Below are 57,671 nucleotides of genomic sequence, written 5' to 3'. Positions count from 1 at the left end.
GCATGCGCGCCGTACGTGGTGGCGGTACGGCCGAATTCGTCATAGATGATGTCGGTGATCACCCGGTCGCCGCTACCGCCGAGTGACAGCGCCTGGGTCTGCCGCGGCCGGAGCATGCCGTCCGAGATCTGAAAGAACGTGACGTAGTTGGCGGTTGCGTTCAGCGTCTGCGTCTTGACGTAGGGGTAGGCGTCCCGGTTCGCAGCGAGTTTGTACTCGTACTGGACGGTGGGTTTGGTGGGGTTGGCAGCTCTGGTCCAGCCCAGTTTCCAGACGCGTGCCACGCGGCCAAGCGCGTCGTAGTCCACGTCGGCGGTAATCCTGCCGTTGGCGTCGGTGGTCTTAGTGACCGATCCCCAGTACGGGTTGGTCTCGACGGCGGACGTCCAGGCGAGCGCATTTTTGGCGGTGGTCTTCGAGAGCGGGCCACCCACTGCAGGGGTATAGGTGGATGTGGTGATGTTCTTCTTGATGTCGGTGCTGGTCTTCACCCGGCCGGCAGAGTCGTAAGTGCCTTCCGCGGTCGTCTGCCACTGGGTGCCGGTGCTCGGTGCCCACTCCTTGAGCTGTTCGGCCTTGGTCACCGAACCGTACTTGGGTGCAGCGGCGACGGACGTAGCGCCGTCGTAGTAGAGCCGATCATCGGAAATGACGTGATCGCCGCTGGTGGGAGCCTGACCACACGCCAGCGCAGTGGTGAGGGTCCGAGCAACGATCTGAGTCAGGTTCTTGTCCGCGTTACGGGTGTAGGTGGGCGTCGCACACGTCTCGTCACCGGTCTTGGCGATGTCACCGTCGTCCTGCGTCCACTCGACGGTTCCGTAGGTGTGGTCGAACGCTGCACGGGTGGCGGAGACACGCCAGCCACGGCTGCCGTCTACCCCGAGAGCGGTCGCCGAGTAGGTGACCTGATTGTCGGTGTAGCGTGCTTCGGCGGTGTCGGAATAGCCGTTGTCGTCGGTGATGATGCGGCTGGCGAGCGGGTTGGATCGCCAGGGGACGTTCACGGTCTTGGACACCGGTTTGGTGTCGACGCCGTTGAAGGTGGCTTGTTCGCGAATCATGCCGGCGAACTGATCGTGGTCGTTGACGGTCTCGGAACCCACCGACGCAGGAACGGTGACGGAACGGGTGCCCCCGGCCGGGGTGGCCCGGTCACCGTGCATACCACGCAGGAACTTGGTGACCGTGAGGGTACGAGTGTCGGCTTCGTCGCCGGTTGTGGTCCGGACCTCGGCGTATCCGCGCCATTGGCTCCAGGTCTTGCGGTTGGCGGGTACCAGACCATCATCTTCGGCGTATCGCCATGCCGGGGCATCAACATATTCGTAGCGGGTGTGCTTGGACGGAGCCGGGTGATCGTTGGAAGTCTGAAGGTCGTCTTCGGCGACGTGGGTGACGACGTACTTGTGCCACCACTCCTCGACCATGACGTCACCGCCGGGATCGGCGTTGCTGGGCACCTTGACCGGGTAGCAGCGGCGGGTGTTGGTGTGTGCTTTCAGGGTCGCGATGATCGCCTCGGTGCAGTCCACCGGCGAGTAGTCGACCTTGATCCGGGCACCGGTCTCGGTGACGATGCTGGAGATCCGCAGCCAGCTATAGGTAGAGGTGTTGTCGGTCAGCACCCGGTTGGGTAGCGACTCGGCCTCGAATGTCACCGGCGGCAGGTTGACCGTCCCGCCGACGTGACCAGCGTGGTCGATCTTCTCGAGCCAGAGGCCGGTATGGGTGCTGTCCGCGGTCGCCGAGAAGGTGTGAGTCAGCGTCCAGGAGTCGACGTTCTGCCAGCCCGCCGGTGTCACAGTCGTGTCCCACACGCGGGTGGTGACCGTCTTGAGGCGCTTGGTGGTCCAGAACGTCGGGGAGAACTGGTCCGGGCAGCTGGTCGCGGAGGCTTTGCACTCCTGGTCCCAGGGGGTGTCCTTCCAGTTCTTCGTGGTCGGTTCGGACGCGGTTCCGCAGCTGGTGAAGCAGCGGATATCGGGGGTGAACTCCACCTGGGCATAGGGTGTCGTGTTGCGTTCGGTGACGCCGTGGTCGGCGGCGGTCCGGTCGTAGGTGCCGTAGTCGATCCGCTTCAGGTAGCCGGCCCGGTCGTACGTGACGACCGAGGATTCCTTAGCGTTCTGCGCGTACTTGTTGGTCTCCTTGTCGTACCAGTACGACAAAGAGTTACCGCGCACACTGACTACATAGTCCAGGTTCCACCGGTAAGCCTGCACACAGTCCGACGACATGAACTCGTCCTGATGGCAGGGCTCGCCCTTGTGGTTGCCGAACACCGGAACGGTCAGCGTCGAGTTCGTGGGCGCCGTCTGGCCAGGCAGGTCATCCAGGCCGAAGTAGTACTGGGTGCCATCGGTCGTGGTGATCCGCCAGTGTTCCCCCACCCCGTCGATACCGGCGGTACCGGTGTCGCCGTTCGCGGCTCCGGTCAGTTTCTCGACCTTGGAGCCGTTTTCCTCCCGGTAGTGCCAGCCTTTGCCGGCCTGGTAGATCAGTTCGCTGCTGCTGCCCCCGAGGCTGACGACGGCATTGTCCGATCGCCAGCACAGGTCACCGCTGGACTTCGTGCTGTTGGGCTTGGTCTTCTCTTCAGAGTCCTGGTAGCAGGGAACGTAGCGGCGTTCGATGTAACCGGGTGTGTAGTCGAAGCCCTCACCGATCCAGGACGGCTGATTGTTGGTCACCTCCGAGCGTCCGTCGACGGAGGCTGACGAGTAGGCCAGAGCAACGTTCGGGGTCAGGCCGGTAGCCGGCGGGACGCGCATTGGATAGTTCCAGGAGAACTCACCGGAGTTGCCGCCGGCCGACCACGATGCCGACGGTGCCAGGCTGGTGGCGCTGAAGTCGCCGCTATCACCTGACGGGCTCGCAGCCAACGCCACGAACGACCCGGAGGCCGCGGCGGCGGAGGACGTTGCGTCTCCCGCCGAGTCGACGGCGACTGTGGCCGAGACGGTGCCCGCGTTCGCATCGACGGTGGAAGCCAGGGGCATCGAGCGGCAGGAAGCCGACTCCGGGTTGCGCAGCGCACACGACGGCATCTGCCACAGTTTGAGCCGAGAGGCCCAGTCCGCGCCGTAGGCGTCCTGGAATCCGCGGTAATCGACGGAAAGTCGTGCCTTACCGGTCGCGGCGCCTTGCGGTGCGGTGACCTGCAGCAGCATCCCGTCACGGATAGCCGCCGGGACCGTCGCGCGATCGACAACTCGCACGTTCAGTCGTGACAGCTGGGAGCCACCGGAGGCTTCTGGTGCGTCGGCAACCCAGACAGGCAGGTCGCCGGCCTTGGCACGCCTACCGGCGTCCGCCGATCGAAGACCGGCCTGGCCGGCAACAGTCAGATCGACGGTAGCGGTGGAGGCTTTCGGCCAGACCGGTGTGGCCGTTGGTGTGTCGCGGACCTTCTTCTGAGTCCAGGCCCGGGTGGTGACCGGCCCGCCGTCCTTGTCGAGTTTCTCGACCGGAGGCTTCGGCGGCTGTACCACCGGCGCCGACGGCACCGCTGCGGACGCGGGCACCGCCAGCCCGGACAGGACTACCGCGCTGACCAATGATCCGACGAACAGTCGACTCCAGCGGAGCGACAGCACACTACGCGAGCGTGTGAACATCTTCCGATCCCCTTGAATCGACATGCTTACGGACGACGCCAGACGACTTGACCGGCCGGATTCTGTAGTTCGAGGCGGCCGTCATCGAAGAGCACCAACCGGTCTGCGCCCTTGCCAGCTGTGGCAGTGCTCCAGGCCACGGATTTGTCCTGGCGATTGATCACCAGGTTGCCGTCGGCCTGCAGGACCGTCTCGGCACCCGGATTGCCCCAGGTGTTGGGTGACCAGACGGCGGTGCCCTGCCGGTAGAGCACCAGGTTCCCGTCGGTTTGCATCCGCAACTGGTAGACGTCGTTGCTGGATCGCTTCACCGCGCCCGCGATCATCGTCCCGTTCAGCTTCAGCACGTTGGTGGCGCTGGTGTCGGCACTCTGGCGCTCGTACATGAGCGAGACTGCCGCGTCGTTCATCGCACCTTGGAAGACGGCGATGTCGTCGATGCCGCCATGCCACTGGCCGGTCAGTTCCCCGCGGGAGACGGATTTGCCGACCAGCAGCGTTCCCGTAGCGTCGAACGGCGTGCCGGAGATGCTTGCGGCGGCTTCACGGTTTCCGTTGACGTAGATACGGGTCTGTTTGGCGCCCGCGTCGTAGACGGCGGTCAGATGGGTCCAGGCCCCGGTATCGACGATCGAGGTCGAAGTCAGGCTGTTCACCGTCGAGGCGCCGGCATCCGGCACATCCTGAGATGCGACCGTGAAGACCCACTTGCCGCTGTCCGCGGCGTACTGGAGCCGGAACGCGCTCTCGTGCGCCCCGCGTTGCGCGAGGATGGTCCGGTTACCGGTCAGATCGGCCTTCGGCGCGGCCCACGCCGCGATGGTGAACGACTGGTCGGTGCGTAGAACCTGCTGGTCCTGCCACAGCGTGAACTCGTTGCCGTTCTCATCCGGTGCGGTGGTGCCGGTTTTGACCGCGGACCGGCCGTATTCGGAGGTGGCTTCCGGTGTTTCGCCGTCGTCGGACGGGAAGTACTGCTCGTCGAGCCAGAGCGCGGACCCGTTGTTGACGTCACGGCCGGATCCGATGTCGGCGCCCCGGCTCAGAGCCAGCCAGCGGCTCCAGGCAGTTCCCGGGTCTGGTGCCTCGCAGTAGCCACTGAGATCGGTGCGGCGGCACCGGGACGCTGCATCGAAGTCCCATCCGCCGACCTGGATCGGGGTCAGCACGCCCGGTTCGTCGAACCCGTTGCCGTCCGGATCAGTGGCGAGGCGGCCGGTGAAGTCCTCCGCCACCAGTACCCGGTCGAAGGCCTGAACGTCGGCAATCGAACCGTTCCAGTAGTTGCTGCCATACCCGCGACCCACAGCAAACCGGCCGGTCGCTGCCCACGGGGTGGCGGTGCGGTCGACCTCGGCCACCTTCGTGCCGTCCAGATAGAGACGCAGCTTCTTCTCCGGCGCGTCGAACACGCCTGCCACGTGCACCCATCGCCCGGTGTCAGCAGCGGTGATCGGAGTCGGCGCCAGGACCGCGACCGTCGCGCTCGTCTGAACGCTGGTGTCCTTCATCAGAAACGACCAGTACGGCGTCAGCGCGGTCCCGGTTCGGCGGACACCGATCTCGAAACCGGCCGCGTCGCTGCCGTACTGGGTAGCGAACTTCATGTCGCTGGTCGGCACCGCGCCGAGCCGAACCCAGCCGGCGACGCTGAACGAAGCAGTAGTGCTCACCACCGACGAGGTGGTCATGGCCGCAGAGGAGGTTCCGTTGAACGTCGACGTTGCGGCCCGCTTCAGCCGTACGTCATCGGTCCAGGTCACGTTCTCGGCGGTAAGCGGCGTATCCGCTGGTATCGCGACACGGTCAGCAAGTGCACTAGCCGGGGATGACATCCCGGGAAGGGTTTCCAGACCCCAACGCGCAATGGGGGCAACCGGCTGGCCGGCGACGTCGAAAATCACTGTCCCGATGCCTTCGTTGAGAGTTGCATCGATGGCCTTGAGGTTCAGGACGTTGGTGCCGAGTCGTTGAGCGGTCACTTCGATCTCTGCGGTCTTCGGCGGTGTGGTCGAGGTTGACGCGGTGACCACCTTCGTGGCGGCATCCCAGCCGTACTGGAACTTGGTCACGTCCGTGGCGGTCGACTCGATCCGGATCCGGACCTTCTTCCCGGGAGCTGAAGCGTTGGACAGCACCGTGCCGGTCACTGTCGGAACCGTGGTGTCCACCGTGAACTGGCACCATGCCGACCACGGACCGACCTGCGAGTACGGCGCTTTGTCCGTGGTCTGGGCCCGGAATGCGTACTTCTTGTCCTTCGGCGCGTTGACCGCCGCGCTGGTCGCTCTCGTATTGTTGGACACGTTGGTCTTGTTCGGCGGCGCCGTTTTTCGGCCCGGCACCGTGGCGGTGACTGAGCCCATTCCCGCCGCCGGTACTTCGATCCACTCGAACGCACCGGTCAGCGAGTCGCTGGTGTCCGCGTCGTTGAACTGCGCGGAGAACGTCGGGGTGAGCGTTCCGATGGTCACCGCGGCACTGGTGCTACACGCGATTCCCGCTACCTGCAGGCCGGTCGGTGCGGTCGGCTTGGTGTCGTAGTCGGCAAAAAGTTTGGCGTTGTTCGGCAGGAACTTCTTCCACCGCGCCTGCGTCGACTCCCCTTCTCCGGAGGAGTCACGGGCAGTAAAGCCCACGGTGACGTTGGGCCAGCTCTTGTTTGCTGCTTCCTGCACGAACGAGGTGACCTTAGCGCTCTGGAAGATCATGTCCTCGTCGCCCTGGATGACACCGCAGCCGCCGGCTTGATTGGCGCGCCCGGTGGCGCTGTCCAGGTAGCGCAGCAGGTCCATGGCAGACCAGGTCGCTTTCATCGTCGCGTTGATCGCCGACGACCAGTGCATCGACGCGACCGTCCGGTCGCAGGACCAGGAGTGATCGAGCTTCATCTCCACCCGTGCGGACTCGATGTGCTTGCCCTTCAGCGCGACACCGCCCGCTGTGGTGTTGAACTGGAAGAACGACCGGTACAGCGCGCCGGTCTCCGGGTTGTGCCCGACGCGGGCCACGGAGTAGTCGGTGTTGTTGGAGCCGTTGTTCGTCGAGTACGCCCGCTTCGCCTTGGCCACCGACCACGCCGGGTCCACGTACAGCGGAAAGGCCGCCTGTGCGAGCAGGGTCGCATCGGGGCGCAGGACGAGGTCACCGTCCGACAAATGCACCGACACCGGTGCGGTCCGTGCCGCGTCACCCGCGGCCTCGGTGGTCGATGGCGTGGCCGTCAGAGTTTGAAGGGTGGATCGCGATGCCTGGGGCGCGGCGGTGACGGCAGCTGATCGCGAATCCCACATCACCGCCGGTTCGGTCGACGCCAGTACCGATCCACTGCTGACCGCCCGCAACGCCCCGTCGATCTCTTCGACCTCGGCGTCACCGCCGAGTTCGAACCTGACCTCACGCACCGCGGACTGCGCAGCCGCCGCCGCTGACTTGATCACCAGCACGTGGGTGAACCCGGTTTCGGTCGCCCGTACCACCAGGTCGACCCCGGGCAGGACCTCGGAGTACTTGGCCGAGTTCTCCACGATCACCGGAGGCGGCAGCGTCCCGGGCCATGACATGGTCATCGCCCGGCCCCCGCGCGTCAGGGTCACCAGCGGAGCAGCACCGCCGTTGGAGAACGCCACGTCGGCCACCGACGCCGCCGGGCGCAGGAGACCGTCAACGCCGGCCGCCAGGTCCAGATCGACATCGACCCAACCCTCACCGCGTTGCACCCGTTCCGGCAACACCGAGGACTCGAACGTCATCCGCCCGTCAGGCTGAGCTGTCACCTGCGAGTATTCGTTGCGCAGCGCGTCCACCACCACCGGCTTCCCGCAACTGGCGGCCAACGCTGCGGCGGCAGCCTCGGTGGCCGCGGCCTCACTGCAGGCGGCCAGGACGGGACTCGTCAGGGCTGGAACAGACAAGACGGTGGCAGTCAGGCCCACCGTGAGACAGGCAGGCAGAATCCGGCGCCACATGGCGTCCCCCGATCAATGCGTAGCGGCACCGGAACTCTAAGCATCCAATCGATGGATAACCAGACCTCGATGTCACCAAGATCGAGAATTTTCCCGTAACAACGAGTTGCATTGATCACACCCAGCGCAACCACCGAATGGCGACGGCTCGAGTCGGAGCCTTGCCGTCGCAACTGGACTTCGAAGATCTACGATGTGCAACACATCGATCTACGGGGGATATGTGCGACGAACACCGCGCTCCGCAACGGCATTGCTGGTGTTGGTCACGGCTCTTGCTGCCGGGACCGCTGCTACACCCGCCCATGCGGCCGAACCACCGGTCATCGATCTGGGGCTGGCCGCCGGGCAGCAAGTGAACAAAACCATGGTGATCACCCCCGCTGTGCCAGCCGGGACCGACGTCACCGAAATCAGGCTCTTCGTCAACGGTGGGCTTGTCGCCTGGGACTGGACTGCACCGTGGTCGCTGACCTGGAACACGGCCCGGCACGCCGACGCCGACGCGGTGCTTCAGCTGGAACTGCTCGATTCACACGGTGCCTGGACTCGCACCGATCCGCTGACCGTGCGGGTCCGCAACCGCGCCGCGACGGCCTTCTTCCCGTGGCCGAACGACGGGCAGCGCACCATCCCGAACACCTTCTACCAGGGAAAGTCCTTCGACTTCGGCGTATCGGCACCGGCCGGCATCGACACGGTCACCCGCGTGGACCTGCTCCTCGGTGACAAGGTGATCGACTCCGCCACCGCAGCCCCGTGGACCGTCACCTGGGACGGCACCGGCCCCGACGGCCGGGTACTACTGCAGTCCCGGACCTACGACGACCTCGGCAACGTCGGAACCAGCCAGGTGTACGCGTTCGTCGACCGGACCCCGCCGTCGCTGGAGATCGGCTTCGACGAGGTCGACGGTTTCGTCCGGCATGGCGGCCGGATCAACGTCGCCTCCGAGGACGCCTCTCAGATCGACCGGGTCGAACTGTGGATCAACGGCCGGCTGATCCGCACCGACCGCACCATCCAGAGCAACGGCGTCGGAGCCGTCAACCTGCTCTGGGATCCCGCAGCGGCCAACGGCCCGGCGACCATGACGGTCCGCTCCTACGACACCGTCGGTCACGTCGCCGAACACACCCGCACGGTGATCGTCGACAACAACCCACCGGCGGTCACGTTCACCCCAGCAGCCAACGCCTACGTCCGCGGCACCATCACCACCACCGCCACCGGAATCAAGGACGCCACCGGCCTGTCCTACCTGAGCGGCTACCTCAACAACCTCGCCTACACCCACAAGGCACCCTGGTCCGTCCGCCTCGACAGCCGCCTGGTAGCCGACGGCCGCCGCACCCTGCAGGTCATGGCCATGGACAAGGCCGGCAACGTCACCACCCTGAACCGCACGATCACCGTCGACAACACCGCGCCCGGCATCAGCTACCGGCAGGCCCCGAAGAACAACTCCAGAGTCACCAAGAAGTTCGCCGTCACCGCGGCGGCCACCGACCGCTTCGGCATCGCCCGTGTCCAACTCCTCGTCAACGGCAAGGTCGTGGCCACCGACACCAAAGCCGCCTACACCTTCACCATCAACCCGAAGAAGTACGGCAAGAAGTTCACCGTCCAACTCCGCACCTACGACCGGGCCGGCAACGTGAAGAACACGGCAAAACGCACCTACCGCCGCTGACACCCGCCCGGCCGGCCCGTGACATCAGCGGCTCACCGAGATCCTCCTGCTGACGGCGGCCATCGGCGTGGCCTTCATCTCGGCGAGCGCCTCCTCGCCCCGGTCACGGTCCGGGCCGCCGGTGAGGACCAGAGTGCGGGCCCACTGGTAGCGGCAGCCGGCCGAGCGCAACCGCTCCGCGGCGGCGAGCATCGCGTCGCGGTCGTCGGCGGCGAACGCGGCCGAGCGCTCGACGATGGCCCGGGCGATCGGATTGCCCGCGGTCGACCGGCGAGCCCGGTCCAGCCGGCCGGTCGCTTCGGGATGCCCGGCGAGCACGGCCGACTCGGCCCACAGTGCCGCGTACCACGGTCGCCAGAGCACGTTGTACCAGGAGCGGAAGTCGTCCGGCCGGCCGGTGAACAGCGCCGTAGCCTCGCCGGGGCGCCCACGGTGCAGTAGCAGCAGCGCGTCGAAGAACTCGTCGTGGTGGATGTCGCACGGGGAGAACGAGTTCAGCGAGTGGCTCATGTCCAGCCAGGTGGCGCGGCCGGCGTCGTCGCCCCGCAGTCCGTGCACCGTGGCGGCGGCGTACGTGCCCCGGCTGAGGTTGCCCGCGCGTGGCTGTCCGGCCCGTTCCCAGTCGTCGCGGAACCGTTCGGCGAGCTCGAGGGTCTCGTCCCAGGCCCCGGCGAGGGCGGTGACGACCATCAACCGGGAGTTGGCCAGATGGCGCTCCTCCCGGTGCATCGGCAGGTCCCGGAGCCGCTCGGCGAGCCGGCGGGCCGCCGTGAGATCACCGGCGGCGATCGCGGTGTCGGTCGCCATGATGTACGCGTCCAGCACCTCGTAGGCGCCGGTGTCCGCCCGCACCGGCCGCGACACGAGAAACTCGATGCGGTGCAGTGCCTGGGCCGCCGCCGCGCCGAGCCGGTGGTTCACCAGTTCCACGGACGTGAGCTGGTCGAGCGCGGCGCTCTCGCTCAGCGGATCGCCGGCCTCGCGGGCACGGGCCAGGGCGCGATCGATCAGGTCGCTGTTCGCGGGGTCGAACGGCGATCCGGCGTGCGCCCGGGCGGCCAGCACCCGGGCGGTCGCAACCGGGTCGTCGCTGGCGAGGGTGGTGGCCTCGGCGATCAGCCACTCGGTCTCGTCCAGCGGCGGTGGGCCGTCGAGCAGGCCGGGGCTGCGATGCAGCATTTCGATGATCAGGGCCAGGTCGTATGCGGCACGCGGCCGGTCACCGGCACGCCGGGCGGCATCGGCGGCCGCCCGGTGCAACCGGATCGCCTCGTTGCCGACGTGCGCGACCTTGGCCGCCTCGGCCGCGCTGCGCAACGCGACCGCCGCCTGCAGTTCGCCCGGCGCGAGCTGCGCGGCCTGCTCGTACCGTCGCTGGGCCTCGCCCGGCAGCCCACGGGCGAAACACAACTCGGCCAAGCGAACCGCCAGCCGATACCGTTCCTATGCAGTGTCCAGGAGTGACATCTGATGCCAGGTCCCGGAACTGCGCACATCCCGAACGGTTTTGGATGCGCTGGTCTCCCGCGTTCCAGTTGTCCCCGGTCGGCGGCGTGCATCGTGTGCACGTTCCGTGGCGGGAGGGCGGGTTTCCTCGCGCTCCTGTGCGCCCGGTCCGGCCTGTACGGTCCGATGCCCAGCACCATCACTCCGGTGATGCTGGGGCGGTGCCGTCCGTCGCCGGATCGGGTGCCCGAGGGCGCGTCGCCCGATCGCGATGCCGGCGGCGTCGTGTCGGGACATCTTGCGTCGTGGGGTGACCAGCGGCTTTTGCCAGTGCTGGCCTCCCCATTGAGAGGTGTAGGCCGGATCTACAGCAACGATCGACAGTTGCGCCTCGGATGCCATGGAGATCAGTCGGGCCTTGAGTCTACCGGTGGGGATACCGGCGATGAGCTGCCGGAATCGCTTCCTACGGCCGTGTTTCTCGCGGGTCTTCTCGGCGGTGAAGTCGAGGTTCTCGATACCGATGGCGTTGACGCCGCAGCGTTTGGCCCAGTGCAGCAGGCGGCTGATGGCGTGCCTGATCTGCGCGTCCCGGTGATCAGCCGAACCGGTGAGTTCGTAGTGGAAACGGCGCGGGTCGCCGACAGGGTTGCCGTCCCGATCAAGGTGGTAGGCGGCGAAGTGGCCGGCGTTCGTGTCGACGCCGATCATGCCCTCAGCGCGGGCGGTGGCGAGCGGGATCGTCTTGACGATCGGTTTGGTCCACGAGGCGGTCAGGTACCAGCGGCCACGGGACACGTCGAGGTGGATACGGTAGGCGACTGCCTTGTTCCCGCTGATGCGGCCGGCCCACTCGGCGCCACGGTGAGCGAACGCGACCTCGGCCGTCAGGATGTACCGGCCGTGATCGGTGTTTGCCATCTGCGCCAGTGGCGCGGGCAGCTTGATGCTGACCTGGCCGTCCGCAGTGACACGGATCGTCTCGTTACCGAAGCGTTTGCCGGACTCGCCGTCAGCAGCGAGGAACCATCGCTGCGCTTGCCAGCGCTCCCGCCACTCGGACTCGGTGAGGTCCGCGGCCTGGAGGTGGTGACGACTGCCGAGCAGCTTCCGGCCGCCGCGCACCACATGAACAACACCGGTCTCATGATCGGCTCGGGCCACGTCGAGGCGGTGCTCCAGGATCGCCAGGCGGCGACTCTTCTGGAACCACTCGCCTTTCGAACGGTATCCGCCAGGCGCCCGCTTGGTGCCCTTCTCCCCGATCGGCTGAGAGAGACGGCGCTTCATCGTGCGGACGCCGGACTCCAGGCTCTGGATATGCGCGAGCCGACAGCGGCGCGAGAGCGCCCACTGGTCATGGGTGGCCCTGGTGATCGACCCAGCCCAGCGGGACGACGAGGCCGCCGTCAGAGCCTGCTTCCGGGCCGCCCACGTATCACTGTCGTGGTCATGGCCGTCCTCGCACCGACGTTTGAGGTCGAGCGACGCCAGGTGCCCAAGGTGTTCACCGACCAGGCGTAACACCTTGTCGTCGTCGGACGTGAGGTGCTTGAGGCGGGCGCGTATCGCCACCCCGGACGGTCCGGGGGCAACGAACGGATCGTCGATGGCACGTAGGCCCTTGTTCGAATCACTCACCGGCAGCCGCCGCCTCAAGAGCCTTCTGGGCACGGTTCTTCGCGGAGCGGCGGCCATAGAGGCGGGCGCAGAACGATGTCAGCACCTCCACCATGTCACGCACGAGGTCGTCTTCGACTTCGCCGTCATCCAGCACGACCAGACGGCGGCCTGTCGCGGACAGGGCGGCTTCGACAAGTTCGACGTTCATGCGCCCGAGTCGATCCTTGTGCTCGACCACCACGCAGGTCACCTTCGGGTCGGCCAGCAGCCGCCGTGCCTTCATGCGGCAGCCGTTCATCCCGGAACCGATCTCAGACTCGACGCGCACGACCTGGTGACCCGCCTTCGCGGCCCACGCCGACAACCGGGCGGTCTGCCGCTCCAGGTCGGCCTTCTGATCTCGCGAGGAAACCCGGGCATACAAGCCGACGCCCTCGCTCACCAAGAGTGAGGTGTTCGCATCGATGTTCACCAGGATGGTGCGCGGCCCCACCCGCTCCGCCGGGACCGGCAGCGAGCCCTCACGGAACCATCGATACGCCGTGCGGGGCGCAACACCCTGCGCGCGTGCCCATTCCGTCAGGTTCACCACGAAACAATACAACACCTATGACGTCTAAAAGACACTTATAGACACTTACCCAAAAGACAGTTGCCACCCCGCCTCGCTGGGCTCCGCACCGGCGACAACCTGCGACAGCGCCGCGCGAAGCTCATCGGCGGCCCGGTCGAACCGGGCCGGCCAGTCGGCGGTGTCCAGCAACTCGCTGAACGTGCCGGCCAGCACCAGGCACCACCGCAGGTGCCGGGCGTGCGCCTCGGCCAACTCACCCGCCTCGGCCAGGCGGTCGGCGCCGTACTGGCGGATCGTCTCCAGCGCCCGGTACCGGGTTCCGGCCGGATCGGGGGTGACCGTCAGCAGGCTCTGCTCGGTGAGTGTGGCCAGCACCGCGGCGATCCCGTCCGGTCCGGCCGGTGGCCAGCCGTCCAGCAGCCCCGCGGCGTCCGGCGCGGTGAACGGTGTGGCGAACACCGAGACGCGGCGCAACACCATCCGCTGGGCCCCTGACAGCAGGGCGTAGCTCCAGTCCACGGCCGAGGCCAGCGACCGGTGCCGGTGCTCGGCGGGCCGGCCACCGGCCAGCAGCCGCATCCGGTCGGCCAGCCCGGCCTCGAGCCCGTCCAGTCCCAGCGCGGGAAGCCGCGCCGCCGCCAACTCGATCGCCAGTGGCATCCCGTCGAGCCGGCGGCAGATCGCGGTGACCCGCTGCACATCGGTGACCAGGCCGGCCGCGCCGCTCGCCTCGGCCCGGGCCCGGAAGAGCTCGGCCGCGTCACCGTCCGACATCCCGGACACCGGGAAGACCCACTCGTACGGGGTCAGCAGGCGTGCCCGGCCGACGGTCAGCACGCGCACCCCCGGGCAGTTCGTCAGCAGCCGCTCGACCAGCGCCACCACGCCGTCGCTCAGATGCTCGCAGTTGTCCAGTACGAGCAGCGCCGCGCGCCCGCCCAACCGGGCCACGACCGTATCCGTGGCCGAGCGGCCGGCGTGCTCGCGTCCACCCAGTGCTTCGGCCACGGCCGACGCGACCATCTCGGTGTCGGTGACCGGCACCAGATCGACGTAGGTGACGTCTTCGGCGGGCCGGCCGAGCAGTTCGGCCGCGGCTGCCAGCGCCAGCCGGGTCTTGCCGATGCCGCCCGGCCCGACCACGGTGACCTGCCGGTGCTCGTCGAGTGCGGCGATCAGTGCGGCCCGCTCGGCGGTCCGGCCGATCAGCGGGGTCAGCGCCGACGGCAGGACGGTGGCCGGTGGCGGGGCCGTGATGCCGGTGGCGGCCATGGCGGCCAGTGCGCGCCGGTCGACGGCGCCGGCCTTGCGCAGCAGTGCGGAGACGTGACTCTCCACGGTGCGGATCGAGATGCCCAGCCGGGCGGCGATCTCCGCGTTGGTCAGGTGTGCGCCGACACCGGCTAGGACCTCCGACTCTCGGGCGGAAACACCCGCAACCCCCGTCACACCGTCTATTGTGCTCCATCGGGCGGGAACCCGTGGAGAGGCAGGGTCGTGGCTTCTGCCGCGACCCTGCCCGCCGAGGCCCGATCAGGGGGTGAGAACGCAGGTGGCGCAGTTGTTGTTGACGGCCGGGCTGGTGCCCGGCAGCATCGTGACGCCGGTGTCACGGCCGACGTTGTCGGCGTCGACGGTCCACAGGTCGTTGGTGGCCGCCGCGTTGAACGCGATCCCGAACCGCCCGTCGGTCAGTCCGGTGACGACCGGGCTGGTGTTCGCAGCCACGCCCAGACCGGCGGCGACGTACCGGGAGTCGTATCCCGGATCCATCCGCCAGAGCATGCCGTCGCTGTTGCGCTTGTAGACGATCACGTAGCGCGAGCCGCCGGACTTGGCCGCGACACTCGGGCTGGTCCCCGGCGCCATCTTGATCCCGGTGTCGTGGCCGATGTTGTTCTCGTCGACGTACCAGAGGTTCCCGGTGCCGTACGCCTGGAACGCGATCTCGACGTTGCCGCCGCCATCCGGTGCGGCCGCGACCGCCGGGCTGGTGCCGGATGCCACGCCCAAGCCGTTGGCGACGGTGGTCGGGGTGGAGCCCGGCTTCAGGCGGTAGAGCGTGTTGTCCGAGCCCGTGTAGACGATCTGGATGCCGTTCGGCGTCGTGACGATCGACGGGCTGGAGCCCGTGGCCATCTTGATCCCGGTGTCGTGGCCGGTGGTCTGGTTGCTGGAGACGTACCAGAGGTTCCCGGTGCCGTAGGCCTGGAAAGCGGTGACGACGGTGCCGCCGTCGAGCGCCACGGCAGGGTTGGTGCCGACCGCCATGCCCAGTCCGTTACCGAGCAGCTTCGGCCCGGCTGTGGTGTTCCACGCCCACAGGGCGCCGTCGGTGTCCCGCTTGAACACGACGGTGCTGCCGGTGTAGTACCTCACACTCGCCGGGCTGCTGCCGGCCGCGACGTTCATGCCGGTGTCGTAGGGCACCTTGTCCGGCCCGAGGCGCCACAGGCGGCGGGTCGCGTTCTGGACGTAGTAGGAGTCGAAGGCCGCGTCCGAGGCCGCGCGGGCCGGGCTCGTCACGACAGGTGCCAGAAGGACCCCAGTCCCGACCGTTGCTGCCATCGCGAGACGCGCGAATGTTTTTCCCATGACCGAAGCCTCGGACAGGCGTGCCCACCGGCACATCCGTGCCCGCCACGGAAGCCCGCGACTCAGTGGTGACCACGGAGGCGACACAGCGAAGGTTGGTGGAGAGTTCGGCGCTGCGACGCCTCGACAGGTCCCGCGGGGTGCTAAGGATTTACAGATGCGAATTCTGGTGCTGGGCGCGACCGGCAACGTCGGCCGGGCGCTCGTGGAAGCGGCGCTTGCCGGCGGCCACGCGGTGCGCGCGGTCTCCCGCAGCGGTCAGGGACTCCCCGTGGGAGCGGACGTACGTCTGGGGGATCTCGACGATTCGTCCACCCTCACATCGGCTCTCGACGGTGTTGACGCCGTGTTCACCTTGGCGGGTCATGCCGGAATGGCCAGGACCCTGGCCGACGCGAAGGACAGGGGTGTGGAACGGGTCGTCCTGCTCTCGTCGTCATCCGCGCCGTCCGGAAACCGCAACAACGCTGTTGCCAGGTATCACATCGAGTCGGAAGACACGGTGCGTGCATCCGGCCTGGGTTGGACGATGCTGCAACCGAACGCCTTCATGTCCAACGCTCTGCGCTGGCGGCCGCAGATCATCGCCGGCGACATGATCCGAGAGCCGTTCGGAGATGTCGCGTTGTCAGTCGTCGATCCGGCTGACATCGCGGCTGTAGCGCTGCTCTCGCTGATCACACGCGATCACCAAGGGCGGTCCTACCGCCTCAGCGGTCCCGAGGCCCTCACCGCAGCCGACCGGGCGGAGATTCTGGGCAGGGAGCTCGGACGGAAACTGAGCGTGACCGTTCTGCCGGACGAAGAGGCTCGCGATGGGCTCGCACCCGAGTACGCGGATGCCTTCCACGAGTTCTACCGGGACGGTCTGATCGACGAGACCACCGTGCATCCGACGGTCACGCACCTGCTCGGGCGCCCACCGGCTGCGTTCGCCGACTGGGTGAGAACGAACCGTCATCTGTTCACCCGGTAAGGATGGGCCGTTCTCAGGCTTGGCGGGATGCCAGTTGCACGATGGTGACGTCGGAGGGAGCGCCTACCCGGGTGGGCGGACCCCACGCGCCGGCACCGCGGCTGACGTACAGCTGAGTGTCTCCGTAGCGTTCCAGCCCGGCCACGGTCGGATTCACCGCCTCGGCCGCATAGGTGAAGGGCCACAGCTGACCGCCGTGGGTGTGGCCCGATAGTTGCAGGTCAAACCCGTAGCGGACCGCTTCGTGGACGGCGACGGGCTGATGCGCCAGTAGCACCGTGGCCAGCGCGGGGTCACGGTCGTCGAGTGCTTTGGCGAAGTCCGGGCCCCGGCCGGTGGCGTCGCCCTCGAAGTCGTTGACGCGGGCCAGCGTGAACCCCGGCAACTGGGCTCGCGCGTTCTCCAGCGGTAGCCAGCCCATCCGGCGTACGTGTTCGATCCACTGGTCGGCGCCGGAGATGTATTCGTGGTTTCCGGTGACGAAGTAGGTGCCGTGACGTGCCCGCAGCCGGGCCAAGGGCTCGACGGCGTCGCGGAGGTCGTCGACGTCGCCGTCGACCACGTCACGCTGGCTCGCGGCGGTGCTGGGTGAGCCGGCGGGTCATCAGTGGTCTGATGAGTTCTCCCGCGAGCACGCCGAGCAGCAGGTACAGGAACACGGCCAGCCACAGGTAGCCGGGCCAGGCCAGGACGCGTTGCACCGCCATCGGCATCGAGGTGAACCCGCCGACCAGCGCCGCGCCGGCAACCACGGGCGCCGCGATGAACAGGGCGGAACCGGCGCGACGCACCCTCGTACCCCGCGAGGTGGTCTGTGAGATCAGGCGTCGCCACAGGTACCAGTGCAACGTGCCGAAGACGATCGGTACGACGATCGCGGCGAGAACGGAAACGAGATCCACGGGGTGGCGCTGCCTTTCAGGGGCGTACCGCCGGCAGGAGGACGCCGTCGATGATGGCGACGAGGAAGTCCCGGTCGAACGGCTTGCGCTGGATGAGCGCGCGGTAGGCGGCGATGGACGGGATGATCTGGGCGAGGGTTTCGATGTCGGCGGTGGCGTTGATCTCGCCGCGGCTCATCGCCCGGGACAACAGGACGCGGTTGGCGGCGGCCCACGGCTCCACGATCGCGTCGTTGGCCGCCTCGGCGAACCCGCGGTCCTGGCTGAGCATCGACGCCAACCCGGCCATGATCGTGAGCTGGTATTCGCCGTCCTCGGCGGAGGTGGGTTTGAACAGCGCGAGGATGTCGCCGCGCAGGGTGCCGGTGTCGGGTAGCCGGTCCAGGTCCACCTGGCTGCGTTTCATGTGCCCGATGGCGTCGAGGACCAGTTCGGCTTTCGACGGCCAGCGCCGGTAGAAGGTGCCTTTGCCGGCTTTGGCCCGTGCCGCCACCGCGTTCATGGTCATCCCGGTGTAGCCGACTTCGGCGAGTACCTGCAGCGCTGCTTCCATGATCTCGGCGTCGCGGCGGGGGTCGGGCTTGCGTCCGGGGCGGCGGTGGACGGTGCCGCCGCCGTCGCCGTCGTCGTCCGGGACGGTGTGCCCCGCCGTGGGGTCGTCCTGGGTCATCAGGTGATCTCCTCGCTGCCGGAAGGGGCGCCTGGCCCCGTCCATTGTCGTGTCGCCGGGTCGGCGGGCAGCGCACGGGTTCCTACTCGTGGACGTTGATCAGCCAGGTGACGCCGAACTGGTCGGTGACGATGCCGAAGCCGGGTGACCAGGTCGACGAGGCGAACTCTTCGACGACGACCGCGTTCACGGTGAGCCGCTTCCAGAGTGTTTCGGCCTCGGTCAGGTCGGTGATGTGCAGGGTGACGAACATCGGTTGCTCGGTGACCGTCGTGCCGTTCACGCGGCGGGTGGATCGCGGCTTGGCGAAGTCCGGCTCCTGGGCGCCGGGGATGTCGTAGCCCATCAGGAGGACGCCGTCGGCGGTGGTGATCTGGCCGAAGACGATCCGGTCGCTGTCGGGCGAACCGGCGGGCATGCCGAAGTCCTGGTAGGTGTGTGACAGCAGGTCGCCGTCGAAGACGCCCTGGTAGAACTCCAGCGCCTGGCGGGCTTTTCCGTCGGCGAAGTTGATGTGCGGGATGGCGGTCGTGGACATGGTGAGTTTCCGTTCGTAGGTGGGAGAGGGGCTCAGCGCCGGCGCAGGGTCGCGTCGGTGAGCGCGGGCGGGAAGTATCCGGCGTCGCCGGCGGTCATGTTGCGGCCCGGCGCCACGATCTGGTCGATGCGATCGAGGACGTCCCGGTCGAGGACGAGGTCGGCGGCGCCCAGCTGGCTGTCGAGTTGGTCGACGTTCATCGGGCCGATGATCGGTGCGGTCACCGCCCGGTGGGCGAGGACGAAGCCGAGGGCGAGGTGGATCAGGGACATGCCCGCCTCCTCGGCGAGCAGGGCGAGGGCCTCGACGGCGTCGAGCTTGGCGGCGTTGCGCGGAGCGTCGATGTCGAAGATGCCGGGCATGAGCTGTGTGCGGCTGCTCACCTGGCCGGTGGCGCCCTTGCGGAACGTGCCGGAGAGCCAGCCGCCGCCGAGCGGGCTCCAGGTCAGCACGCCGATGCGATGCGCTTCGGCGGCGGGCAGGACGTCTGCTTCGATGCCGCGGGCGAGGATCGAGTACGGGGGCTGCTCGGTCACGAACCGGCTCAGTCCCCGGCGGTCGGCTGCCCACTGCGCCTCGACGAGCTGGTGGGCGGGGAACGTCGAGGTGCCGAAGTACCGGATCTTTCCGGCCCGTTGCAGATCGGTCAGTGCCCCCAGGGTCTCCTCGATCCCGGTCGCCGGGTCGGGGCGGTGTACCTGATAGAGGTCCAGGTGGTCGGTGCCGAGCCGTTTCAGGCTGGCTTCCACGGCTCGCATGATCCAGCGGCGGGAGTTGCCGCGGTCGTTGACGTTGTCGCTCATCGGGTTGTGGAACTTGCTGGCCAGGATCACCGAGTCGCGGCGGGTTCCGGCCAGTGCCTTGCCGACGATCTCCTCGGCCTCGCCGCGGCCGTAGAGGTCGGCGGTGTCGACCAGGTTGATGCCGGCGTCGAGCGCGTGGTGGATCGTACGGATCGCGTCGTCGTGGTCCTTGTTTCCCCACGACCCGAACATCATGGTGCCCAGTCCCAGGGAGCTGACGCTCAGGCCGGTGTCGCCGAGAGTGCGGTACTGCATGTGATCACCCGTTCTTGAGGGCGGCTCCTTGCGATGCAGCGAAGCTCGCCTCCAGAACGGTACCTGCCGTTACCGATACCCACAAGTATCGGTAACGAGTGGTATCGGCTTCGGGAACCAGCTCCCGGATTGCTCCCGACTCACGCGGTTCTGCACCACAGAAACCCGGGTTCCGGAGTGCCGCGATGCCGATACGTGATGCGACCGGTGCACGCATCAACCGCCGTCTGACGGTGACGCGGGCCCTCCCGAAGAGGGGAAGGCCGGCACGATCGCGTCCGGCACAGTGGCAGCGAGGAGATGCTGTGGAGCGCTCACGGTGGTGGCTTCGGCCCGGCACGGCGGCATCAGCCGGGATTCTCGTCGTGCTGCTGAGCACGGCCTGGACAGTGGTCGGGCTGTGGCACCAGTGGGCACACCCCGTCGTCGGGTGGCTGCCTCTGCCCGTCGGCATCACCCTGGCGGCGTACGCCTGCCGGCAGGCTTCGAAAGCACCGAACATCGACGCCGGCACGCGGCGATTCTGGCGGCACCTCGCGGTGGCGTGCGGCTTCTACCTCGGCGGCATCGTCGCGAACACCGTCGACGCGGTCGGCGGGCCCACGCCCTCGCAGCGCATCACCGCCACCACCCTCGTCTGGTACCTCGCCGTGCTCGGCATCGTCCTCTGGGCGCTGCTGCGCCTGCCGTCCTGGCAGCGCACCCGCAGCGACTGGCTGCGTTTCAGTCTCGACGCCTGCGTCGTCCTGGTCACCAGCAGCGCTCTGGTCTGGTACTTCTCGCTGCATGCCCACCCGCAGTGGGCGGCGCGGACCGGTTCCGGCGGTGCGATGCTGGTCATCGTCGCCGTCGGCTTCATCTCGGTGGCGACCTTCGTCAAGGTCGCCTTCGCCGGCGCCGGCCGGCTCAACCGGCGTGCGGTGCACATCCTCGCGGTGGGCAGCGCGGCCAGCACCGTGGCCGGAAGCCTGACCCCCTTCCTCAACGACTATCCGTACCTGTCGTCCACCCTCGTCGCGGTGCCGATCGGCGCCCTCGGGATCCAGCTGGCCGCCATCGCGCAGGTCCGCGACAGCGGCCGGCCGCCGCGGGCCCGGCGCCGTTCCCGGTGGGTCGCCGGGCTACCGTACCTCGCGGTCGTCGCCATGAACGTGCTCCTGCTGGCCACCAACTCGGCATACCCGGGTGAGAACGACATCATCAAGATCGGCGCGGTCGCCATCACCGTGCTGGTGATGGTCCGCCAGATCCTCGTGCTGCGCGACAACCGGCGACTACTGGAGACCGTCGACAGCAACCTGACGGCACTGCGCGGCTTCCAGGCCGAGCTGACCCATCAGGCCTCCCACGACCCTCTCACCGGTGTCGCGAACCGGACCTCGCTGGACACCCACCTCGACCGGCTGCTGTCCAGCGGCACACCGATGCACGTGGCTCTGCTCGACCTGGACAACTTCAAGATCGTCAACGACCGGCTGGGGCACCGCACCGGCGACCGCCTGCTGAAGACGATCAGCGCCCGGCTGACCGAGACCGTCGGCGGCAACGGTCTGGTGGCCCGGCTCGGTGGCGACGAGTTCGCCGTCGTGCTCCCCGGCGCCGAGGCGATGCAGGTGACCGTGCTGCTCGACCGGGTGACGACCGTACTGCGGCAGCCGATCGAGGGAATCGGGTCGCTGACCGGATGCGCCGCCAGCATCGGCGTCACCACCTCCTGGGCCGGTGACACCCCCGAGGAACTGCTGCGGCGCGCCGACGTGGCGATGTACGCCGCGAAGGAACAGGGCGGCAACCGCCTGCACTGGTTCGACGCGGCGATGGACCACCGGGCCGCCGAGAGCGCCCGGCTCGGCGCCGACCTGGAACACGCCCTTGCGCGCGGTGAGATGTTCCTGCTCTACCAGCCGATCGTCGAGCTGCCCAGCCACCGCCACGCCGGTGTCGAGGTTCTGCTGCGCTGGAAGCACCCGCTGCGGGGCCTGATCCCGCCGGACGTCTTCATCCCGATGAGCGAACAGAGCGGGCTGATCATCGACATCGGCCGGTGGGTGCTGGAGAACGCCTGCCGGCAGGCCACCACATGGCAGCGGGAGTACGGCGACGACGCGCCCGAGAAGGTCAGCATCAACGTGTCGGCACGGCAACTCGCCGAGCCGAGTTTCGTCTCCGACGTCGAGGACATCCTGACCCGGACCGGGGTCGACCGCTCCCGCCTGATGCTGGAGATCACCGAGACCGCCGTCCTGGACTCCGGCCCCGCACTCGCCGCCGTGCGGGAACTACGCCGTCGTGGTCTGCGTGTCGCCCTGGACGACTTCGGCACCGGCCAGTCCTCGCTCAGCCTGCTGCTCGACTGCCCGGTCGACGTGCTGAAGGTGGACAAGTCGTTCGTCAGCGGCAGCGCCGTCGGCAACGCCGGCGCGGCCATCGTCGAGGGCCTGATCGGGTTCACCAGCCGCCTGCACCTGGACGCGGTCGCCGAAGGCGTGGAAACCTTCGACCAGGCCGAACACCTGCACTCGGCCGGCTACCGATTCGCCCAGGGCTACCTGTTCGGCCGCCCGATGCCCGCCGAAGCCATCGAGGCCACCCTCGCCCGCAACCGGCGGGAGGACGCCGCCCCCTCGTACACCGTGACCATCGTCGGGTAGCCAAACGGTTGCAGTTTCGGTGCGCGGCGAGATCCGCGTACTTCCTGCCGAAGTGACCTTGGTGAGGATGCGGATCACCGGACTGCCCAGGACGGCACAGGCGCTGATACTCGTGGTGCTGGCGGGGCAGGTGCTCGCGTTCGCCGACGCCCGGGCCCGGGATTCGGTTCTCGGGCTGTCTCTGCTGGTGCTGGACCTGCTCGGCACCGTCTTCTGCCTGCGCGCCGCCCGGCGGAGTCCCAATCCGCTGCCGTGGCGGCTGGGCGCGGCGAGCCGGGCGCTGTCCCTGGCGGCCACGATCTGTTTCACCGTCGACGCGCTCACCGGGCAGACCGCCTGGAAATGGGCCGCCGTCATCTGCGGTCTGGCCATGTTCGGCTGTCTGACGGCCACCGCGCTGTCGGTGTCCGCTCTGCGGCTGCGCCAGGCGGAACGCTGGGCCTTCGTCATCGAGGTCCTGATCATTCTGTGCAGCGCGTTCATGTTCGTCTGGTACTTCGCGATCGACCGGGTGCTGAGCACCAGCGACGGGCTGGACCTGATCTACGAACTCGGCTATCCGCTCGGGAATCTGGTCGCGCTCGCGGCGGTCACGGCGGTGGTGCTGCGCGGGGCGGTCGCCACGCTGACCCCGCCGCTCACCACCCTCGTCGCGGGCATCCTGCTCTACACGATCGCGGACGTCGCCTTCACCGCCATCCGGCTGCGCGGCGAGACCACCACCGGCTCGCCGGCCGCGAACGCCGCCCTGATCATCGCCTCGCTGCTGATGGCGGTCGCCGGGATGTCGGTCGGTACCGGGCAGAGCGCCGCCCGGGACGCCGGCGGCCGGGCGCGGATGCCGGCCTGGTCGGCACATCTGCCGTACGTCGCCGTCGGGATCGGCAACAGCATGCTGCTGCTGGTCACGTTCGGCGGGTATCCGGTGCGGCACTGGAGCGGGCTGATCCTCGCCGAGGCCACGATGACCGCGGCCCTCGCGGTACGGCAGATCATCTCGTTGCGGGAGAGCCGCCGGCTCAACCTCACCGACCCGCTCACCGGCCTGGCGAACCTGACCGGCCTGCAGCATGCCGTGGACCGGGCGCTGCAACGCCGTACCCAGCCGGCTCTGATGTTGCTCGATCTTGACGGGTTCAAGCAGGTCAACGACCGGTACGGGCACGAGGCCGGCGACCGGGTCCTGATCGAGTTCGCCCGGCTGGTCCGGCAGGCGACCCGGTCCGGTGACATCGCCGCCCGGGTCGGCGGGGACGAGTTCATCGTCGTGCTGGACGACATGGCCGACGACGCGAAGGCGGTGGCCGTGGCCGAACGTGTCCTCGCCGTCCTGGCCGCCCACCCGGTCACCCTGGCCGGCGACGTCATCACCATCCGGGCCAGCATCGGCCTGGCCACAGCCCGCCCCGACGACACCGCCAAGGATCTGAAACGGCGCGCCGACCTGGCCATGTACGAGTCGAAACGCTCGGGCAGCCACGGCTGGCGGCTCCATGACGACTCGATGACCGATCGGCGCACCCGGGATGCCACGGTCACCGACGCTCTGTTGCAGGCCTTGGACACCGACCAGCTCCGGGTGGTCTATCAGCCATTGGTCGTGCTGGACACGCACCGGCCGGTGGCGGTGGAGGCTCTGCTGCGCTGGCAGCACCCGCAGCTGGGTTCGATCCCGCCCACCGAGTTCATCCCGATCGCCGAGAACGCCGGGCTGATCCACCGGATCGGCATGACCGTGCTGCGCGAGAGCTGTGCCCAGGTGCAGCGGTGGCGTACCGAGATCCCCGACCTGCGGCAGTTCCACGCGAGCGTGAACGTGTCCGCGTTGCAGCTGCGCGAGCCGACGTTCCTGGCGGACGTCGAGGGCGTACTGGCGGAGACCGGTCTGCCGGCCGACCGGCTGGTACTGGAGATCACCGAGTCGGCCATCGTCGACGAGGACGTCGCCGTCCCCGTACTGGAGGAGCTACGGGCGAAGGGTGTCAAGGTGGCCGTGGACGACTTCGGCACCGGCTACTCGTCGTTGCACAAACTGACCCGGCTGCCCGTCGACGTCCTCAAGATCGATCGCAGTTTCGTCGCGGAACTCGACGGCACCAGCCGTGGCGCCGCGGTCGCCGAGGCGGTGATCCGGCTCAGCCAGGTTCTGGGCCTGCGCACCGTCGCGGAAGGTGTGGAAACCGCTGTTCAGGCCACCGAGCTGCAGATGCTGGGCTGCTCGGTGGCCCAGGGCTACCTGTTCGCGAAACCGATGCCCGCCGAGGAGTTCACCGCGTTCGCTGCGGCGAGCCGGGTGGTGTCTCCCTGAGGGCTGTGTTGGAGTGGGCCGCTGCGGAAGGTCAGAGCCGCGATGACGGCGCAGGCGGCGAAGATGCCCGCAGCGGTCCAGAAGACGACGGCCAGGGCTTCCGTCGGATCGGTGGGATCAGTGGTGGCGGCGATCGAGGTGAGCAGGGCGATGCCGAGTGCGCCGCCGATCTGCTGGGCGGTGTTGACCATGGCCGAGGCCACACCGGCATCGGCGGGGGCGACCGCTGAGGTGGCGGCGTTCTGGGTCGGGGAGAAGATCAGGCCCATGCCGAGACCGGCGACGAACAGGCCGGGCAGGACGCCCGTCGCGTAGTCCGACTGCAGGTCGAGACGGGTCAGCCAGGCCAGACCGGCGGCGGCGACGAGCGCTCCGGCCGGAACCAGCGGGCGGGGGCCGACCCGGGGCACAAGGGCCCGGCCCGCGCCGATCGCCGAGATCATGATCCCGGCGAGCAGGGGCAGGAAGGCCAGGCCGGAGCGGATCGCGCTGAAGCCGAGCACGCCGGTCAGGTAGTAGGTGAGGAACAGGAACACCGCGAACATGCCGGCGCCGGTGAAGGCGACCGCCAGGTAGGCGCCGCCCCGGGTCCGGTCGAGGACCACCCGTAGCGGCAGCAGCGGATGCGGCACGCGGGTCTGCACTGCCACGAAGAGGACCAGCAGCAGCATGCCGGCGCCGATCGGGAGGTAGGTGTGCGGGGCCGCCCAACTCTGGTCGGCGGCGTTGCCGAGCCCGTAGACGAGCGCGACCAGACCCGTCACGGCGGTGATCGCGCCCGGCCAGTCCATCCGGGCGGTCCGGTCGGCGGGGGTCGCGGGCAGCCGGAGAAGCGTGCCCGCGATGCCGGCGGCGGCGAAGAGCAGGTTCACCAGCAGGCACCAGCGCCAGGACGCGTACTCGGTGAGGGATCCGCCGAGCAGCAGTCCGATCGCGCTTCCGGAGCCGGTGACCGAGCCGTAGATGGCGAACGCCTTGGCGCGTTCGGTGGGTGTGGTGAAGGTGGTCGACAGCAGGGAGAGTGCCGCCGGGGCGAGTGCTGCCGCGAACACTCCCTGACCGACCCGGGCGGCGATGAGCACGCCGGTGGCACCGGAGAAGCCGCCGACGGTGGAGGCGACCGCGAAGCCGGTGAAGCCGGTGAGCAGCATGGTCCGGCGGCCCAGCAGGTCGGAGAGCCGGCCGCCGATCAGCAGCAGACTGCCGAAGGCCAGCGCGTAGCCGGTGACGATCCACTGCCGGCCGGTGTCGGTGAAGCCCAGTTCCTGCTGGGCGGCGGGCAGGGCGATGTTCACGATGGTCGCGTCGAGCACGACCATCAGCTGGGCGAGGGCGAGCACGGCGAGTGCCCATCGATGTTCGGTCTTCATGGGGTCAGGACCGTAGCCCCGAAGTTGAGGAGTGTCCTCCACTTGTGAACAGGCTCACGAAAGTGGAGGATGCTCCTCAACTTGTTATGATCGGCGCATGCCCGAGGAGATCGACCGGCCGTTACGGCGCGACGCGCAACTCAACCGCGAGCGCATCGTCGAGGCCGCCCGTGAGGTGTTCGCGACCCGCGGGCTCGCGGCGACCCTCGACGACGTCGCCACCCATGCCGGAGTCGGCATCGGCACCGTCTACCGGCGGTTCCCCACCAAGGAGCAGCTTCTCGAAGTGGCCTTCGAGGAACGGCTCGAACAGCACGCCCGGGAGATCGAGGCGGCGCTGCGGAAGCCGACCGGATGGGACGGCCTGGTCAGTTTCCTGACCCGCGCCGCCGAACTGCACGCCACCGACCGTGGCGTCCGCGACATCGCGCTCGGCGCCGACCTGGACGCCCGCTACTTCGAGATCATCCGGCAGCGGATCTACCCGCTCGTCGAGGCGATCATCGACCGGGCCCACGCCGAGGGGTCACTGCGTGCCGACGTGACCGCCGGTGACGTGCCGCTGCTGCTCATGATGGTCAGCGAGGTCGCCCACCACAGCCAGGCGGTGCGCCCCGAGATCTTCCACCGCTACCTGCGGCTGCTCATCGACGGACTCCGCGGCGACAGCGACCTCGGCCCGCCGCTGACCCGTCCCGAGGTCGACGCCCTGACCCGCGACTGGCTGCCGAGCGGCAAGCCACAACGCTGATCCGGCCGCCACGCTCATCGGCGGCCGCGCAGCGTGTCGCGGAGGTCTCGGGCGACGCGGCCCATCAGCGCCTCGGCGGCTGTCTGCACCGCTGCGGGGGTCTGGGACTCGGTCATCGCCACGACCGCGAACGTCCGGCCGTCGGCATGTTCGACGACGCCTGCCTCGTGGCGCAGGTTCAGCAGCGTCCCGGTCTTGGACGACCACTGTGCGGCGTCGGAGCTGAAATCGGGCGCCAGCCGGTGACGTATCACGTTGGCCGCCAGCAGTTCGCGCAGGCGTGCCGCCGTTTGCGGGGTGATGGCGGATGGTCGCCAGAGGGCGGTCAGTAGATCGGCGTACGCCCGGGCGGTCCCGGTGTTGGCCCGGCTGGGGTCGAGCTGGGCCACGGCGTGGCCACCCCCGCTGGTGCCGCCGCCGATGGCCAGGGCCTGGGCGAGGTGCGGCTCGGCCCCGCCGAAACGTTCCACGGGCGTGTCGGTGAGATCACCCAGCCGATGGCGTACGGCGATACCGGCGAGTCCGAGGCCGCGCACCGCGACGTCGACCGCGGCCGGCGGCGTGAGGTCGAACAGGGCGTCCGCGGCGGCGTTGTCGCTGATCGCCACGGCCAGGTAGAGCAGGTCGTCGATCGCGACGACGGCCGGGTGACGGAACCGGCTCAGCCCGGTCGGGCCCGGGGTCCGGATCCGGCCCGGCGCCACCTCGATGCGGGTGGCCGCGTCCAGTTCACCGCGGGCGACACGTTCGAGGGTGACGACGGCCAGGGGGATCTTGACCAGCGAGGCGACCGGGAGCTCGATGTCCGCGTCGATCTCGATCTCATCGCCGGTGTCCACGTCACGCACCAGGAACGAGCCACGCAACCCGGCCGCCTGCAGGGCGTCGTGCGCCGTGCGGACGACTGCGGTCGCGTTCACTGCTGGTTCTCCTCGTCCTCGGCGCCGACGCAGGCGGCGATGGCGGCCGACAGGATCGTACGTAATCGGCGCCCGTCGTCCTTGGAGGTGCAGACGACGTCGTATCCGCGGGCGAACGCCTCCTCCCCGATCGGCCACCAGGACAGTCCGAACGAGTCGGCCTCGGCCCGCGAGCACAGGACGAGATCGTGACCGCCGAGGCCGCGCGCGACGGCGCCGGGCACCGAGCGTGCCGTCGCGATCTGGTGGCGGTGCAGGCCGACCGCGCCGGCCAGCCGGACGATGCGGTCCAGCACGTGCGGGACGTCGTCCTCGGGCTGCACCCACACCCGGCGATCCGCCTCGCCACCGCGGTCCGGCCGCAGCTGCTCCAGGTAGAGCGTCGGGCCGGTCCGGGGCAGGTCGCCGGCCACGCCGAGCGGCACTTGCCAGGTGCCGTCGGCGGCGGGCACGGCGGTGATCGAGGCGTGCACCTCCCCCGCTCGCATCAGGTCGGTTCGAACACCGGGATCTGCTGGTACGACATCGAAGAACAGATCGTGGCGTTCCGCTTCGGCGATGAGCCGGGCCAGAGCGAGCGGAGTGCTGCAGGCCGGAACGGCGAGGTCGAACGCCTTGCGCCGGCTCCGGTCGGCGGCGTCGCTCAGCACGTCGGCGAAATCGACGAGACGCTGAGCCGACGCCAGCATGTCCCGGCCGAACGGGGTGAGCGTCACCGTCCGTGAGGTGCGGTCGAGCACGGGAGCGCCGAGGTGCTGCTCCAGGGCGGCGATGCGGCGACTCGCCACCGGCTGGGGGATGCCGGCGGCCGCGGCGCCGTGCGTGAAGCTTGCGTGCCGGCTGACGGCGATGAAGGCCACGCAGCTCGCGATCAGGTCCATGAACCGAATCTATGTCGATACTGCATGGAAAACCATGAAACTGTCTTGGACAGCATGAATGGCGTCGTGTCAGCCTCAGGCCATGATCAGCACCTTGAGCAGAGCCGCCGCCCTGACGGCCGCCGTCCTTCTGAGCGCATGCGCGGCTCCCGCAGCCGACACCCCGGTGGCGGCGCCGTCGATCAGCACGCCGGCTTCCCCGGCGACGGCCGGTCCCGCGTTCGCGGCCCTGGAGAAGGAATTCGATTCCCGGCTCGGCGTGTACGGCCTCGATGTGGCGTCCGGGCGCAGCATCGAATACCAGGCGGACGAGCGGTTCGCGTACTGTTCCACGTTCAAGGCGCTCGCCGCCGGGGCCCTGCTGTCCCGCGATGCCGAACTGGACAAGACCGTCGCGGTCGACCGGGCCGACATCCTGCCGCACTCCCCCGTCACCGAGAAACACGTCGGCCGCCGGATCAGTCTCCGGGACGCCACCGAGGCCGCCGTCCGGTACAGCGACAACGCCGCGGCCAACATCATGCTGCAGGAACTGGGCGGCCCGGCCGGCCTCGAATCCGCCCTGCGTGACCTCGGGGACACCGTGACCACCGCCGACCGCACCGAACCGGACCTCAACACGGCGACGCCCGGCGACGAACGCGACACCAGCACGCCGCGGGCCCTGGCCCGGGACCTGCAGGCGTACGTCATCGGTGATGCTCTTGCGGCCGAAGACCGCACCCAGCTCACCGACTGGATGACCGGCAACGCCACCGGCGACGAGCTGATCCGTGCGGGCGTACCGCACAGTTGGAAGGTCATCGACAAGAGCGGTGCCGGCGGGTACGGCACCCGCAACGACATCGCCGTGCTCTGGCCCGAACCGGACCGGCCGATCGTCCTCGCGGTGATGTCCCAGCGCCCGGCCGCCGACGCGGAGTTCGACAACGCCCTGATAGCCCGGGCGGCCACCGTGGCCACCGGCGCCCTGCGATGACACTCCCGCGGGACCACATGCGGCCGGCGACTGGTGATCACCATGGGTATTCTGCGCTGGCATACTGGCGGCCGTGAGTCTGGATGTTCATCCGCAACTGCTGCGGGCGCTACGGGCGGTGCTGGAGACCGGATCGCTGACCGCGGCATCCGAACGTCTGGGCTTCACGCAGTCGGCGTTGTCCAAACAGATGGCCGCGCTCGAAACGGCTGCGGGCACACGGCTGTTCCACCGCGGGCCGCGTGGAGTCGATCCGACCCCGGCCGGCACCCGGCTGGCCCTGCGTGCGGCGGCGATCCTCGACCAGTACGACGCCGCGCAGCGGGAACTCGAGGATCTGCCGATGCCGCTGGGCGGCCGGGTGGCGCTCGGCGGATTCCCGGCCACCGCGCTACGGCTGGCGCCCCGGACCATCGCCCGGGTCCGCACCGATCATCCGTCGGTCGAGGTCGACTTCCTGGAATCCTCGACACCGGTGCAGATCCGCCGGCTGCGCGCCGGCCGTCTGGATCTGGCGATCCTCGCCTCCGGAGCGGGCCTGCCCGGCTGGGACCTGACCGGGATCGAGGTCGAGCCCCTGCCCTCCGGTTCGCTGCTGCTCGCGGTCGGCGCTCGGCACCGGCTGGCCGGCACCGAGCGGGTGCCGGTCGCCGAACTCACCGAGGAGGCCTGGATCGCCGGCCGAGGGGCGCGGGGCGAGCCGCAGTTCGGGGCGTGGCCGACGCTGCCGCAACCGCGGGTGGTCGCCGAGCTGGGCGACTGGTCCGCACGGTTCGGGTTCGTGGCCGCCGGGATCGGCATCACGACCGTCCCCCGCCTCGCGGCTTTCGCCCTGCCCGACGGTGTGGTCCGGGTCGAGGTGGACGATCCGGGATGGACGGGCCGCTCGATGGGGCTCGCCCGGATCGGGGATCTCACCGGCCCGGCCGCAGCCGTCCGCTCGGCACTGATCGCCGAGGCGCGCCTGATCGCCGGGCTCTGACGCGATATTCCGCGCCGGAATGCCAGACATGATCAACATTCGCTGGTGGCATGCCGCCGTCGACGGCAGGCTGGGTCCATGAGCAAAGTCTGGATCATCACCGGCACGTCCACCGGCTTCGGCCGCCTCTGGGCCGAAGCCGCACTGGAACGCGGCGACCGCGTCGTCGCCACCGCCCGCAACCTCGGCACCGTCAAGGACCTCACCGGGCGCTTCGGCGAGAACGTCCTGACACGGGAACTCGACGTCACCGACCGCGAAGGCGTCTTCACCGCCTTCGACCACGCGGTGCACCGCTTCGGGCGCATCGACGTCGTCGTCAACAACGCCGGCTACGGCCACTTCGGCATGGTCGAGGAACTCACCGAACGCGAACTGCGCCAGCAGATGGAGACCAACTTCTTCGGCGCCACCTGGGTCACCCAGGCCGCCCTGCCCGTGCTGCGCCGCCAGCGCAGCGGACACCTCCTCCAGGTCACCAGCGAAGGCGGCGTCCGGGCCTACCCCGGCATCGGCGCCTACCACGCCTCGAAATGGGCCCTCGAAGGCCTGTCGGAATCCCTCGCCCAGGAGGTCGCCGGTTTCGGCATCCACGTCACCTGCGTCGAACCGGGCGCGTACGCGACCGACTGGCTCGACCGTGGATCACGCCACAGCACTGCGTCACCGGACTACGCACAGACCCGCGCCGAGACCGCGGCCGAGTTCACCATCGGCACCGCCGCCGCCACCAAGCCGGCCATCCTCGCCCTCGTCGACGCCGAGAACCCGCCGCGGCGCCTGCTCCTCGGCCGCGACTTCCCCGAGATCGAAGCGATCTACCAGGACCGCCTGCAGACCTGGCGCGACTGGCAGCCGGTGTCGGTCGCGGCCTTCGGCACCCAGGTCAACTGAGAGCGGTTCATCTCGCTGATGGCCCGGCGGCTTCCTCCTGGTCACAGCAGAGCCACGGCGCCTGCTCCCAGCGCGCCCACCGCGACCACCGCGCAGGCCACCAACCCCGCCAGGGACAGCCGGTGGTTGAGTTCGCGGTCGCGGGCGACCGACTGGTTCATGACGTTCCATGCCGTTCCGCCGAGCAGTGCCATAGCGACCATCACCAGTGCGATCATGCCGAAGCCCGCCTTCTCGATACCGTCACATCGAGACATTGCCGATAGGCGCGGTTGAATGCGCGAAGTCCGCTGAACAGTGCACGAACGAACGGTTATCCCTTGTGGGGTTTCATCGGAAGAGGCCGTCGGGGTCGACAGCGGCACGCAGTTCGGCAAGGCGGGTACCGGTGGCGCCGGGGTAGACGTCGTCGTCGGGGTGTTCGGTGGCGAGGTTGAGATAGGAGCCGGACACCAGCGGCCGTACGTTCGCCCACGCCGACTTCAACACACTGGAGGTGTACGGCGCGCGCACTTCAGAATCGCGGTGGGCGAAGGCCGTGGCCCCAGCGGGCACGTCGTGCACGGCGCCACCGCGGCCCCGCACTGAACCCGTCTGTCAGGTCACCGGTCGTACGCTGGCGTCAGGTCGCACGTCGACCGGCTGTCTGTCAGCCAGTGACCGGGAGCGGTGACGCGGTGCGGGGCCGATGTGCCCGAACGTCCACCGGGCGTCCATCGGGATCATGAACTGTCATCGTCCACTGCGTGGGCAGCGTCTCGATCGGTCCGGCCGGCCACCCGGCATCCAGGACTCGTTCACGAACCTCACCCAGCTGCGCGTAGGACCCCACGCGCAGCCCCCAGCCCGCCCGGCCCAGGGGGTCGACGTCGGTGGCGGGGACGGTGGCCGTTTCGACGATCATCAAGTGGTCGTCCCCTCCGACGTCGACGACTGCGATGCGCGGATCGGCGGCGGTGGCAGCGCGCTCGAAGGCGAGGGCCGCTCCGAGCAACTCCGTGTAGTACCTCACGAGCCGGTCGAGGTCGCCTGTGGAGAGTGTCAGATGGTTGATTCCGAGGAGATCAGGCATGGTGAGCCCACTTTAGTGCTCCCGTTCGACGGCACTCGAAAGGTCATCGCGATGTACCGCGGGCCTTTTCTTCCTCGACGATCGCGGCCATCCGCCCCAGTGCCGCCTGCATGTAGCGCTGCCACAGTGGGCGGAACGGACCGGCGATGATCGCCTTGCGGCCGGGCCGCGGTTTGAACTCGTACGTCCAGCGGATCATGGTGCCGTCACCGTCGGGCAGGAACGAGAACTCGCCGCGTACACCGAGCGCCAGAGCGCCCAGGGCGTTGGTGAATTCGGTGAGCTCGTACGCGAATCCGTGTCCTTCGACGTATTCGGTGAGCGACTCGGTGGCGTGCGAGCCGTCGGTGAACCGTGGCTGCCGGGAAACCCCGGCGTGGTCCCAGGAATCGGTCTGTTCCGCCACGCCGGCGATCCCCGGGAACAGACGGTCGGCGATGAAGACCCGGCTCAGATCGATCGGCGCGATGATCCGGAAACTGACGTCGGGGCTGGTGGACGTACGGGCGAAGACGGTGATCTTGACGGTCTTGTCGGTGCTGGTGATGAGCATGGGATCAGCGTGCGGCCAAGACCATGCGACAGCCAGCAACCTGACCAGCCCTGGTACCACCGGTACCTAGGCTGCGATCATGCTTGGATGAGCGCGGCGACCTTCGGTGCCCTGGTACGGCAATGGCGTGATCGGCTGGATCCGGCCGACGCCGGACTCACCCGGACGGCCAAGAGCCGCGCCCCCGGCCTGCGGCGCGAGGACCTGGCCGCCCTGGCCGGGCTGTCGGTGGAGTACGTGCTGCGCCTCGAGCAGGGCCGCGCCACGAACCCGTCGGCGCAGGTGGTGACCGCGATCACCCGGGCTCTTCAGCTACGGCGCCCGGAACGCGACCAGCTCTTCCGCGCTGCCGGCCTGCTTCCGCCGCAGGACGGCATGGTCGACGATCACGTACCGCCGGGTGTCGCACGACTCGCCGCCCGGCTCGGTGACGTACCGATCGGAATCTTCGCGGCCGACTGGCGACTGCTGTGGTGGAACCGGATGTGGACAGCCCTGCACGGCGACCCGGCCGACATCCCCGAGCAGGAGCGCACCATCGCGCACATGCTGTTCGGCAGCGGCCCGGCCGCGGACTACCTGCGCCCGCTGCGATCGACGTCCGGGCCCGACGCGTTCGCGGCCACCATCGTCGCCGATCTGAAAGAGGCCTCGGACCGGTACCCGGCCGATCCACGACTGGCCGCTCTGGTAAACGGCTTCCGGCAGACGTCGGCAGAATTCGAACGGCTGTGGGCGACGGTCGGAGCGTCGACGCTGACCAGCGACGAGAAGACGATCAGCCACCCGGAGGTCGGCGACGTGACCCTCGACTGCGACGTGCTCACGGTTCCCGGCGCCGACCTGCGCATCGTGACGTACACCGCGGCAGCGGGCTCACCCGACGCCGACAAGCTGGACTGGCTACGGGTGACGACCGGCGCTCCACCGGCAGCACCGCACCACCCTGCCGAGACCCCCACAACGCCTGACACCACAAAATACGTGAATCAGACGCCCTCCTGAACGTGCTCCTGCGCCGGGGCCTCTACCCGGTGCTGCCGGGGCATCGCTCATCGCGCTGTCTCGGCGGTTGTGCGGTGGGCGCTCGGCGTCACGCCCAGTTCGCGGCGGAAGACGGCGCGCAGGTTGGCCGCGGTGCCGAAACCGCTCGCGCCGGCCACTCGCTCGACGGGCCAATCCGAGGTCTCCAGCAGACGCCGAGCGGCGTACAGGCGCTGAAGGATCACCCAGCGCATCGGGGGCATGCCACTCTCCTGCGTGAAACGCCTGATGAACGTGCGCCGGGACAGATGACTGGCCCGGGCCATGGCATCGACGGTGATCGGCTCGGCAAGACGGTCGATCACCCACTCCCGGGTAGCGCGCAGCGAGGCGCGGTCGCCGGCGGGCGCGTCGGTGAACTGGGGCTCGTCCGGCCCACGCACCAGGGTGAAGACGACCTCCTTGGCTGCCGCGTCGGCGGCATGGGCGCCGAAGTCGTCCCGGATCATCGCCAGGCACACGTCGATGCCGCCGGTCGCGCCCGCCGAGGTCAGAATGGTGCCGTCGGTGTGCAGCAGACGGTTCTCCAGCACGGTGACGCGCGGGTGCAACTCGCGCAGCTGCGACGCGTACCGCCAATGGGTGGTCGCCTGTCGCCCGTCGAGCAGGCCGGCGTCGGCCACGGCGAAGACACCGGTGCAGACGGCCACGATCCGGGCGCCGCGCCGGTACGCGTGCCGCAGTCCGTCCAGCAGCTCACCCGGGACCGGCCGGTGCGGTTCGTCGTAACCGGGCACGATGACCGTGTCCGCCGTCTCCAGCCCGGCCGCGTCGCGGCAGACCGTCACCCGGTACGCCGGGTGACGGGTCAGCACGTGCTCGGGGATCGCGACGTCCAGCGGGTAGTGCCGCGGCACCGCGAGGATCGTGACGGCGTGACTCACCGGCACGATCCTTGCGGCATCTGACACCGCGGCCACTGTCCGGGCCCGCCGGCGCTCCCTAACGTTCTGCACATGAGCAAAGCAGATCAGATCGAACGTTTCGGCGTCTCCTGGGAGGCCGACTACGGCTACGTGCAGGCGCTCCGGCACGGCGGCACCATCTACCTCTCCGGGCAGGTCGCGCACGACGGACCGGCACTGGTCGCGCCCGCCCCGGTCGAGGCCGGCCGTCCGGCCGACACGGCGAACACGGCAGCCCAGATGCGGCAGTGCTACGCGAACGCCGCGACGCTGCTCGCCCGGTTCGGCGCGTCCCTCGACGACGTGGTCGACGAGGTTCTCTACGTCGTCGACGCCGACGAGGGAGACCGGGCGGCCAAGGTGGTACGCAAGGAGGCCTACGGCCGGCCGGACCCCCAGGTCGCCAGCACGATGATCGGCATCTCCCGGCTCGCCTTCCCGGAACTGCTGGTCGAGATCAAGCTGATCGCCCGCATCTGAGAGTGGTGGCGACACCCTGATCGCCTTCCTGAGCACGCGACTCGGCCGGCCGGAACCCCTCAGCTGACCCGCGGCCACCCCGTACATCTACCGTGCGCAATCTGCGGCGCTGACGTCGCAAGATCGGCGCCGCCTACGCCTGCGGCCGCGGGTAACCGACTGCGTGGCGGTACATCAGCAATCGGCCGCCGGTCACTGATCTCTCAGTTTCTGAAGGGCACAACGTGTCAGACAACGAACGCATCGTTCTCGTCACCGGTGGTTCCGGAGGTATCGGCCGACGGGTGGCCGCCCGGCTCGCCGCCGACGGCATGACCGTGGTGGTGCACTACGCCGGCAACCCGGCGCCCGCGGAGGAGGTAGCCAAGCAGATCATCGCGGACGGTGGTACGGCCGGGACCGCCCAGGCCGACGTCACCGACCCGCAGCAGGTGCAGGACCTGTTCGACACGGTGGAGCGGCAGTTCGGCGGCGTCGACGTCGTGGTCAACACGGCCGGCGTCATGATCCTCAGCCCGCTGACCGAGATGAGCGTGGACGACTTCGACACCATGCACCGGATCAACGTGCGGGGCGCGTTCCTGCTCAGCCAGCAGGCGGCCAGGCGGCTGCGTACCGGCGGCGCCCTGATCAATTTCGCGTCCACGGTCCGGAAGCTGGCGCTGCCGACCTACACCGCCTACGCGGCGAGTAAAGCGGCCGTCGAGGCGCTGACCCCGATTCTGGCCAAGGAGCTGCGTGGCCGGGACATCACGGTCAACGCGGTCGCGCCCGGGCCGACCGCCACACCGTTCTTCCTGGACGGCAAGCCGCAGGAGGTGATCGACAACCTGGCCGAGGCCGCGCCACTGGAACGGCTCGGGGAGCCGGACGACACCGCCGAGGTCGTCGCGTTCCTGGCCGGTCCGGCCCGCTGGGTCAACGGCCAGACCATCTTCGTCAACGGGGGTGTCATCTGATGGGCAGCATCGTGCTGGTGACCGGCGCGTCGAGCGGGTTCGGCGCGATGATCACGCGTTCCCTGGCCGGCAGCGGCCATGTCGTCTACGCCGGCATGCGTAACACCGCCGACCGCAACGCCCGGGCCGCGGCCGACCTCGGCGCCTACGCCGCAGAGCACGGCGTCCAGGCGCACCCGATCGAACTGGATGTCGCGGACCAGTCCTCCGTTGACGCCGCGGTCGCGCAGATCGTCGACGCGCACGGACGCATCGACGTGGTGGTGCACAACGCCGGGCACATGACGCTCGGCCCGGTCGAGGCGTTCTCCGTGGAGCAGATCGCCGCCGTCTACGACACGAACGTCCTGTCGACGCAGCGAGTCAACCGCGCGGTCCTGCCGCACATGCGCCGGCAGCGCGACGGCCTGCTGGTCTGGATCGGCTCGACGAGCGCCCGCGGCGGCACACCGCCGTGGCTGGGCCCGTACTTCGCGGCCAAGGCGGCCGAGGACGCGCTCGCGGTCAGCATCGCGGCCGAGGTCTCCCGGTTCGGCATCGAGTCGACGATCGTCGTACCGGGCTCGTTCACCACCGGCACCAACCACTACGCGCACGCCGGTCACCCGGACGACGAGACGACCGCGAAGCAGTACGACGACCTGTACGCGGCCGCCATCGACGACCTGCTCGCCAAGCAGGCCGCGCTGTCGCCGGCGGACGCCGACCCGGGCGAGGTGGCCCGCCAGGTCGCCACACTGGTCGGCCTGCCGAAGGGGCAGCGGCCGTTCCGCGTCTACATCGACCCGGCGCAGGACGGCGCGGAGGAGGTCTTCCGGATCGGCGACCGGATCCACCGCGACTTCTACCGCACAGTCGGATACGAAGACCTGCTGCACCCCGCACCCTGACCGTTGCGGCCGCTGAGCCCGGGCGCCGGTGTCCGGGCTCAGCGGCGGTAGGCGGCCGGCGAGATGCCGTACTCCCGCCGGAACGCGGCCGCGAAGCGGCTGGCGCTGGCATACCCGCACAGCACCGCGATCTGCCGGACGCTCAGATCGGTCCGGCGCAGCAGGCCCGCGCCGTGCCGCATGCGCTCCCGGGTCAGGTAGCGGTGCGGCGTGAGGCCGGTGGACTGCGTGAACATACGCAGGAAATGGAACTTACTGACGTTCGCCAGCGCGGCCAGTTCGTCCAGCTGCACGTTCCCGCCGAGATGGGCGCGCATGTACTCGACCACCCGCGCCAACTCCCGCCTGCCCAGCGGACCGGAGTCCGCGCTCGTCCCGGCCCGGATGGGCAGGCCGGTGTGGACCAGATGGGTCAGCAGCGCCCCGGCCACCGCGTCCGCGTAGAGGCCGGCCGTGCCGGATTCGAGCGCCCGCTGCAGGGCGAACAGCGACGCCGACACGTACGCATCGTCGAGCGACAGCGCGTCGAGCCCGTCCAGATCGTGGTCGGCCACGGCGAGACCGTCCAGCGCCTGGTGCACCACCGCGGACCGGAACCGCAGGTGGAACGAGCGCAACGCGGGCTGCCCGGCCGAACGCCACCGGAACACGCTCTCCCGGCCCGGTGCGTTCACCGCCACCGATCCGGGGCGGTAGCCGGCCGACCGCCAGCCGAGGCCGGCCCGGCTCTCGATCGTGTAATGCCCGGCGACGACGAGCACCATCGTCAGGTCGGGCACGGCCGGCGCAGTGCACTCGTCCAGCTGCGCCGGATCCGCCCACAGGCCGGCGTCGGCCGTACGCCAGCCGAGGCCGGCGCTGGAGGCCAGGAACGTGCCGGGTCCGGTCACCGCGTTCCGGCACCGAGGACGCGGAGCAGTAAGACTGAGTACGGGCGTTCGCTCACGGTCGGTCTTTGCCCCATTCAGATTCCGGCATCACGGAGATTCACTGCCATCGCATCATGGTGGCTCACGCCGGCGACCGGACGGCGGGGAGCGTCACGAACCGGGCCAGTGCCGCGGCGGCCAGCAGGGCGAGAGCGCAGGCGAACAGTGCGGCCGACGTCGCCCGGACGACGTCGTGCCGGGCGAGCTCGGTGAAGTACAGCAGGCCGAACAGCGTGATCCCCAGCGCGGCCCCGAGCTGCTGGGAGGTGGCGAGCACGCCCGAGGCGGTCGCGCTGGACTCTGCCGGAACCAGGCGGAGCACGTCCGCGGTGACGGAGGGCCCGAGAACCCCGGCGCCGACACCGATCAGAGCGAGCGGGACGGCGAAGGACGCGGGGGCCACGCCCGTGCCGTACACCTCGGCGATCGTCGCGGCGACGAAGGATCCCGGCCGCGACGAGCAGGATGGCGGCGATTCTGGCTCGCCGCCCGTAACGCGCGGCCAGGTCGCGACCCCACAACGACGACGCGACGTAGGCGATGCCGAGCGGGGCGAAGATCAGCCCGGTGCCGAGCGGGCTCTTGCCGAGTCCCACCTGCAGGTGCAGCGTCAGCAGGTAGAGGCACGCGGACTGCACGCCCGCGAACGTGGTGCTGATGCCCAGCAGGGCGAGCATCGGGCGGCCTCCAACAGCGTCACCGACCCGGCACGGCTGACCGGGTCCGGCGCTTCCACGACCACCCGAACCTGCTCCACGTCTCCGCACCTCCGACATCCACGGATCGAGACGATCCACCCCGGTTCCGACACCACCCCCGTGTCGATTCCAGCCTCGGAGGCGGTCTTCAGGCACCTCTCGACGTCCTTCAGAAACGCAAGACGTTCGTGAAGACCGGCCACGGCGCATTGACTCGATGTATCTGGGGAACTCAGGCCAGCGCCTACTCGGGTGCCAACGCCGAGTTCGGCGGGCACGTCAAACGCTACAGAGCCATGCGGGCCGAGAATTGGACGCCAGCGCCGCTTTCACCGGCTCGTTGTCGTCGGCATGATGGTCACGCCCGGAGGTCCCGGATCGGGCAACAGGTCACCTGACAACGATTAGCGTCAGCGCCATGGCCTCCTCCACCGCCGTCGCTGTCCGGTCGGACCTGGTCCGTACGGTGGCCGATGCCTTGGTCGGTTTCGCCGCCGCCCACGGTGTCCGCGCCCGGGTGCTTTCGTCCGTGCCGTCGGGTGCGAAGCTCACGGCTTTCGTGGGGAAGCCGTCGGGCGAGGCCGCCCTGGTCCGGCAGGCCCGGGCCGGCGACCCGGAAGCGGTCGCAGCAGCGTTCGGGGCCGACCCGCGGATGGTCGCCCGCTACTACGTCAGCCCCGGCTGGTTGGCCCGGCGCAGTCTTCTGGCCCGGCTCCCGGGGTCGTCCTTCCTACCCCGGGCGTTCCCCGACGACAAGGTAGACCTCCTGGACGGATGGGTCGGCGTGGACCTGTGGCGGCGGCTCGGCATCACCTACGACCCACCGGACTGGGCCCACGCCGGCGGCTTCGACACCGTGGAGACCCCGCCGTTCCCCCGGGACTGAACGCCGGCGACGTCATCCGCCGATGGGCAGAGGATCGGCACGGCGACCGGGTTCGCCGAACTCCACGTCCCCGGATCGTACGAGAACGCAGGCGCGATGTCCGAGGCCTGGCCCCGGATGATGGAATCACGCTACCGATGGACGGTGGGCGAGGTTCGGGGGCGAGTGTATGGACAGGCCGGTGAGCGCGCGGACGGCGCTGCTCGACGCTGCGGAGCGGTTGTTCGCCGAGGGCGGGATCGCTCAGGTCTCCGACCGGCGGGTGGGTGAGGCGGCCGGGAACTCCAACCATTCCGCGGTGCGCTATCACTTCGGTGGCCGGGACGGGTTGTTGCGGGCGCTGATCAGCCGGCATCTGGACGCGGTGCTGGAGTTCCGACAGGCCGCGAACGATGCCGGCGAATCGGTGCTGGAGGATGTGCGGAACTTCGTCATGCCGTCGATGCAGGTTCTCGCCGGGTTACCGCAGCCGAGTTGGCGGGCCCGTTTCCTCAGCCAGGCCCTGAACGATCCGGCGACGTTGGCGCTGGTCCTGGACATCGTCGACCAGCAGGCGGACCAGCTGCGGATCCGCCGTTCGCTGATCACCCGGCTCAGGCACCTCGATCAGGGGGTGGTCGCCGGGCGGGCCCTGTTGATCAACCGGATCGTGACCGGGGCGACCGCCGACATCGAGGGCCGCGCGGAACGTGACGGCCGGGATCCGCAGTGGCTGGCCGTCGGTGATTTCCTCGCCGACGCCATCGCCGGGATGCTCACCGCCCCGGTCACACCGAACAGCCGGGGTGCGGCCGCAAGTCTCGGCTGAGGCTCGCGGCCGGCCTCGTCAGGCGGCTGCGACGACGGCGACGCCCTGGGGGTCCAGGCGTAGCCCGCCGGCCGGGTGCCCGGTCAGCAGGTCGACACCCGGCAGGTCGAGGTCGACGGGAGCGGTGCCGTGGTTGATGACGAAGGTGAGATCGCCGCGGCGTACGGTCTCCACCCAGCCGTGGGCCTCCCCCCGGTGCACCGGGGATGTCACCAGCCCGGCTTCCTCGATCAGGGCGCCGGCCAGGACGGCCAGATCGTCGGCACCGAGACGGGTCGCCAGATACCAGGCCGCGCCCGGTCCGGTGGCACGCCGGGTCAGGGCGGGCAGGCCGTCCAGCGGTCCGCCGGTGAACCGGGCCCGGACCTCCGCGTCGTGCGGGCGGACGACCTCACTCCACTCGATGCCCGTCGCACCGTCCGGGAACACCGGGCCGGTGAGTGCGACCGTACGGGGACGGGTCGTCTCGTCCCGTACCGGAATCGCGCCCGGTCGCTGCCAGGCTCCGCCCAGCGGCGCGAACTCCTCGATCCACACGCCGAGGGTCTGCTGCAACCCGCCCAGGTAGCCGCCGAGGCGTACCGCGAGGGTCTCGTCGAGGATCGCGGACTGGGCGGTCACCACGACGGTGGCCCCGGACCGGGCGGCCGTGTCGAGGGCGTCGATCTGGGCATCGGTGGCCACGAAGAGGCTGGGGGCGACGACCAGGGAATAGCCGGTCAGGTCCTCGTCGCCGTGTACCAGGTCGACCAGGACGCCGGCTTCGGTGAGTGCGGCGTGCCAGGGTGCGACCAGGGCCAGGTAGTTGGACTGCACCGGCAGGGCGCGCTGTTCGACGGCCCACCAGCTGTCCCAGTCGAAGACCAGGGCTGCCCGGGCGGTGCTCGTGGTGCCGACGACCCGGCCGAGGCCGCGTAGTTCCCGGCCCAGTTCCTCGATCTCGCGGAAGATCCGGGTGTCGGTGCCGGAGTGCGGGAGCATCGCCGAGTGGAACGCCTCGGCGCCCTTGCGGGACTGGCGCCATTGGAAGAACAGGATGCCGTCGGCGCCACGGGCCATGGCCTGGTAGGACAGGGCGCGCATCTGCCCGGGGGCTTTCGGTGCGTTGCTGGGGCGCCAGTTGACGGCGCCCGCCGACTGTTCCATCAGCAGCCAGGGGCGGCCGCGTCCGAGCGAGCGCATCAGGTCACGGGCCAGGGCGGCGGTGCGGGCGGCGTCCGGGTCGGCCGGGTCGGGGTAGAGGTCGTCGGAGATGACGTCCAGGTGTGGCGCCCATTTCCAGTAGTCGGCGCCGCGGAACGTACCCATGAAGTTGGTCGTGACCGGGATGTCGGGGGTGATCTCGCGCAGGATCCGCTTCTCGGCGAGGTAGCAGGCGAGCAGTTCGTCGGAGCTGAACCGGTCGAAGTCGAGGTGCTGGGTCGGATTCGGGGCGGCCGGGGTGGCCCGGGGCGGCAGGATCTCGTCGAAACTGTCGTAGCGCTGGGACCAGAAGGCGGTGCCCCACGCCTCGTTCAGGGTGTCGATGTCCTGGTAGCGGTCCCGGAGCCACTGCCGGAAAGCGTCCGCGGAGGCGTCGCACCAGCAGCGTGCGACGTGGCAGCCGTATTCGTTGTTGACGTGCCACAGCACCAGGGCAGGATGCCGGCCGTAGCGTTCGGCGAGGGCCCGGACCAGGCGGGCGGCGGCGGTGCGGTAGGCCACCGAGCTGGGGCAGTAGGCCTGCCGGGATCCGGGGTGCAGGCGGGTGCCGTCGGCGGTGACCGGCAGCGATTCGGGATACGTGCGGGAGAACCACGGTGGTGGGGACGCGGTGGCGGTGGCCAGGTCGACCCGGATCTCTCCGGCGTGCAGGGTGTCCAGGACGTGGTCGAGCCAGGCGAAGTCGTATTCGCCTTCGCGGGGTTCCAGGCGTGACCAGGAGAACACGCCGACGGTGGCGAGGTTGACCCCGGCGCGGTTCATCAGGCGGACGTCGTCGTCCCAGACCTGTTCGGGCCACTGTTCGGGGTTGTAGTCGCCGCCGTACCAGGGGGTGGACGAGAACACGTCACGCATGGTTCTGCCTTTCCGGGCGTACCAGAAACAGGTTGTCGGTGTTGATCTGCCATCCCGGTGGGAGTGCGGCTCCGGCCTCGGCGGCGGCGATGTGGGCGACCGCGGCGAGCAGGCCACCGTTGGCGGGCAGGTAGAGGGTGAGGAATCCGGGGATCTGCGGGTTGTGGCCGTTGGGCAGGAACTCGTTCTTCGGTGACGGCAGCAGCAGCGCGTCCAGAGCCCGGCGCAGGTCACCGAGCCGGGCGGCGGTCATGGCCATCACCGGATAGTCCCAGCCCCAGGAGGATTGCAGGTCCCAGTCGCGCCAGACGCCGTCGAGGGTGGCCGCCATGACGGCTGGGTCGATGATCGCGGTGTCCGGTAGCCAGCCCAGGGCCATCAGCATCGACGGGTGGTCCTTGCGGATCAGCATCGGCGGGGTGGCGAGGGCGGCGTAGGTGCCGTCCGGCATCAGCGCGGGGGTGCGCATGCCGGTGCCGACCCGGGCCCAGTCGGAGCGTTCGGGCAGCCCGAGCCGGACCCGCCATTCGTTGGCGACACGCAGCGCCCAGGCCCAGTAGGCCAGCTCGAACGTGGGGTCGGCGTTGGTCTCGCGGTCACCCAGATAACTCTCCTGGGCGGGGATCAGCGGCGGGCGCAGGCCGTAGGAGCCGTCGTCGCCGAGGGTGGCGACATCGGCCATGAAGTCGGCGGTGGCCTCGATCAGCGGGTAGTGCTCGGCCTCGAACTCCGGTGACCGGCCCTCATGGCGCAGCAGTTCCAGCAGGTGGATGAGGTGCGGCTGTTGCCAGAGCAGGAACACGCCGATGGAACTCGGGGATTCCCGGGCCGACGGTTCGGTGTGTTTCGGCCAGCGGGCGCCGCGGAACCCCTGATCGCGGGCGGTCTGCCGGGCGGCCGGCAGAGCGGAGTGGTACCAGGCGAGGCTGCGTTCGAGCAGTGCCCCACGGCCCCACATCGGGAAGTGGGCGGCGTGCCACCAGTGCATCTCCAGGTGGAACTTGCCGGTCCACGTGTTGTAGGTGAGCCCGGTCTCGGCCGGGGGTGTGACTCCGGCACAGTTGACGGCGGTCAGGTACTGGGACAGCACGACCCGGCGTTCCAGTTCGGCCGCCGCCGGGTCGGTGCTGCCGTCGAAGCTGATCGCGGCGCCGCTGGTCCAGTAGCCGGCCCACCACCGTTCGGCGGCGGTGCGCACGTCACCGAACGACGGTGCCGGCTCGGCGCCGGGCCGCAGGGTCACCACGACCTCGATCGTGTCGGAGGTGGTCCCGGCGACGATCCGATCCCCGTCCTCGGTGAGGGTGCCGGTGGTGGTGACCTGCACCTCGTAGCGGGACGCCGCCACCCGGCGGGCCGCGACGGCATGCCCGGGCGCGGGGTGCCGCCATCCGGTGCCGGACTCCACCGGCTGCTCGAACCAGGCGAGATCGTCGGCCTGCGGATCGAAGACCCAGGCCACCGCCAGGGTGCCGGAGGCCAGCAGCGGGGAGGTCACCCGTACGGCGAATCGGTGGGCTTCCGGGTCGGCGACGGTGGTCACCTCGACCGGTTCGCCGTCGATGCGGTGCCGGGAGCCGACCGTGCCGGACCACAGGTCGCACTCGGCCCGCGGTTCGTGCAGGCGGGCCGGGTCCAGCGGCTCGCCGTCGCCGGTGACCAGCGCGAGGCGGCCCAGGTGCATGCGCCGGGGGTTGTAGGCCAGCCAGGCGGCGGGCTCCAGGTCCTCGGGCATCGGGTCCTTGGCGCGCTGGATGCCCATCCGGTCCAGGTACGGCACCGGCCCGCGCCCGGTGTCGTAGGTGGTGGCCGCCTCGTCCGGCCGGTAGGTGCGCCGGCCCCGGGTCTCGTACCAGCCCCAGGTCGACTGGATCCGCAGCGGGATCTGGAAGTCGTCGCGGTCGAAGTCCCGCCGGACCTGCTCGGGCAGTTCGCGGATGCCGTCCCCGACCACGCGGCGGGGGTCCGGCCGCAGCTCGTGCAGGGCGGGGAAGGACTGCAGGCCGGTGACGTCGACGGTCATCGCGATGTCGCCGTTGCCGACCGTCAGCGTGTTGACCGGATGCGCCTCGGTCAGCACCGGATTGTGGCGGCGGACCAGGGCCCGCCGGGCTGACTCAGTCACGTCGGATTCTCCTCATGTCTCGGCCGGCTCGCGGAAGCATGTCTCGGCCCGCTGGTGGAAGCTCGGATGATCAGTTCGGTCGCCAGGGTCTCGGGCACTACCGGCACCGCCCCGTTCACCGCGGCCAGCAGGCTGCGGATCGCGACGGCGCCCATCTCGGTGAGCGGGCTGCGGACGGTCGTCAGCGACGGTGTGGTCAGGTCGGCGCCGAAAATGTCGTCGAAACCCACCACGCTCAGGTGGCCCGGCACCGCGATCCCGGCGGCGTGACAGGCCCGCAGCAACCCGATCGCCATCAGGTCGTTGAACGCCAGCACCGCGGTCGCGCCCGAGGCCCGGACCCGCAGCAGTGCCGCGGCGCCGCCCTCCATCGTCGGTGTGCCGGGCCCGATCTCCACGATGTTCATGTCCCGGTCCACCGCCATGTCGAGCAGCAGCTCCCACCGGGCCCGGCTCATCCACGAGTTCGACGGGCCGGACAGGTAGACCAGGCTGCGGTGCCCGAGTGTCCGCAGGTGGTCGAGCGCGCCGCCGATTCCGGGACGCAGATCCGGGATCAGCCCCGCCACCCCGTCCACCTCCCGGTTCACCACCACCAGTGGTGTGGCGTCGGCCAGGTCACGGATCGCCTGGTCGTCCAGACGCGACGCCACCAGCACCAGCCCGTCGGCGGCCGCCTGGAACCGGTGCGCCGCGTGCAGTTCCGACGCGGCCGACTCCCGTGACTCGGCGATGAACAGCGACGAACCGGTCGCCGACGACACCCGCTCGGCGCCCCGGATGAAGGGGAAGTACACCGGGTTGGTGATGTCCGACAGCAGCAGCGCGAGCGCCCCGGAGCGGCCGGTGGGCAGGGCCCGCGCCATCGGGTTGATGCGGTAGCCCAGGGCGGTCGCGGCCGTGCGGATGCGTTCCTCCATGTCGGTGCTGACCCGGCCGGGTTTGTGCAGGGCCCGGGACACCGTCGACGCGCTGACGCCGACCTGCCGGGCGATGTCGTAGATCGTGGCCCGGGACCTGCGTTCGGCGAGTGTCACCGTCGGTGCGCATCCCCGGCGGCCGGTACTGTCACCGTCGCCGAACAGGGCAGATCGTCGCTGCTGAACCCGGCCATCAGGGTCACCTCACCGGCTTCCAGGCCGCGGCTGCCGTCCGGGAAGGTGTAGAACAGCCGCTCCAGTGGGGCCTCCAGCAGCACCTCCCGGCTCTCGCCGGCGGCGAGCGCGATCCGGGTGAAGGCCAGCAGGCGGCGGACCGGGCGGACCACCGTCGCGACCTCGTCGCGGGCGTAGAGCTGGACGACCGTCTCGCCGTCGACGGTGCTGGTGTTGGTCACCGTCAGGCGTGCCCGCAGGACGCCGTCGGCGGTGAACTCCGGTTCCCCGGCGGTGAACGTCGAGTAGGACAGGCCGTGCCCGAAGGCGTACAGCGGCCGCTGGTCGTCCAGGTCGACGTAGTCGGAGGTGACGCCGGTGGGGTGGGCGTAGCCGCTGCCGTACTGGTGGCCGTGGTAGATCGGGATCTGTCCGAGGTGACGCGGGAACGTCGACGGCAGGCGGCCGCTCGGGTTCACCGCGCCGAGCAGGGCGCGGGCGACGGCTGTCCCGGCATATTCGCTGAGCAGCGGCGCGAGCAGCACCGCAGCCGAGTCACGGGCGATGTCCGGCATGACCAGCGGGCGCCCGGACACCACCACGGTCACCACCGGTTTTCCGGTGGCCGCCGCCCGGCGGATCAGGTCCTGCTGGTTTCCGGGCACCGACGGCGAGACCGCGGTGATGCCCTCCCCGGCGGTGTGGTTGCCCAGCCAGCCGGTGCGCTCCCCCACCACGGCGACGATGACGTCGGCGTCCTGGACCGCGGTGGTCACCGCATCGGCGTCGACCGGCGTCGGGTCGGCGACGTTGCCGAGCGGCGTGTGGGTCACGTCGGCGCCGAGTTCACGCAGGGCCTCGACCACCGACCGGCCGTTCGGATGCAGTCTGCGGGCCACCTCTTCGAAGAGCGGTTCCACACCGGGCGTACGGGTGGCGAAGAGGTTGTGCATGACGATGTCGTCCTGGGTGACGCCGGGGATCTCCTGGTTGAGGATCGCCCGGATGCCGACGGCGAGTTCCGCGTCGGCGACGCCGGTGTAGGCGCCGAAGTGGATGCGCAGCTCGTCGGCGACCGGGCCGATCACCGCGATCCGCGCGTTCGGGCGCAGCGGCAGGGTGCCGTCGTTGGCGAGCAGGGTGAGGCCACGTTCGGCCAGCTCCCGGCCGGCCCGGGCGGCCTCGGCGGGCAGATCCCGGTCTGCGGCGGTGCGGGCCGGGACGGTCGAGGACGGGATGAGCCCGAGCCGGTCCTTCAGAGTCAGGACGCGCAGGACCGCCCGGTCGATCACCTGCTCGCTCAGGCGGCCCTGCTCGACCTCGGTGACCAGGGCGGAGAAACAGTCGTTGCGGGGCAGTTCCACGTCCAGCCCGGCGGTGATCGCCTGACGCCCGGCCTCCCCGGCTGTCGCCGCGGTGTGGTGGACGGACCTGAGCATGTCGATCGAGCCGTAGTCGCTGACCGTCAGACCGTCGAAACCGAGCCGGTCGCGCAGCACCTCGGTGAGCAGCCACCGGTTCGCGGCGGCGGGCACCCCGTCGACGGTGTTGTAGGAGTTCATCACCACCGGTAGGCCGGCCTCGGCGACGGCCCGCCGGAACGGTTCGGCGTAGTCGTCCAGCAGCGCCCGCGGGCCCAGGTGGGTGGCGGCCTTGTTCAGTCCGCCCTCGGAGTGGCCGTACCCGAGGAAGTGTTTGCCGGTCGCGACGACGTTGCTGCCGGTCTCCTGCACGCCGCGCACGAAACCGACGGCGAACTGTGCCACCAGCTCGGGATCCTCACCGTAGGTCTCGTGGACCCGGCCCCAGCGCGGGTCGCGGGCCAGGTCCAGCACCGGGGAGAACATCAGGGGGATGCCGATCCGGTCCATCTGGGCCGCGGTGACCGACGAGGCCCGGCCGGTGAGCTGCGGATCCCAGGTGGCGGCCTGACCCCACGGGGTGGGGAACTGCAGGCCGGCGGGGAACACCAGGCCGTTCGCGCCCTCGCCGTGAAAGAGCACCCCGATGCCGTACGGGGTCAGGTCGCGGGCCCGTTCCTGGATGTCGGCCAGGGCCTGGCGCAGGCTGTCGTCGGTGTCGCCGAGACGCCAGATCATCGACAGGTGCCCGAGACCGTGCGGCGCCTGCCGCAGCAGTTCGTCCAGGGGCGAGCCGCCGGAGCCGGCGCTCGACTGCAGCAGTCCGCGCACACTCAGGCCGGTCAGCTGGGCGACCTTCTGGTCCAGGGTCATCCGGCCGAGCAGGGTGGTCAGGTCCATGATCAGATTTCCTCGATGACGGTGATCTCGACGGTCTGTTCGGGCAGGCCGGCGGCACGTACGGTGACGAGCGCGGTGCCGGGGCCGGTGGGCCGCACCACGGCGAGGGCGCGGCCGTCGAAGGTCAGGTGTTCCCGGCCCGGTTGCGGGTCGGGCCGGGCGCTGCCGAGGCCCTGCAGCACCGCCGTGCCGTCCACGGTCACCGTGACGTCCCGGTCGTCGTCCGGCACCGGGACACCGTGCCGGTCGACCAGCTCGATGGTGAGGAACGCCAGGTCGGTGTGGCCGGCCGTCAGGGTGGTGCGGTCGGCGTGCACCGCCGCGCGGGCGGCCGGCCCGGCGGTGCGGAGCGTGAACCGCCCCGCGGTACCGGCCGCGGTCAGTTCGCCGGGCTGGTAGGGCACGTCGAAGACGGCCCGGAACTCCTCGGTCGCCCGGCGCCCCAGCGAGGTGCCGTTCAAGAACAGTTCCACGTCGGCGTCCGGGCTGTAGACCTCGACGGTCATCACCGTTCCGGGCGGCACGTCCCAGGTCCAGCTCGCGATTGCGTCGAGCCACGACCACTGGCCCTGGGTGGCGCCGCGTTCCCGGCTGGACGGGCGTTCCACCACGAGGTACGGGGTGGGACGCAGGCCGAAGACTATTTCCCGGTAGTAGGACTGGGGACGGCGGTGACCGGTCAGGTCGAGGTCCCCACACCAGGCGCTGATCCACGGGAAGGGGCCCTGGAAACCGGTGTCGTCGCTGTCCGGGAACCGGACCCGGCCGATGCCGACCTCGCCGAGGTAGTCGTAGCCGGTCCAGGTGAAGTCGCCGATGATCCGCGGATCGCCGAGCACGAGGCGCCAGTTGTGGGCGATCCGCCGGGGCGCGGTCTCGGTACCGACGATGATCCGGTCCGGATGCAGGTCGTTCTCCATGACGTAGCGGGCCTCGGCGTAGTTCAGTCCGGCGACGTCCAGGGCGGCGAGGGCCTCCCGGGTCCGGCGGGTGGCCTCGTCCGAGGTGACCATCGCGTCCAGCCCGTCCGCGGCGTCGAGCAGTTCGTTGACGCCCCCGGTGGGCAGGTCGGCAGCGCGTCGCAGCCGTTCGCCGTTCTGCCGGATCAGGGTCACCAGCGGGTTGACGCCGTTGGTGACGAAGCGGGTGCCGTCCAGCTCCCGGATCTTCTCGGTGAGCCTGTGGCTCAGCGCGGCGCCGAGCGGGGTTCCGGTCTCCACGTTCTCGTTGCCGATGGAGTACATGACGACGCTGGGGTGGTTGATGTCGCGCAGGACCATCGCCTCGAGGTTGCGTTCCCACCATTCGGGGAAGTCGGTGGCGCCGTCGAACGACGTCTTGCCCTCGGTCCACACGTCGAAGGCCTCGTCCACGACCAGCATGCCGAGCCGATCGCAGGCGTCCAGCATGGCGGGGCTGATCGGGTTGTGGGCGCTGCGGATCGCGTTGAACCCGGCGGCCTTGAGCAGCTCGGCCCGGCGTTCGTCGGCCCGGCCGATGGTGGCCGCGCCGATCAGCCCGTTGTCGTGGTGCACGCAGGCGCCGCGGAGTTTGACGGACTCGTCGTTGACACGCAGGCCGTGGACCGGGTCGAGCCGCAGGGTGCGCACGCCGAGGGGCACGCTCACCGCGTCGAGGTCGCCGTCCTGGTCGTGGACGCGCACCACGGCGCGGTACAGGTACGGGTCGTCCACACTCCACCGGCGAGGCCGCGGCAGGTAGAGACGGTGCCGGGAGTTCCGCCCCTCTCCCGGTGTGATCGTCACCGGTGCCGCGTCACGGGCCAGGACCGTGCCGGTGTGGTCGTGCAGTTCCACCTCGACCTGGACGGTCCGGGTGGTGCGGGCGGTGCTGACCAGAGGAGCCTGCACCTCGACGACCGCGCGTTCGGCGTCCACGTCGGGGGTGGTGACGATCGGCCCGGTGCGGCGCAGGTGCACCGCACCGGTGACGATCAGGAAGACGTCGCGGATGATGCCGGCGCCGCTGTACCAGCGGGAGTCGGCGTTGACCCGCGCCTCGACCCGGATGACGTTGTCCTGTCCGTACCGCAGGTGCGGGCCGAGCTCGACGGTGAAGGGGGTGTATCCGCCCTTGTTCTGGGCCACGAACTGGTCGTCGACGAAGACCATGGCGTTGCGGTAGACGCCGTCGAAGCGCAGGGCCACGGTCCCGCCGGCCCAGTCCGGCGCAGCGTGCAGCGTCCTGGTGTACTCCACGGCCAGCGCGCCCGGGAAATATCCGGTCCGGCCGTCCGCACCCGGATCGCGGTCCATTCCGATCATCGCGTCGTGCGGCAGGGTCACCGGGACGTGGACGGCGGGATCACGGACCTGTTCGAAGACGTTGACGCGGGGCGCGACGGTCCAGCCGCCGGTGAGCTCGGCCCGGATCACGGGTGTGCTCACTTGATGGCTCCCGCGCTGATCCCCTTGACGACCTGTTTCTGTGCGAGCAGGTAGAACGCGACCACCGGCAGGATCGACAGGGCGGTCGCGGCGAGCAGGATCTGCTGCTGCGGGGTGTCGGCGGAGATGAAGCTGGTCAGGCCGCGCTGGACCGGCATCAGATCGTTGTCGTCGAACAGGACCAGGGCCATCAGGTATTCGTTCCAGGCGGCGAGGCCCTGGATGACCGCGACGGCGGCCATGCCGGGCCGGGCCAGCGGCAGGATCACGCTGAGGAAGATCCGCAGCGGTGAGGCGCCGTCCAGGGCGGCGGCCTCCTCCAGGTCCCGGGGCTGGTTGGCGAAGAAGCTGCGCATGATCAGCGTCGCCATCGGGATGCCGGAGGTGATCAGCACCAGGATGTAGCCGAGCCGGCTGTTGGTCAGGCCCAGGTCGATGAGCAGCCGGTACTGGGCCAGGAACATCGCCGGCGCCGGAATGATCATGACGGCGAGGATGACGAACTGGAAGATTCCCTTACCGGCGAAGTCCAGCCGGGCCAGGGCGTACCCGGCCAGGCTGGAGACGGCCAGGATGCCCAGGACGGCGGTGCCGGTGTAGACGACGCTGTTGAGCAAGTACATGCCCAGTTCGCCCTCGACCCAGGCGGTGACGTAGTTGCCCCACTGCGGGCTGGCCGGCAGCAGGCTGTCCTGGGACAGCAGCTCGTCGAGGGTCTGCAGCGATCCGGACAGCATCCACAGCAGCGGGAACAGGGCGATGAGCGCCGCGACGGTGAGCAGTCCGTAGACGCCGACCTGGTCCGGGCGGATCCGGCGGCGGGGCGGGGAACCCGGGTCCGTGATGGTGGTCATGCGCGGGACCTCCGTTGTGAGATGCCGAGCTGGAGCAGTGACAGCAGCACCAGTGCACCGCCGAAGAGCACCGACATGGCCGCGGCGCTGCCGTACCGGTGGTTGGTGAACGCCTCGCCGTAGATCAGCAGGGTCGGGACCATGGTGTGGTAGCCCGGACCGCCGTTGGTGAGCACCTGGACGGTGCCGAAGATCTGCATGGCGGCGAGCAGCGTCAGCAGGCTGACGATGGTGGTCACCGGCGCCAGGTGCGGCCAGGTGATGTAGCGGAACTTCACCCAGGCGCCGGCGCCGTCGAGGTCGGCCGCCTCGTAGGGCTCGGCCGGGATGTCCTGCAGGCCGGCCAGGAACAGCAGGAACCCGAAGCCCCAGTGGAACCAGACGAAGACCGCGGCGACCGCGGGCAGGGCGATGTCGGGGTCGCCAAGCCAGTTCTGCTGCAGCGACTCCAGGCCGAGGCTGCCGAGCAGGTTGTTGATCAGACCGGACTGCGGGGCCAGCATGGACGAGAAGAGCAACCCCACGACCACCACCGACAGTACGCCGGGCAGGTAGAAGACGGTCCGGAAGAACGTTCGTCCCCGGGTGATCCGGTGGACCGCCACCGCCATCGCCAGGGCTATGCCGTTACCGGCGAAGAATCCGATGATCGCGAAGAAGGCGACGTTGCGCATCGACGCCCAGAACGCGTCGTACGCGAAGACGAACCGGTAGTTGTCCAGCCCCACCCAGGGAGTGTCCGGGCTGACGCCGTCCCAGTTCTGGAAGCTGAGTTCGATGGCCTGCAGGAACGGGGTGATGGTGAACAGGCCGATCAGGCCGACGGCCGGCGCCAGGAACAGCCAGCCGATGATGTTGCGCCGGAGCCCTCCGGCCCTGCGCGAGGCAGGACCGGAGGTGTTGGTCACCGTCGTCACTTGCTGCGGTCCTGGGCCGCCTGGATCTCGTCCAGGACCTGGTCCACGGTCGCCTCACCGAGCACGAGGCGCTGGGTGTTGCGGATGATGGTGGTGTTGACGTCGCTGCTGATCGTGTTCGGCAGCACCTGCATCGACTGGATGGCCTCGGCGAACCCGGTGAGCTGGCCGGGGATGGTGCCGCTCTTGAGCAGTTCGGGGTTGCTCGGCAGGATCCGGGCCTTCTCGGCGAAGAACTTCTGCTGGTCGGGTTCGGTCAGCCACTTGACGAACGCCACCGCCTTGTCGACGTTGGCGCCCTTCGGGTTGATCACCGCGCCCTTGCCGTTGAGGCCGATCACGCGGGGTTTCTGGGTGGCGTCCGGGGCCGCCGGCAGGGCCAGGGAGATGTAGTCGTTGAAGTCGGGGGCGGTGCGCAGCCCGACCGACACGCCGGCGGTGGCGTCGAAGATCGAGCCGACCTCCTTCTTGTTGAAGAACGAAGACTCGACGTTGGGGTTGTCGTCCTGGCCACCGGGCAGCGCGTTGTTGGCCAGGATCCCGGCCTGCTTCATGTCGATCAGGAGCTGGAAGGCTTTGCGCCAGCCGTCGGACTTCCAGGGCAGCTTGCCGTCGAGGGTCTGCGAGATCTGCTCGTCGGTGAGGTAGTTGGAGGCGTAGGACTGGACCAGCTGCGGGGTCAGCGACGCGGCGACGGTGAACTTCCCCGGCCCCTTGGTGGCGAGGCCGGCGATGAACTTGTCCATGGTCTGCGGCGGGGCGGCCTTGTCGATGCCGGTGGCGGCGGGGTCGGCCAGGAAGCCGTAGGTCTGGATCTCCCAGTGCACGGTGTAGATGCCCGCGGGCACCTTCAGGTTGTTGCCGTCGGCGAAGGCCGACAGTTTCACCACGGCCGGGTCGAAGTTCTTGCTCCAGTCGCCCTGCAGTTCGGCGCTCAGGTCCTTGGCCCAGCCGGCCCGGTAGAACGGCGCCATGTCGGTGGCGTTGAACGACGAATAGATGTCCGGCATCGACTTGGACTGTGCCTTGGACTGCAGTTTCGGCAGATAGTCGGCGGGACCGGGCGATTCGATGGTGATTTTGACACCGGTGGTCTCGGTGTATTTCTTGGCCAGTTCGTTCAGGGCGGCTTCCTGGCCCCGGGACTGGTTCATGAAGACCAGGCCGTCGGTGGACCCGGATTTGTCGTCGGAGCCGCAGGCCGCCAGTAGCGACGAGGCGAGGGCTAGGACGCCGACCGCAGCCACCGACCGCCTGCGAAGCCGGCGGAGGGCAGGGTGAGAACCGTGGACTATGCGCATGGGATCACCTTTTTAAGACACAGGACTTAACAAGTGGCACGACGCTACGACCGAGCCGCCGCGAATGTCAACGGGCAATCGAATGCCAAGCGTCCCGGACCGGACCTGAGGGTTTTCTCCCGGCAACTTCTGGCCACCGGTTGCCACCACGCCCGGCCGGCCGGTAGACGTGCATAGCCGACCCACCCGGAACAGGGGACCGAATGCACATCGAACACCGGTGCAATCCGCTGGATCTGCCCTACCGTTTCCAGGACATTCGTGTGTCCGGAACGCGCAGCGTGCACCGCGAGGCAGCCGATCCATCGATCGTACTGTATCGAAATCGTTTTTATCTCTTCGCTTCCATGTCGCGGGGGTTCTGGCACTCCGGCGACATGCGCGAGTGGATTTACCGGCCGACCACGAAACTACCTCCGCTGGACTACGCCCCCGATGTGCGGGAGGTAAACGGCGCGCTTCTCATTTCGGCGTCCCGCAAAGGCGAGTCGTCACCGTTCTTCCGTAGCGTGGATCCGCTCGCCGACGATTTCACCCGGGTCTCGCCGGGCGATTTCCCGTTCTGGGATCCGAGCCTTTTCCAGGACGACGACGGCCGCCTCTACCTGTACTGGGGATGCGACGACCGGGAGCCGATCCGCGGGGTCGAGCTGGACGCCGGCCTGCATCCGATCGGTGAGCCGGCCGACCTGCTCGGCGCCGACGTCGAGAGCCGCGGCTGGGAGCGGGCCGGCGAGAACTACCGCCGGTCGGAGCCGAAGACGGAGGCCGAACGGCTGCTGCCGGCGTTCCGGGCCGGGCCGTTCATCGAAGGCGCCTGGATGACCCGGGTGAACGACCGCTACTACCTGCAGTACGCGGGACCGGGCACCCAGTGGAACTCCTACGCCGACGGGTACGCCACCTCGGACAGCCCTCTCGGCCCGTTCACCTACGACCGGCACAGCCCGTTCTCGTCGGTGCCCGGCGGGTTCATCACCGGCGCCGGGCACGGCAGCACCTTCCAGGACCGGCACGGCAACTGGTGGCACGCCGCGACCATGCGGATCAGCGTCAACCACCCCTTCGAACGCCGGATCGGCATCTTCCCGGCCGGTTTCGACGACGACGGCGTGCTGTTCTGCAACCAGAACTTCGCCGACTACCCGGCCCGCTGGCCGGACGGCCCGTTCGACCCGTGGGCCCGGCAGGAACCGGAATGGATGCTGCTGTCCTACCGGACGACGGTGACCTGCTCGTCGTACGCCTCCGGGCATCCCGCCACGGACGCGGTCAACGAGGACGTACGCACCTGGTGGGCGGCCTCCGGCCCCGGCGCCGGCGAATGGCTCCAGCTCGACCTCGGCGCCGCCCGGGACGTCAGCGCGATCCAGGTCAACCTCGCCGACCACCAGCTCGCCGGGCAGGCCCCGCCGGTCACCGAGGGGCAGCAGTTCGGCCTGACCTGGCGCGGCCTCTACGCCGACCACGACCCCGCCGGGTACCGCCTGCAGGGATCGGCCGACGGGGACACCTGGACGACCCTGCACGACGGGAGCGGCGATCGTCCGCACGGCTTCTTCGTCCTGGACGGCCCGGCGCCGATCCGGTACGTGCGGGTGACCGCGCTGCGGATGCCGTTCGGCGGCACGTTCGCGGTCAGCGGCCTGCGGGTCTTCGGCCGCGGCAACGGCACGCCCCCGGCGGCGGTGATGCCGCGTGCGGTACGGGCCGAACCCCGCACCGCACGGCTGACCTGGCCGGCCGCACCGACCGCCCAGGGTTACAACGTCCGGTACGGCAGCACGCCGGGCAAGCTGTACCGCAGCTGGCTGGTCTACGACCGGACCGAGTTGGAGGTGCCGACGCTGAACGCCGGCGAGGACACCTGGTTTGCTGTCGACACCTTCAACGAGAACGGCGTGACCCCCGGAGAACCGGTGCGGGCTACCGAACCGACTTGATCCTGGTGAAGACGATCAGGCCACCGGCCAGGGCGAGGACCGCGCCGGTGAGATACAGCAGGGTGTAGTTCTTCTCCCCGCCGCTCGCCCCGATCGCGATGATGAACGGCGCGATCAACGGGGCGAGCGCGCTGGGCAGCTTGTGCGCGAACTGGACCACCGCGATGTAGCGGCCCGCCTCCTCCCGGCTGGGCAGCACCGCGAGGACGATCGCCTGGTCGACGGCGCTGAAGAAGGCGATGGCCAGCTGCATCAGCACCGAGCCGATCAGCAGCGGCACGAACGCGTGGGCGAACGCCTCGACGACCGCGCCGACGACGAAGAACAGCGACCCGATCAGGGCGAACATCCGCCTGCGTTGCAGCCGGTCGGAGAGGTAGCCGCCGCCGAGCGCGCCGGCCGCCGCGGCGAAGACGCCGACCACGCCGATCAGTGCCACGGTTGCGGCCACCTCACGTACCGGCAGGCCGAGTCGTTGGGCGTAGAAGAAGGTGCTGAAGGTGGTGTTGAAGTAGAGGCCCATGAAGAACGCGAGCCGGCCCAGCCAGTTCCACCCGAAGTCGGGGTGTTCGCGCGGGTTGAACACGTAGCTGGACAGCAGGCCGCGGGCCGACACCGGGGCGGCGGGCGGCAGGTTCCGGCTGTCCGGCTCCTTCCCGGCGATCAGGAAGCCGGTGAGCAGGGCGGCCCCGATCAGGCCGGGCAGCACGAACACCAGGAAGGTGCTGCCGCTGACCAGCGAGGTGATCCCGACGCCCATGATCGGGGCGATCTGCCCGGTGAGGCCGGTGAAGCCGGAGATCCGGCCGCGTTGTTCCTCGGGCACCCGGTCGGCCTGCGCGCTGAGGATCAGCTGCGACACGGTCGCCCAGCCGAGCATCGCCAGCATCCAGCCGGCCGCCACGAGCAGCAGGTTCGGCGCGACCGCGATCGCGAACAGGGCGGCCAGGCCGAGCACGGCTCCGGCGAGCATCAACGGCCGGCGCCTGCCGAACCGGTTGCGGGTCCGGTCGCTCCACACGCCGATCAGCGGGCTGAGGACGAGGAAGACGGCCTGGGCGGTGCCGGTGACGTAACCGAGCACCTCCTCCCGGCCGGGCGCCAGTTCGTCGATGCGGACCGCGAGGGAGAAGGCGATCGGGACGATGAACGCCATCGAGACGCCGAAGTTGGCGGCCATCATCCAGAAGATGTAACGCCCGCTGACCTTGGCCACGGGCTCGGCTATTGCCATACGTTTCCCTTCACAGTTTGAAGACGTGCCGGGGCTGGGTGCTGGTGAGGCCGGTGAGGATGTCGGCGGCCTCGTCCTCGTCGAGGCGGTGCGCGGCGACGAGTTCGGCGAGGTGGCCCGCGTCCAGGCGGCGGGCCATGTCGTGCCGGGCCGGAATGGAGCAGAAGGCCCGGGTGTCGTCGATGAAGCCGGACAGCCGGGCGAACCCGGCGATCTCGGTGACGGCCCGCTGGAAGTCGCGGATGGCCGACGGGTTGTCCAGGAACCACCACGGCACCCCGGCGTAGACCGACGGGTAGAAACCGGCCAGCGGCGCGATCTCCCGGCGGTAGGTGGTGGCGTCGGTGGTGAACAGGACCAGGTGCAGGTTCGGGTGGGTGCCGTAGCGGGCCAGCAGCGGTTGCAGGGCGCGGGTGAACTCGACGGTGGTGGGGATGTCGTGGCCGGTGTCCGGGCCGTACGCGGCATGGGTGGCCGGGTGGTGGTTGCGGTGGATGGCCGGATGCAGAGTCATGACCAGACCGTCGTCGCAGGACATCCGGGCCATCTCGCAGATCATGTGGCGGCGGAAGGCGGTCGTCTCGGTCTCGGTGGCCCGCCCGGTCCGGGCGCGGTCGAAGATGCGGGCGGCGTCGGCGGCGTCGAGGGGTTCGGCGATCGCGTCGGCGTGGCTGTGGTCGGTGGAGACCGCGCCGTGGGCGGCGAAGTGGCGGCGCCGGTCCTCGAGGGCGGCGAGGTATTCGTGGTAGGTGCCGGCGCCCAGTTTCTCCACCGCGGCGGCCCAGTCCGGGCGCGCCGGTTCCAGGTAGCGGTCGGGCCGGAAGGTGGGCACGATCCGCGCCGTCACGGCCGG

48 protein-coding genes (2 of these 48 running past the window's edge) are annotated in these 57,671 nt (G+C 69.5%); 16 read left to right on the top strand and 32 right to left on the bottom strand.

The genetic code is table 11. The features are described from left to right. Together Aco03nite_RS43140 and Aco03nite_RS43135 are read right to left on the bottom strand one after the other, a co-directional pair. On the bottom strand, window positions 1-3,620 hold the 5' portion of the coding sequence (locus Aco03nite_RS43140) for a polymorphic toxin type 28 domain-containing protein (protein ID WP_203807156.1). The gene continues 3,367 nt to the left of window position 1, outside the view; only the first 3,620 of its 6,987 coding nucleotides appear in the window; the start codon lies at window positions 3,618-3,620; the stop codon falls past the left edge of the window. 26 nt (window positions 3,621-3,646) lie between these two features. Next, window positions 3,647-6,511: a LamG-like jellyroll fold domain-containing protein gene (locus Aco03nite_RS43135; protein ID WP_239145914.1), complete on the bottom strand. Its 2,865-nt coding sequence runs from the start codon at window positions 6,509-6,511 to the stop codon at window positions 3,647-3,649. 1,300 nt (window positions 6,512-7,811) lie between these two features. On the opposite strand from Aco03nite_RS43135, the gene Aco03nite_RS43130 reads away from it, so the two are divergent. Then, window positions 7,812-9,281, top strand: coding sequence for an Ig-like domain-containing protein (locus Aco03nite_RS43130; RefSeq protein ID WP_203807152.1), 1,470 nt, complete (start codon window positions 7,812-7,814; stop codon window positions 9,279-9,281). A 24-nt stretch (window positions 9,282-9,305) separates the two neighbouring features. Here Aco03nite_RS43130 and Aco03nite_RS43125 read toward each other — a convergent pair whose 3' ends face one another. The 5 genes from Aco03nite_RS43125 to Aco03nite_RS43105 all read right to left on the bottom strand — a co-directional run bounded on the left by Aco03nite_RS43125 (window position 9,306) and on the right by Aco03nite_RS43105 (window position 15,450). Next, on the bottom strand, window positions 9,306-10,691 hold the full coding sequence (locus Aco03nite_RS43125) for a hypothetical protein (protein WP_203807150.1): 1,386 nt from the start codon (window positions 10,689-10,691) through the stop codon (window positions 9,306-9,308). A gap of 33 nt (window positions 10,692-10,724) precedes the next feature. Continuing rightward, a complete protein-coding gene (locus Aco03nite_RS43120) occupies window positions 10,725-12,368 on the bottom strand; it encodes a hypothetical protein (RefSeq protein ID WP_203807148.1) in 1,644 nt (547 codons plus the stop codon). Then, window positions 12,361-12,939, bottom strand: coding sequence for an IS607 family transposase (locus Aco03nite_RS43115; protein ID WP_203807146.1), 579 nt, complete (start codon window positions 12,937-12,939; stop codon window positions 12,361-12,363). Before Aco03nite_RS43115 ends, Aco03nite_RS43120 begins: the two co-directional genes overlap by 8 nt. A gap of 48 nt (window positions 12,940-12,987) precedes the next feature. Then, window positions 12,988-14,373, bottom strand: coding sequence for an ATP-binding protein (locus Aco03nite_RS43110; RefSeq protein WP_203807144.1), 1,386 nt, complete (start codon window positions 14,371-14,373; stop codon window positions 12,988-12,990). An 84-nt stretch (window positions 14,374-14,457) separates the two neighbouring features. Beyond that, window positions 14,458-15,450 carry a PLL family lectin gene (locus Aco03nite_RS43105; RefSeq protein ID WP_203807142.1) on the bottom strand — a complete coding sequence of 331 codons (993 nt, stop codon included), beginning with the start codon at window positions 15,448-15,450 and terminating at the stop codon, window positions 14,458-14,460. A gap of 226 nt (window positions 15,451-15,676) precedes the next feature. On the opposite strand from Aco03nite_RS43105, the gene Aco03nite_RS43100 reads away from it, so the two are divergent. After that, window positions 15,677-16,495, top strand: a complete 819-nt coding sequence (locus Aco03nite_RS43100) for an NAD(P)H-binding protein (protein WP_203807140.1) — start codon at window positions 15,677-15,679, stop codon at window positions 16,493-16,495. A 13-nt stretch (window positions 16,496-16,508) separates the two neighbouring features. Here the strand turns inward: Aco03nite_RS43100 and Aco03nite_RS53670 are convergent, their stop codons facing one another. From Aco03nite_RS53670 to Aco03nite_RS43080, 5 genes are all read right to left on the bottom strand, one after another. After that, window positions 16,509-17,057: a metallophosphoesterase gene (locus tag Aco03nite_RS53670; RefSeq protein ID WP_239145911.1), complete on the bottom strand. Its 549-nt coding sequence runs from the start codon at window positions 17,055-17,057 to the stop codon at window positions 16,509-16,511. 1 nt (window position 17,058) lies between these two features. Continuing rightward, a complete protein-coding gene (locus Aco03nite_RS53665; RefSeq protein ID WP_239145910.1) occupies window positions 17,059-17,397 on the bottom strand; it encodes a hypothetical protein in 339 nt (112 codons plus the stop codon). Window positions 17,398-17,413: 16 nt separating this feature from the next. Beyond that, window positions 17,414-18,067, bottom strand: a complete 654-nt coding sequence (locus Aco03nite_RS43090) for a TetR/AcrR family transcriptional regulator (protein WP_203807138.1) — start codon at window positions 18,065-18,067, stop codon at window positions 17,414-17,416. A gap of 82 nt (window positions 18,068-18,149) precedes the next feature. After that, window positions 18,150-18,605 (bottom strand): VOC family protein, encoded by a 456-nt coding sequence (locus Aco03nite_RS43085; RefSeq protein WP_203807136.1) that lies wholly within the window; start codon window positions 18,603-18,605, stop codon window positions 18,150-18,152. A gap of 32 nt (window positions 18,606-18,637) precedes the next feature. Further along, window positions 18,638-19,663, bottom strand: coding sequence for an aldo/keto reductase (locus tag Aco03nite_RS43080; protein WP_203807134.1), 1,026 nt, complete (start codon window positions 19,661-19,663; stop codon window positions 18,638-18,640). Between the two features lie 305 nt (window positions 19,664-19,968). On the opposite strand from Aco03nite_RS43080, the gene Aco03nite_RS43075 reads away from it, so the two are divergent. Beyond that, window positions 19,969-22,314, top strand: a complete 2,346-nt coding sequence (locus Aco03nite_RS43075) for a putative bifunctional diguanylate cyclase/phosphodiesterase (RefSeq protein WP_203807132.1) — start codon at window positions 19,969-19,971, stop codon at window positions 22,312-22,314. Window positions 22,315-22,381: 67 nt separating this feature from the next. Further along, a complete protein-coding gene (locus Aco03nite_RS43070) occupies window positions 22,382-24,622 on the top strand; it encodes a putative bifunctional diguanylate cyclase/phosphodiesterase (protein ID WP_203807130.1) in 2,241 nt (746 codons plus the stop codon). Here the strand turns inward: Aco03nite_RS43070 and Aco03nite_RS43065 are convergent. After that, the gene (locus Aco03nite_RS43065; RefSeq protein WP_203807128.1) at window positions 24,547-25,992 is read right to left on the bottom strand and encodes an MFS transporter; all 1,446 of its coding nucleotides are present in this window, start codon (window positions 25,990-25,992) and stop codon (window positions 24,547-24,549) included. The genes Aco03nite_RS43070 and Aco03nite_RS43065 overlap by 76 nt on opposite strands. Window positions 25,993-26,089: 97 nt before the next feature. On the opposite strand from Aco03nite_RS43065, the gene Aco03nite_RS43060 reads away from it, so the two are divergent. Then, a complete protein-coding gene (locus tag Aco03nite_RS43060; RefSeq protein WP_203807126.1) occupies window positions 26,090-26,743 on the top strand; it encodes a TetR/AcrR family transcriptional regulator in 654 nt (217 codons plus the stop codon). Between the two features lie 14 nt (window positions 26,744-26,757). On the opposite strand, the gene Aco03nite_RS43055 is transcribed toward Aco03nite_RS43060, so the two are convergent. Beyond that, complete coding sequence (locus Aco03nite_RS43055; RefSeq protein WP_203807124.1) at window positions 26,758-27,663, bottom strand: serine hydrolase; 906 nt, start codon at window positions 27,661-27,663, stop codon at window positions 26,758-26,760. After that, window positions 27,660-28,544, bottom strand: coding sequence for a LysR family transcriptional regulator (locus Aco03nite_RS43050; RefSeq protein ID WP_203807122.1), 885 nt, complete (start codon window positions 28,542-28,544; stop codon window positions 27,660-27,662). Before Aco03nite_RS43050 ends, Aco03nite_RS43055 begins: the two co-directional genes overlap by 4 nt. Before the next feature lie 82 nt (window positions 28,545-28,626). Between Aco03nite_RS43050 and bla the strand changes: the two genes are divergently transcribed. The 3 genes from bla (at window position 28,627) to Aco03nite_RS43035 (ending at window position 31,399) form a co-directional block, all read left to right on the top strand. Beyond that, window positions 28,627-29,523: a class A beta-lactamase gene (bla, locus tag Aco03nite_RS43045; protein ID WP_203807120.1), complete on the top strand. Its 897-nt coding sequence runs from the start codon at window positions 28,627-28,629 to the stop codon at window positions 29,521-29,523. 73 nt (window positions 29,524-29,596) lie between these two features. Then, window positions 29,597-30,505 carry a LysR family transcriptional regulator gene (locus tag Aco03nite_RS43040; protein ID WP_203807118.1) on the top strand — a complete coding sequence of 303 codons (909 nt, stop codon included), beginning with the start codon at window positions 29,597-29,599 and terminating at the stop codon, window positions 30,503-30,505. A gap of 78 nt (window positions 30,506-30,583) precedes the next feature. Next, a complete protein-coding gene (locus tag Aco03nite_RS43035; protein WP_203807116.1) occupies window positions 30,584-31,399 on the top strand; it encodes an SDR family NAD(P)-dependent oxidoreductase in 816 nt (271 codons plus the stop codon). 41 nt (window positions 31,400-31,440) lie between these two features. Here the strand turns inward: Aco03nite_RS43035 and Aco03nite_RS43030 are convergent, their stop codons facing one another. From Aco03nite_RS43030 to Aco03nite_RS43015, 4 genes are all read right to left on the bottom strand, one after another. Next, complete coding sequence (locus tag Aco03nite_RS43030) at window positions 31,441-31,617, bottom strand: hypothetical protein (RefSeq protein WP_203807114.1); 177 nt, start codon at window positions 31,615-31,617, stop codon at window positions 31,441-31,443. 112 nt (window positions 31,618-31,729) lie between these two features. Beyond that, window positions 31,730-31,963: a hypothetical protein gene (locus Aco03nite_RS43025; RefSeq protein WP_203807112.1), complete on the bottom strand. Its 234-nt coding sequence runs from the start codon at window positions 31,961-31,963 to the stop codon at window positions 31,730-31,732. Between the two features lie 85 nt (window positions 31,964-32,048). After that, a complete protein-coding gene (locus tag Aco03nite_RS43020) occupies window positions 32,049-32,471 on the bottom strand; it encodes a VOC family protein (protein WP_203807110.1) in 423 nt (140 codons plus the stop codon). 43 nt (window positions 32,472-32,514) lie between these two features. Next, window positions 32,515-33,024, bottom strand: coding sequence for an SRPBCC family protein (locus Aco03nite_RS43015; protein WP_203807108.1), 510 nt, complete (start codon window positions 33,022-33,024; stop codon window positions 32,515-32,517). A gap of 87 nt (window positions 33,025-33,111) precedes the next feature. On the opposite strand from Aco03nite_RS43015, the gene Aco03nite_RS43010 reads away from it, so the two are divergent. After that, window positions 33,112-34,029, top strand: coding sequence for a helix-turn-helix transcriptional regulator (locus tag Aco03nite_RS43010; protein ID WP_203807106.1), 918 nt, complete (start codon window positions 33,112-33,114; stop codon window positions 34,027-34,029). Window positions 34,030-34,076: 47 nt separating this feature from the next. On the opposite strand, the gene Aco03nite_RS43005 is transcribed toward Aco03nite_RS43010, so the two are convergent. Beyond that, window positions 34,077-34,952 carry a GlxA family transcriptional regulator gene (locus tag Aco03nite_RS43005; protein ID WP_203807104.1) on the bottom strand — a complete coding sequence of 292 codons (876 nt, stop codon included), beginning with the start codon at window positions 34,950-34,952 and terminating at the stop codon, window positions 34,077-34,079. Window positions 34,953-35,024: 72 nt separating this feature from the next. Between Aco03nite_RS43005 and Aco03nite_RS43000 the strand changes: the two genes are divergently transcribed. From Aco03nite_RS43000 to Aco03nite_RS42990, 3 genes are all read left to right on the top strand, one after another. Next, on the top strand, window positions 35,025-35,453 hold the full coding sequence (locus tag Aco03nite_RS43000) for a RidA family protein (RefSeq protein WP_203807102.1): 429 nt from the start codon (window positions 35,025-35,027) through the stop codon (window positions 35,451-35,453). A 224-nt stretch (window positions 35,454-35,677) separates the two neighbouring features. Then, the gene (locus tag Aco03nite_RS42995; protein ID WP_203807100.1) at window positions 35,678-36,412 is read left to right on the top strand and encodes an SDR family oxidoreductase; all 735 of its coding nucleotides are present in this window, start codon (window positions 35,678-35,680) and stop codon (window positions 36,410-36,412) included. Then, window positions 36,412-37,302, top strand: coding sequence for an SDR family oxidoreductase (locus tag Aco03nite_RS42990; protein ID WP_239145909.1), 891 nt, complete (start codon window positions 36,412-36,414; stop codon window positions 37,300-37,302). The genes Aco03nite_RS42995 and Aco03nite_RS42990 overlap by 1 nt, the downstream gene beginning before the upstream one ends. Window positions 37,303-37,340: 38 nt before the next feature. On the opposite strand, the gene Aco03nite_RS42985 is transcribed toward Aco03nite_RS42990, so the two are convergent. Both Aco03nite_RS42985 and Aco03nite_RS42980 read right to left on the bottom strand, forming a co-directional pair. Next, a complete protein-coding gene (locus tag Aco03nite_RS42985) occupies window positions 37,341-38,192 on the bottom strand; it encodes a helix-turn-helix domain-containing protein (protein WP_203807098.1) in 852 nt (283 codons plus the stop codon). Window positions 38,193-38,313: 121 nt separating this feature from the next. After that, the gene (locus Aco03nite_RS42980) at window positions 38,314-38,634 is read right to left on the bottom strand and encodes a hypothetical protein (protein ID WP_203807096.1); all 321 of its coding nucleotides are present in this window, start codon (window positions 38,632-38,634) and stop codon (window positions 38,314-38,316) included. Between the two features lie 4 nt (window positions 38,635-38,638). Here Aco03nite_RS42980 and Aco03nite_RS42975 point away from each other — a divergent pair, with 4 nt between their 5' ends. From Aco03nite_RS42975 to Aco03nite_RS42965, 3 genes are all read left to right on the top strand, one after another. Next, window positions 38,639-39,121, top strand: a complete 483-nt coding sequence (locus tag Aco03nite_RS42975; RefSeq protein ID WP_203807095.1) for a hypothetical protein — start codon at window positions 38,639-38,641, stop codon at window positions 39,119-39,121. 226 nt (window positions 39,122-39,347) lie between these two features. Next, window positions 39,348-39,815 (top strand): hypothetical protein, encoded by a 468-nt coding sequence (locus Aco03nite_RS42970; protein WP_203807093.1) that lies wholly within the window; start codon window positions 39,348-39,350, stop codon window positions 39,813-39,815. A gap of 181 nt (window positions 39,816-39,996) precedes the next feature. After that, window positions 39,997-40,623, top strand: a complete 627-nt coding sequence (locus Aco03nite_RS42965) for a TetR/AcrR family transcriptional regulator (RefSeq protein ID WP_239145908.1) — start codon at window positions 39,997-39,999, stop codon at window positions 40,621-40,623. 18 nt (window positions 40,624-40,641) lie between these two features. Here Aco03nite_RS42965 and Aco03nite_RS42960 read toward each other — a convergent pair whose 3' ends face one another. From Aco03nite_RS42960 to Aco03nite_RS42925, 8 genes are read right to left on the bottom strand one after another with little or no spacing between them, the layout of a single operon-like run. Then, complete coding sequence (locus Aco03nite_RS42960; protein ID WP_203807089.1) at window positions 40,642-42,681, bottom strand: beta-galactosidase; 2,040 nt, start codon at window positions 42,679-42,681, stop codon at window positions 40,642-40,644. Continuing rightward, on the bottom strand, window positions 42,674-44,806 hold the full coding sequence (locus Aco03nite_RS42955; protein WP_203807087.1) for a hypothetical protein: 2,133 nt from the start codon (window positions 44,804-44,806) through the stop codon (window positions 42,674-42,676). The genes Aco03nite_RS42960 and Aco03nite_RS42955 overlap by 8 nt, the downstream gene beginning before the upstream one ends. Next, window positions 44,803-45,843: a LacI family DNA-binding transcriptional regulator gene (locus tag Aco03nite_RS42950; protein ID WP_203807085.1), complete on the bottom strand. Its 1,041-nt coding sequence runs from the start codon at window positions 45,841-45,843 to the stop codon at window positions 44,803-44,805. The genes Aco03nite_RS42955 and Aco03nite_RS42950 overlap by 4 nt, the downstream gene beginning before the upstream one ends. Beyond that, window positions 45,840-48,161, bottom strand: a complete 2,322-nt coding sequence (locus Aco03nite_RS42945; RefSeq protein ID WP_203807083.1) for a glycoside hydrolase family 3 N-terminal domain-containing protein — start codon at window positions 48,159-48,161, stop codon at window positions 45,840-45,842. Before Aco03nite_RS42945 ends, Aco03nite_RS42950 begins: the two co-directional genes overlap by 4 nt. 2 nt (window positions 48,162-48,163) lie before the next feature. Further along, window positions 48,164-50,569, bottom strand: coding sequence for a glycoside hydrolase family 2 TIM barrel-domain containing protein (locus tag Aco03nite_RS42940; protein ID WP_203807081.1), 2,406 nt, complete (start codon window positions 50,567-50,569; stop codon window positions 48,164-48,166). Next, window positions 50,566-51,423 (bottom strand): carbohydrate ABC transporter permease, encoded by an 858-nt coding sequence (locus Aco03nite_RS42935; RefSeq protein ID WP_203807078.1) that lies wholly within the window; start codon window positions 51,421-51,423, stop codon window positions 50,566-50,568. The genes Aco03nite_RS42940 and Aco03nite_RS42935 overlap by 4 nt, the downstream gene beginning before the upstream one ends. Further along, window positions 51,420-52,340 carry a carbohydrate ABC transporter permease gene (locus Aco03nite_RS42930; protein WP_203807076.1) on the bottom strand — a complete coding sequence of 307 codons (921 nt, stop codon included), beginning with the start codon at window positions 52,338-52,340 and terminating at the stop codon, window positions 51,420-51,422. Before Aco03nite_RS42930 ends, Aco03nite_RS42935 begins: the two co-directional genes overlap by 4 nt. After that, window positions 52,337-53,587: an ABC transporter substrate-binding protein gene (locus Aco03nite_RS42925; RefSeq protein ID WP_203807074.1), complete on the bottom strand. Its 1,251-nt coding sequence runs from the start codon at window positions 53,585-53,587 to the stop codon at window positions 52,337-52,339. Before Aco03nite_RS42925 ends, Aco03nite_RS42930 begins: the two co-directional genes overlap by 4 nt. A gap of 257 nt (window positions 53,588-53,844) precedes the next feature. Here Aco03nite_RS42925 and Aco03nite_RS42920 point away from each other — a divergent pair, with 257 nt between their 5' ends. After that, on the top strand, window positions 53,845-55,584 hold the full coding sequence (locus tag Aco03nite_RS42920) for a family 43 glycosylhydrolase (RefSeq protein ID WP_203807072.1): 1,740 nt from the start codon (window positions 53,845-53,847) through the stop codon (window positions 55,582-55,584). On the opposite strand, the gene Aco03nite_RS42915 is transcribed toward Aco03nite_RS42920, so the two are convergent. Then, window positions 55,568-56,818 (bottom strand): MFS transporter, encoded by a 1,251-nt coding sequence (locus tag Aco03nite_RS42915; protein WP_203807070.1) that lies wholly within the window; start codon window positions 56,816-56,818, stop codon window positions 55,568-55,570. The two genes, Aco03nite_RS42920 and Aco03nite_RS42915, sit on opposite strands and share 17 nt — an antisense overlap. Window positions 56,819-56,828: 10 nt before the next feature. Continuing rightward, window positions 56,829-57,671, bottom strand: the 3' portion of a protein-coding gene (gene uxaC / locus Aco03nite_RS42910; protein ID WP_203807068.1) for a glucuronate isomerase. The gene runs 558 nt beyond the window's last position; the window shows 843 of its 1,401 coding nt (coding positions 559-1,401); the start codon falls outside the window, past its right edge; the stop codon is at window positions 56,829-56,831.

This window comes from Actinoplanes couchii (assembly GCF_016862075.1).
GTDB classification, from domain to species: domain Bacteria; phylum Actinomycetota; class Actinomycetes; order Mycobacteriales; family Micromonosporaceae; genus Actinoplanes; species Actinoplanes couchii.
The sequence above is the reverse complement of the archived record's forward strand: the minus strand, read 5'-3'. Positions and strand labels throughout refer to the sequence as shown.

Excerpts from the sequence above, each read along its gene's own strand:
- Aco03nite_RS43135 (WP_239145914.1), bottom strand. The coding sequence starts at position 6,511 with ATGAAGCTCGATCACTCCTGGTCCTGCGACCGGACGGTCGCGTCGATG.
- Aco03nite_RS43100 (WP_203807140.1), top strand. The coding sequence starts at position 15,677 with ATGCGAATTCTGGTGCTGGGCGCGACCGGCAACGTCGGCCGGGCGCTC.
- Aco03nite_RS43090 (WP_203807138.1), bottom strand. The coding sequence starts at position 18,067 with ATGACCCAGGACGACCCCACGGCGGGGCACACCGTCCCGGACGACGAC.
- Aco03nite_RS43085 (WP_203807136.1), bottom strand. The coding sequence starts at position 18,605 with ATGTCCACGACCGCCATCCCGCACATCAACTTCGCCGACGGAAAAGCC.
- Aco03nite_RS43080 (WP_203807134.1), bottom strand. The coding sequence starts at position 19,663 with ATGCAGTACCGCACTCTCGGCGACACCGGCCTGAGCGTCAGCTCCCTG.
- Aco03nite_RS43070 (WP_203807130.1), top strand. The coding sequence starts at position 22,382 with ATGCGGATCACCGGACTGCCCAGGACGGCACAGGCGCTGATACTCGTG.
- Aco03nite_RS43065 (WP_203807128.1), bottom strand. The coding sequence starts at position 25,992 with ATGAAGACCGAACATCGATGGGCACTCGCCGTGCTCGCCCTCGCCCAG.
- Aco03nite_RS43060 (WP_203807126.1), top strand. The coding sequence starts at position 26,090 with ATGCCCGAGGAGATCGACCGGCCGTTACGGCGCGACGCGCAACTCAAC.
- Aco03nite_RS43050 (WP_203807122.1), bottom strand. The coding sequence starts at position 28,544 with ATGGACCTGATCGCGAGCTGCGTGGCCTTCATCGCCGTCAGCCGGCAC.
- bla (WP_203807120.1), top strand. The coding sequence starts at position 28,627 with ATGATCAGCACCTTGAGCAGAGCCGCCGCCCTGACGGCCGCCGTCCTT.
- Aco03nite_RS43035 (WP_203807116.1), top strand. The coding sequence starts at position 30,584 with ATGAGCAAAGTCTGGATCATCACCGGCACGTCCACCGGCTTCGGCCGC.
- Aco03nite_RS43030 (WP_203807114.1), bottom strand. The coding sequence starts at position 31,617 with ATGATCGCACTGGTGATGGTCGCTATGGCACTGCTCGGCGGAACGGCA.
- Aco03nite_RS43020 (WP_203807110.1), bottom strand. The coding sequence starts at position 32,471 with ATGCCTGATCTCCTCGGAATCAACCATCTGACACTCTCCACAGGCGAC.
- Aco03nite_RS43015 (WP_203807108.1), bottom strand. The coding sequence starts at position 33,024 with ATGCTCATCACCAGCACCGACAAGACCGTCAAGATCACCGTCTTCGCC.
- Aco03nite_RS43010 (WP_203807106.1), top strand. The coding sequence starts at position 33,112 with ATGAGCGCGGCGACCTTCGGTGCCCTGGTACGGCAATGGCGTGATCGG.
- Aco03nite_RS43000 (WP_203807102.1), top strand. The coding sequence starts at position 35,025 with ATGAGCAAAGCAGATCAGATCGAACGTTTCGGCGTCTCCTGGGAGGCC.
- Aco03nite_RS42990 (WP_239145909.1), top strand. The coding sequence starts at position 36,412 with ATGGGCAGCATCGTGCTGGTGACCGGCGCGTCGAGCGGGTTCGGCGCG.
- Aco03nite_RS42970 (WP_203807093.1), top strand. The coding sequence starts at position 39,348 with ATGGCCTCCTCCACCGCCGTCGCTGTCCGGTCGGACCTGGTCCGTACG.
- Aco03nite_RS42960 (WP_203807089.1), bottom strand. The coding sequence starts at position 42,681 with ATGCGTGACGTGTTCTCGTCCACCCCCTGGTACGGCGGCGACTACAAC.
- Aco03nite_RS42945 (WP_203807083.1), bottom strand. The coding sequence starts at position 48,161 with ATGGACCTGACCACCCTGCTCGGCCGGATGACCCTGGACCAGAAGGTC.
- Aco03nite_RS42935 (WP_203807078.1), bottom strand. The coding sequence starts at position 51,423 with ATGACCACCATCACGGACCCGGGTTCCCCGCCCCGCCGCCGGATCCGC.
- Aco03nite_RS42920 (WP_203807072.1), top strand. The coding sequence starts at position 53,845 with ATGCACATCGAACACCGGTGCAATCCGCTGGATCTGCCCTACCGTTTC.
- Aco03nite_RS42915 (WP_203807070.1), bottom strand. The coding sequence starts at position 56,818 with ATGGCAATAGCCGAGCCCGTGGCCAAGGTCAGCGGGCGTTACATCTTC.